The organism is Amycolatopsis sp. NPDC051371, assembly GCF_040682155.1.
Taxonomy (GTDB): domain Bacteria; phylum Actinomycetota; class Actinomycetes; order Mycobacteriales; family Pseudonocardiaceae; genus Amycolatopsis.
In genome coordinates this window covers 291,600-343,562 of sequence record NZ_JBFBAG010000002.1, presented here as the reverse complement: position 1 = coordinate 343,562, position 51,963 = coordinate 291,600, and the positions used below count along the sequence as shown (strand labels likewise).

The 51,963-nt window shown below is 72.5% G+C and carries 56 protein-coding genes (1 of these 56 cut by a window edge); 19 read left to right on the top strand and 37 right to left on the bottom strand.

Annotated features, from left to right (window positions below; translation table 11 throughout):
• Positions 1-126: 126 nt before the first annotated feature.
• Genes AB0M59_RS03860 through AB0M59_RS03805 form a run of 12 tightly spaced genes read right to left on the bottom strand, consistent with a single transcriptional unit; the run spans position 127 to position 11,157 of the window.
• Entirely contained in the window at positions 127-2,010 is a 1,884-nt protein-coding gene (locus tag AB0M59_RS03860; protein ID WP_364608062.1) for a putative baseplate assembly protein, read from the bottom strand.
• Positions 2,007-2,411 (bottom strand): GPW/gp25 family protein, encoded by a 405-nt coding sequence (locus tag AB0M59_RS03855; RefSeq protein WP_364608059.1) that lies wholly within the window; start codon positions 2,409-2,411, stop codon positions 2,007-2,009. The genes AB0M59_RS03860 and AB0M59_RS03855 overlap by 4 nt, the downstream gene beginning before the upstream one ends.
• A complete protein-coding gene (locus AB0M59_RS03850) occupies positions 2,408-3,040 on the bottom strand; it encodes a phage baseplate assembly protein V (protein ID WP_364608056.1) in 633 nt (210 codons plus the stop codon). The genes AB0M59_RS03855 and AB0M59_RS03850 overlap by 4 nt, the downstream gene beginning before the upstream one ends.
• Positions 3,037-4,230 (bottom strand): type IV secretion protein Rhs, encoded by a 1,194-nt coding sequence (locus AB0M59_RS03845; RefSeq protein ID WP_364608053.1) that lies wholly within the window; start codon positions 4,228-4,230, stop codon positions 3,037-3,039. Before AB0M59_RS03845 ends, AB0M59_RS03850 begins: the two co-directional genes overlap by 4 nt.
• Positions 4,231-4,243: 13 nt before the next feature.
• Complete coding sequence (locus tag AB0M59_RS03840; RefSeq protein WP_364608050.1) at positions 4,244-4,912, bottom strand: LysM peptidoglycan-binding domain-containing protein; 669 nt, start codon at positions 4,910-4,912, stop codon at positions 4,244-4,246.
• Positions 4,909-5,091, bottom strand: a complete 183-nt coding sequence (locus AB0M59_RS03835) for a putative phage tail protein (protein ID WP_155543124.1) — start codon at positions 5,089-5,091, stop codon at positions 4,909-4,911. The genes AB0M59_RS03840 and AB0M59_RS03835 overlap by 4 nt, the downstream gene beginning before the upstream one ends.
• Before the next feature lie 11 nt (positions 5,092-5,102).
• Complete coding sequence (locus AB0M59_RS03830) at positions 5,103-5,603, bottom strand: phage tail protein (RefSeq protein ID WP_364608047.1); 501 nt, start codon at positions 5,601-5,603, stop codon at positions 5,103-5,105.
• Positions 5,600-7,072: a phage tail sheath subtilisin-like domain-containing protein gene (locus AB0M59_RS03825; RefSeq protein WP_364608044.1), complete on the bottom strand. Its 1,473-nt coding sequence runs from the start codon at positions 7,070-7,072 to the stop codon at positions 5,600-5,602. Before AB0M59_RS03825 ends, AB0M59_RS03830 begins: the two co-directional genes overlap by 4 nt.
• A 10-nt stretch (positions 7,073-7,082) precedes the next feature.
• Positions 7,083-7,541 (bottom strand): phage tail protein, encoded by a 459-nt coding sequence (locus AB0M59_RS03820; RefSeq protein WP_364608041.1) that lies wholly within the window; start codon positions 7,539-7,541, stop codon positions 7,083-7,085.
• A 19-nt stretch (positions 7,542-7,560) separates the two neighbouring features.
• Entirely contained in the window at positions 7,561-9,846 is a 2,286-nt protein-coding gene (locus tag AB0M59_RS03815) for a phage tail sheath C-terminal domain-containing protein (RefSeq protein WP_364608038.1), read from the bottom strand.
• A gap of 13 nt (positions 9,847-9,859) precedes the next feature.
• Positions 9,860-10,588 carry a carboxypeptidase regulatory-like domain-containing protein gene (locus AB0M59_RS03810; protein WP_364608035.1) on the bottom strand — a complete coding sequence of 243 codons (729 nt, stop codon included), beginning with the start codon at positions 10,586-10,588 and terminating at the stop codon, positions 9,860-9,862.
• A complete protein-coding gene (locus AB0M59_RS03805; RefSeq protein WP_364608032.1) occupies positions 10,585-11,157 on the bottom strand; it encodes a DUF4255 domain-containing protein in 573 nt (190 codons plus the stop codon). The genes AB0M59_RS03810 and AB0M59_RS03805 overlap by 4 nt, the downstream gene beginning before the upstream one ends.
• A 190-nt stretch (positions 11,158-11,347) precedes the next feature.
• Between AB0M59_RS03805 and AB0M59_RS03800 the strand changes: the two genes are divergently transcribed.
• Positions 11,348-11,554 (top strand): hypothetical protein, encoded by a 207-nt coding sequence (locus AB0M59_RS03800; protein ID WP_364608029.1) that lies wholly within the window; start codon positions 11,348-11,350, stop codon positions 11,552-11,554.
• 112 nt (positions 11,555-11,666) lie between these two features.
• On the top strand, positions 11,667-12,392 hold the full coding sequence (locus AB0M59_RS03795; RefSeq protein ID WP_364608026.1) for a BTAD domain-containing putative transcriptional regulator: 726 nt from the start codon (positions 11,667-11,669) through the stop codon (positions 12,390-12,392).
• A 179-nt stretch (positions 12,393-12,571) separates the two neighbouring features.
• Here the strand turns inward: AB0M59_RS03795 and fahA are convergent, their stop codons facing one another.
• The 4 genes from fahA to AB0M59_RS03775 all read right to left on the bottom strand — a co-directional run bounded on the left by fahA (position 12,572) and on the right by AB0M59_RS03775 (position 16,056).
• Positions 12,572-13,738 carry a fumarylacetoacetase gene (fahA, locus tag AB0M59_RS03790; RefSeq protein ID WP_364608023.1) on the bottom strand — a complete coding sequence of 389 codons (1,167 nt, stop codon included), beginning with the start codon at positions 13,736-13,738 and terminating at the stop codon, positions 12,572-12,574.
• Positions 13,735-14,535: a hypothetical protein gene (locus tag AB0M59_RS03785; protein ID WP_364608020.1), complete on the bottom strand. Its 801-nt coding sequence runs from the start codon at positions 14,533-14,535 to the stop codon at positions 13,735-13,737. The genes fahA and AB0M59_RS03785 overlap by 4 nt, the downstream gene beginning before the upstream one ends.
• 148 nt (positions 14,536-14,683) lie before the next feature.
• Positions 14,684-15,205 carry a MarR family transcriptional regulator gene (locus AB0M59_RS03780; protein WP_364608017.1) on the bottom strand — a complete coding sequence of 174 codons (522 nt, stop codon included), beginning with the start codon at positions 15,203-15,205 and terminating at the stop codon, positions 14,684-14,686.
• Between the two features lie 77 nt (positions 15,206-15,282).
• Positions 15,283-16,056: an IclR family transcriptional regulator gene (locus AB0M59_RS03775; RefSeq protein WP_364608014.1), complete on the bottom strand. Its 774-nt coding sequence runs from the start codon at positions 16,054-16,056 to the stop codon at positions 15,283-15,285.
• Positions 16,057-16,160: 104 nt separating this feature from the next.
• Between AB0M59_RS03775 and AB0M59_RS03770 the strand changes: the two genes are divergently transcribed.
• From AB0M59_RS03770 to AB0M59_RS03760, 3 genes are all read left to right on the top strand, one after another.
• Positions 16,161-16,931 carry a CoA transferase subunit A gene (locus tag AB0M59_RS03770; RefSeq protein WP_364608011.1) on the top strand — a complete coding sequence of 257 codons (771 nt, stop codon included), beginning with the start codon at positions 16,161-16,163 and terminating at the stop codon, positions 16,929-16,931.
• Position 16,932: 1 nt separating this feature from the next.
• The gene (locus AB0M59_RS03765) at positions 16,933-17,565 is read left to right on the top strand and encodes a CoA transferase subunit B (RefSeq protein WP_364608008.1); all 633 of its coding nucleotides are present in this window, start codon (positions 16,933-16,935) and stop codon (positions 17,563-17,565) included.
• A 112-nt stretch (positions 17,566-17,677) separates the two neighbouring features.
• Positions 17,678-20,488 (top strand): AbfB domain-containing protein, encoded by a 2,811-nt coding sequence (locus AB0M59_RS03760; protein WP_364608006.1) that lies wholly within the window; start codon positions 17,678-17,680, stop codon positions 20,486-20,488.
• Positions 20,489-20,595: 107 nt separating this feature from the next.
• Here AB0M59_RS03760 and AB0M59_RS03755 read toward each other — a convergent pair whose 3' ends face one another.
• From AB0M59_RS03755 to AB0M59_RS03745, 3 genes are read right to left on the bottom strand one after another with little or no spacing between them, the layout of a single operon-like run.
• Positions 20,596-20,841 carry a hypothetical protein gene (locus AB0M59_RS03755; RefSeq protein ID WP_364608003.1) on the bottom strand — a complete coding sequence of 82 codons (246 nt, stop codon included), beginning with the start codon at positions 20,839-20,841 and terminating at the stop codon, positions 20,596-20,598.
• Positions 20,787-21,536: an NAD(+)/NADH kinase gene (locus tag AB0M59_RS03750; protein WP_364608000.1), complete on the bottom strand. Its 750-nt coding sequence runs from the start codon at positions 21,534-21,536 to the stop codon at positions 20,787-20,789. The genes AB0M59_RS03755 and AB0M59_RS03750 overlap by 55 nt, the downstream gene beginning before the upstream one ends.
• A 34-nt stretch (positions 21,537-21,570) precedes the next feature.
• Positions 21,571-22,707 (bottom strand): 12-oxophytodienoate reductase, encoded by a 1,137-nt coding sequence (locus AB0M59_RS03745; protein ID WP_364607997.1) that lies wholly within the window; start codon positions 22,705-22,707, stop codon positions 21,571-21,573.
• Positions 22,708-22,774: 67 nt separating this feature from the next.
• On the opposite strand from AB0M59_RS03745, the gene AB0M59_RS03740 reads away from it, so the two are divergent.
• On the top strand, positions 22,775-23,167 hold the full coding sequence (locus tag AB0M59_RS03740; protein ID WP_364607995.1) for a MerR family transcriptional regulator: 393 nt from the start codon (positions 22,775-22,777) through the stop codon (positions 23,165-23,167).
• 9 nt (positions 23,168-23,176) lie between these two features.
• A complete protein-coding gene (locus AB0M59_RS03735) occupies positions 23,177-23,581 on the top strand; it encodes a hypothetical protein (protein ID WP_364607992.1) in 405 nt (134 codons plus the stop codon).
• 21 nt (positions 23,582-23,602) lie between these two features.
• Here the strand turns inward: AB0M59_RS03735 and AB0M59_RS03730 are convergent, their stop codons facing one another.
• The 8 genes from AB0M59_RS03730 to AB0M59_RS03695 form a co-directional block, all read right to left on the bottom strand.
• On the bottom strand, positions 23,603-24,394 hold the full coding sequence (locus AB0M59_RS03730) for an FHA domain-containing protein (protein ID WP_364607989.1): 792 nt from the start codon (positions 24,392-24,394) through the stop codon (positions 23,603-23,605).
• Between the two features lie 2 nt (positions 24,395-24,396).
• On the bottom strand, positions 24,397-24,660 hold the full coding sequence (locus AB0M59_RS03725) for a hypothetical protein (RefSeq protein ID WP_364607986.1): 264 nt from the start codon (positions 24,658-24,660) through the stop codon (positions 24,397-24,399).
• 76 nt (positions 24,661-24,736) lie between these two features.
• Positions 24,737-26,506, bottom strand: a complete 1,770-nt coding sequence (locus tag AB0M59_RS03720) for a serine/threonine-protein kinase (protein ID WP_364608503.1) — start codon at positions 26,504-26,506, stop codon at positions 24,737-24,739.
• Positions 26,507-26,555: 49 nt separating this feature from the next.
• On the bottom strand, positions 26,556-26,951 hold the full coding sequence (locus AB0M59_RS03715) for a DUF805 domain-containing protein (RefSeq protein WP_364607983.1): 396 nt from the start codon (positions 26,949-26,951) through the stop codon (positions 26,556-26,558).
• A 40-nt stretch (positions 26,952-26,991) separates the two neighbouring features.
• Positions 26,992-27,945 carry a sucrase ferredoxin gene (locus AB0M59_RS03710; protein ID WP_364607980.1) on the bottom strand — a complete coding sequence of 318 codons (954 nt, stop codon included), beginning with the start codon at positions 27,943-27,945 and terminating at the stop codon, positions 26,992-26,994.
• A gap of 135 nt (positions 27,946-28,080) precedes the next feature.
• Positions 28,081-29,268 (bottom strand): cupin domain-containing protein, encoded by a 1,188-nt coding sequence (locus tag AB0M59_RS03705; RefSeq protein WP_364607977.1) that lies wholly within the window; start codon positions 29,266-29,268, stop codon positions 28,081-28,083.
• Between the two features lie 15 nt (positions 29,269-29,283).
• Complete coding sequence (locus AB0M59_RS03700) at positions 29,284-29,448, bottom strand: hypothetical protein (RefSeq protein ID WP_364607974.1); 165 nt, start codon at positions 29,446-29,448, stop codon at positions 29,284-29,286.
• A gap of 31 nt (positions 29,449-29,479) precedes the next feature.
• On the bottom strand, positions 29,480-30,985 hold the full coding sequence (locus tag AB0M59_RS03695) for an FAD-dependent oxidoreductase (protein WP_364607971.1): 1,506 nt from the start codon (positions 30,983-30,985) through the stop codon (positions 29,480-29,482).
• An 84-nt stretch (positions 30,986-31,069) separates the two neighbouring features.
• On the opposite strand from AB0M59_RS03695, the gene AB0M59_RS03690 reads away from it, so the two are divergent.
• The 4 genes from AB0M59_RS03690 to AB0M59_RS03675 all read left to right on the top strand — a co-directional run bounded on the left by AB0M59_RS03690 (position 31,070) and on the right by AB0M59_RS03675 (position 34,666).
• Positions 31,070-31,699 (top strand): TetR/AcrR family transcriptional regulator, encoded by a 630-nt coding sequence (locus AB0M59_RS03690; RefSeq protein ID WP_364607968.1) that lies wholly within the window; start codon positions 31,070-31,072, stop codon positions 31,697-31,699.
• 20 nt (positions 31,700-31,719) lie between these two features.
• Entirely contained in the window at positions 31,720-33,381 is a 1,662-nt protein-coding gene (locus AB0M59_RS03685; RefSeq protein ID WP_364607965.1) for a phospholipid carrier-dependent glycosyltransferase, read from the top strand.
• Positions 33,382-33,788: 407 nt separating this feature from the next.
• The gene (locus AB0M59_RS03680) at positions 33,789-34,157 is read left to right on the top strand and encodes a hypothetical protein (protein ID WP_364607962.1); all 369 of its coding nucleotides are present in this window, start codon (positions 33,789-33,791) and stop codon (positions 34,155-34,157) included.
• The gene (locus AB0M59_RS03675) at positions 34,154-34,666 is read left to right on the top strand and encodes a roadblock/LC7 domain-containing protein (RefSeq protein WP_364607959.1); all 513 of its coding nucleotides are present in this window, start codon (positions 34,154-34,156) and stop codon (positions 34,664-34,666) included. The genes AB0M59_RS03680 and AB0M59_RS03675 overlap by 4 nt, the downstream gene beginning before the upstream one ends.
• Positions 34,667-34,768: 102 nt before the next feature.
• Here AB0M59_RS03675 and AB0M59_RS03670 read toward each other — a convergent pair whose 3' ends face one another.
• Positions 34,769-36,886 carry a DUF2156 domain-containing protein gene (locus AB0M59_RS03670; RefSeq protein ID WP_364607956.1) on the bottom strand — a complete coding sequence of 706 codons (2,118 nt, stop codon included), beginning with the start codon at positions 36,884-36,886 and terminating at the stop codon, positions 34,769-34,771.
• Positions 36,887-36,971: 85 nt separating this feature from the next.
• The gene (locus AB0M59_RS03665; RefSeq protein ID WP_364607953.1) at positions 36,972-38,765 is read right to left on the bottom strand and encodes a sensor histidine kinase; all 1,794 of its coding nucleotides are present in this window, start codon (positions 38,763-38,765) and stop codon (positions 36,972-36,974) included.
• 142 nt (positions 38,766-38,907) lie between these two features.
• Between AB0M59_RS03665 and AB0M59_RS03660 the strand changes: the two genes are divergently transcribed.
• From AB0M59_RS03660 to AB0M59_RS03650, 3 genes are read left to right on the top strand one after another with little or no spacing between them, the layout of a single operon-like run.
• Positions 38,908-39,279 (top strand): response regulator, encoded by a 372-nt coding sequence (locus AB0M59_RS03660; protein ID WP_364607950.1) that lies wholly within the window; start codon positions 38,908-38,910, stop codon positions 39,277-39,279.
• Positions 39,272-39,877 (top strand): ATP-binding protein, encoded by a 606-nt coding sequence (locus tag AB0M59_RS03655; protein ID WP_364607947.1) that lies wholly within the window; start codon positions 39,272-39,274, stop codon positions 39,875-39,877. The genes AB0M59_RS03660 and AB0M59_RS03655 overlap by 8 nt, the downstream gene beginning before the upstream one ends.
• Positions 39,868-40,512: a response regulator transcription factor gene (locus AB0M59_RS03650; RefSeq protein ID WP_364607944.1), complete on the top strand. Its 645-nt coding sequence runs from the start codon at positions 39,868-39,870 to the stop codon at positions 40,510-40,512. Before AB0M59_RS03655 ends, AB0M59_RS03650 begins: the two co-directional genes overlap by 10 nt.
• A 59-nt stretch (positions 40,513-40,571) precedes the next feature.
• On the opposite strand, the gene AB0M59_RS03645 is transcribed toward AB0M59_RS03650, so the two are convergent.
• Together AB0M59_RS03645 and AB0M59_RS03640 are read right to left on the bottom strand one after the other, a co-directional pair.
• Positions 40,572-41,306, bottom strand: coding sequence for a hypothetical protein (locus AB0M59_RS03645; RefSeq protein WP_364607941.1), 735 nt, complete (start codon positions 41,304-41,306; stop codon positions 40,572-40,574).
• A gap of 5 nt (positions 41,307-41,311) precedes the next feature.
• A complete protein-coding gene (locus AB0M59_RS03640; protein ID WP_364607938.1) occupies positions 41,312-42,271 on the bottom strand; it encodes an ATP-binding cassette domain-containing protein in 960 nt (319 codons plus the stop codon).
• 184 nt (positions 42,272-42,455) lie between these two features.
• Here AB0M59_RS03640 and AB0M59_RS03635 point away from each other — a divergent pair, with 184 nt between their 5' ends.
• Positions 42,456-43,259 (top strand): type II CAAX endopeptidase family protein, encoded by an 804-nt coding sequence (locus tag AB0M59_RS03635; protein WP_364607935.1) that lies wholly within the window; start codon positions 42,456-42,458, stop codon positions 43,257-43,259.
• Here AB0M59_RS03635 and AB0M59_RS03630 read toward each other — a convergent pair.
• On the bottom strand, positions 43,218-44,156 hold the full coding sequence (locus AB0M59_RS03630; protein ID WP_364607933.1) for an SAM-dependent methyltransferase: 939 nt from the start codon (positions 44,154-44,156) through the stop codon (positions 43,218-43,220). The genes AB0M59_RS03635 and AB0M59_RS03630 overlap by 42 nt on opposite strands.
• 48 nt (positions 44,157-44,204) lie before the next feature.
• Here AB0M59_RS03630 and AB0M59_RS03625 point away from each other — a divergent pair, with 48 nt between their 5' ends.
• A complete protein-coding gene (locus tag AB0M59_RS03625) occupies positions 44,205-44,726 on the top strand; it encodes a helix-turn-helix domain-containing protein (RefSeq protein ID WP_364607930.1) in 522 nt (173 codons plus the stop codon).
• A 3-nt stretch (positions 44,727-44,729) separates the two neighbouring features.
• On the opposite strand, the gene AB0M59_RS03620 is transcribed toward AB0M59_RS03625, so the two are convergent.
• Positions 44,730-45,290: a TetR family transcriptional regulator gene (locus tag AB0M59_RS03620; protein ID WP_364607927.1), complete on the bottom strand. Its 561-nt coding sequence runs from the start codon at positions 45,288-45,290 to the stop codon at positions 44,730-44,732.
• A gap of 37 nt (positions 45,291-45,327) precedes the next feature.
• Between AB0M59_RS03620 and AB0M59_RS03615 the strand changes: the two genes are divergently transcribed.
• Positions 45,328-46,356: an epoxide hydrolase family protein gene (locus tag AB0M59_RS03615; protein WP_364607924.1), complete on the top strand. Its 1,029-nt coding sequence runs from the start codon at positions 45,328-45,330 to the stop codon at positions 46,354-46,356.
• Here AB0M59_RS03615 and AB0M59_RS03610 read toward each other — a convergent pair.
• Positions 46,353-47,303, bottom strand: a complete 951-nt coding sequence (locus AB0M59_RS03610; protein WP_364607922.1) for a WYL domain-containing protein — start codon at positions 47,301-47,303, stop codon at positions 46,353-46,355. The two genes, AB0M59_RS03615 and AB0M59_RS03610, sit on opposite strands and share 4 nt — an antisense overlap.
• 89 nt (positions 47,304-47,392) lie before the next feature.
• Between AB0M59_RS03610 and AB0M59_RS03605 the strand changes: the two genes are divergently transcribed.
• Together AB0M59_RS03605 and AB0M59_RS03600 are read left to right on the top strand one after the other, a co-directional pair.
• Positions 47,393-47,788 (top strand): RidA family protein, encoded by a 396-nt coding sequence (locus tag AB0M59_RS03605; protein ID WP_364608500.1) that lies wholly within the window; start codon positions 47,393-47,395, stop codon positions 47,786-47,788.
• Positions 47,789-47,891: 103 nt separating this feature from the next.
• Positions 47,892-48,710 carry an IclR family transcriptional regulator gene (locus AB0M59_RS03600; RefSeq protein ID WP_364607919.1) on the top strand — a complete coding sequence of 273 codons (819 nt, stop codon included), beginning with the start codon at positions 47,892-47,894 and terminating at the stop codon, positions 48,708-48,710.
• A 54-nt stretch (positions 48,711-48,764) separates the two neighbouring features.
• Here AB0M59_RS03600 and AB0M59_RS03595 read toward each other — a convergent pair whose 3' ends face one another.
• The 3 genes in view from AB0M59_RS03595 to AB0M59_RS03585 are tightly spaced (at most 8 nt apart) and all read right to left on the bottom strand, a layout consistent with a single transcriptional unit that may run on beyond the window.
• Positions 48,765-50,234 (bottom strand): dihydroorotase family protein, encoded by a 1,470-nt coding sequence (locus AB0M59_RS03595; protein ID WP_364607916.1) that lies wholly within the window; start codon positions 50,232-50,234, stop codon positions 48,765-48,767.
• Between the two features lie 8 nt (positions 50,235-50,242).
• Positions 50,243-51,622, bottom strand: coding sequence for an FAD-binding protein (locus AB0M59_RS03590; protein WP_364607913.1), 1,380 nt, complete (start codon positions 51,620-51,622; stop codon positions 50,243-50,245).
• On the bottom strand, positions 51,619-51,963 hold the 3' portion of the coding sequence (locus AB0M59_RS03585; protein ID WP_364607910.1) for an aspartate/glutamate racemase family protein. Its footprint extends 288 nt past the window's final position; the window shows 345 of its 633 coding nt (coding positions 289-633); its start codon lies off the right edge, out of view — the gene reads right to left on this strand; its stop codon occupies positions 51,619-51,621. Before AB0M59_RS03585 ends, AB0M59_RS03590 begins: the two co-directional genes overlap by 4 nt.

Sequence of the window (51,963 nt, the reverse complement as noted above, 5' to 3'; positions counted from 1 at the left end):
CTCGGCGACCGGGTGCTCGAGGGCAAGGAAGCCCGCGTCCTGACCATCAGCCAGGTCTACGACACCGACGTGAGTGAGAAACAGGGTTAGAACACTGTTTCTCACTCACGACCCTCGAGTGGAGCGTCACAGCAAGCCCTCCCCCGGCCCGGCCGTGGGCACCACGCGCGTCCGGACTTCCCGCACCACCGGTAGTTCTCCCGCCCGCAGGGGCACGTCGTCGCACGTCTCCGACGGTTCCGCGCCGTCGATGCCGATCGCCACCGCGGCCACGTCCGCCAGGTCCCCGAGCGCCTGTTGGGCCGCGCGCAGCAACGCCGACGGCCGCAGGGCCTCGCCGAACGGCCAGCCCGTCTCGTCGTCGCCACCCAGCAGGGGGTCGAGGAACCGGCGCAGCGCGTCACCGACCACAGTGGACACCTTCGCCCGGTCTGCCGGGCTGCCGGACAGGTCGGCCCGCAGCCGGACGTCCCGGTACGCCGGGGCGCGCACGAACACCTCGGCCGTGAGCAGCCGGGCCTCCGCCAGCCGGTCCGCCACCGCGCACAGCATGCCCGGATCCGGTTCGGGCGCGGAACTCTGAGGCACCGCCGGGACGATGTGGACCGTCACCGCGCCGGGCACCCGCGCGCACGGGAACCCCGGGTGCTCGCCGATCCCGGCGTAGGCCCGCCCGACCGCCACCCCGGGAGTCGTCACGGCCAGCGTGACGAAGTCCTCGGCCGTCACGGCCCGGGTCACCTCGCCGAGCGCGCCCGCGGCCCGGTCACGCGCCTGCGCCACCGTTTCCGGGTCCTCGCCGCCCTCGGCCTGGACCAGGTTCGCGGCCCGCACCGGGAAGTCGTCCACCGGCAGCCAGTTACCGGTGAGCCCGCCGTTGCCGTCGCGGCCGCCGCCGATCGTGTACTCGGCCAGCACGTCGCCGGACGGACGCGGGATCCGGCCGGTGAGCCCGTCGCCGAACACCAGCGCGCCGTCGGGGCGGTCCAGCAAGAAGATCCGGTCCCGGGACGCGCCGAAGGCGAAGTCCGCCACGGGTCCCCACTTCTCGCCGGCGAGCCGCAGGCAGGCGGTGAGCAGGCGGCCGGCGGCGTCCGGGAGCACGAGCCGCTGGCCGGGCAGCTTCAGCCAGTCGTCGGTCTGGTCCGCCAGGTCGGTCACCGTGCGACGCTCGGCGTGGCGGGCACCCGACACGTTGACCGCCAGCCGCAGCAGCCGCGGCGGCGACGCGTAGGTCGCGGCCGGGGTAGACACCCGCAGTCCGTTGTCCACTGTGGACCAGTCGGCCGGTGGTCGCAGGCGCACGACCCCGGACCGCCGCAGCCCGCCGGTGCCGTCCTGGACCTCCTCGAACGTCCCGGAAGCGTCGCCGCTGGGCCGGAACCACGACCACGTGAGGTCCGCGGGCGGCCGGACGGCGACCGCGGCGGACGACCAGGACGGCGCCACCGGCGAGTCGAGTTCGACCAGCACCGACAACCAACCGGATGCGGGGTGGGAACCGTCGAGCGGCACCGTGAACCGGGCCGACGCGGCCGAGCCGTCGGTGCCCAGCAGCGGCACCCCACGACGCGCCAGCAGATCGGCGGTGCGGTCGCGGTCGGTGAACACCGTCGCCTCGCCCGACACCGGGAACGCCGTCACCTCGTCGTCGAGGGTGAACCGGATGACCGCGGCCGGATCGCGGGCGAAGGCGGTCCCGGCGGGCACGACCGTCGGCGTCTCCGCATCGGGGGTGAGCGCGAGGACCGTGGCCGCGGGCTGCGCGGGCCGCGGCGGTTCGAGGCCCAGGAGCTTGAGGATCGCGACGACGAGTTCGTCCGGAGCCTGGTCCAGCCAGTAGAGCCGCTGCTCCAGGAGGTAGGCGAACAGTTCGAGGAGCGTGATCCCGGGGTCGACGGGCGCGTGCAACGTCCACGTTCCGCCGGACTCCGCCGGGATGCGGCGGGTGACGGCCGCCATCAGGTCGGCCCAGGTCAGGTCGTCGAGCTTCGGCGCGGGCAGGGTCATGGCGTGCTTCCCGTCAGCCCGAGGTAGAACGGGAACACCAGGTTGGCCTTGGTGTTGGTGCGCCGGATCCGGTACTCGACCGAGACCGTCACCCGGGACTCGTCGGCCGGGTCGGCCTCGGCGAGGACGTCGGAGAGCTCCACCCTCGGCTCGAAGTCGCGGACCGCGTCGCTGATCGACCGCTCCAGTTCGCGCAGGTTCTGCACGCTGCCGGGCGCGAACACCGACTCACTCGCCTTCGTGCCGAGGTCCGGGCGCATCACGCGCTCGCCGGTCGCGGTGAGCAGCAGCGCGCGCAGGCAGTGCTCGATGCTCGTCTCGCCGACGGCGTAGGAGAGCCGGCCGGCCTCGTCGGGCAGGATCGGGAACCGCCAGCCGGTACCGAGGAAGGGTTCGGTCACGTCGCCTTCACCTTCTTCGCGAGCACGGACGGCGGCAGCGGCGTCGCGGGACCGGTGACGCCGCCCGGCGCCGGGTGGGTGTGCTGGACGAAGGCCTGCAGGAGCGCGTTGCCGAGCACGACGGGCTCGGTCGAGCCGCCGCCGAGGTCGATGCCGGACGCCTTCACCGTCACGGTCGCGGCTTCGAGCGTGATCTCGCCGCTGTCCTTGAGCACCACCTTCGCACCCGTCGCGGTGCTGATGGTGATCTCCTTCGCCTGGTCGTCGAAGACGATCCGGTGCCCGGCCTTGGTGCGGATGATCTTCTGGTCGACGCCGTCCTGGTGCGCGGTCGGCGGCTTCTTCTTGCCGTTGTAGAGCCCGCCGAGCACGTACGGCTGCCGCATGTCGCCCTGGAAGAACGCGACCAGCACCTCGTCGCCCACCTCGGGCACGAACACCGAGCCGTAGCCGGCACCCGCGTGGAGCTGGCTGACCCGGATCCAAGGACTGATCGACGCGCCGCCGTCCAGCCAGTAGTACTTCACCTTGACCCGGCCCTCGTCGTCCCCGTCGTTCTGCACGACCTCCGCGGGCGCGACGCCGTAGAAGCGCTGGTCGCTCGCCATGGCGCGTGGCATCGCCGTCATTTCTTGTCCCCCTGGAAGATCCGCCGGCCGGTGAACGTGGTGAAGAAGCCGCTCGAGTTGAGGGCGTGCTCGACGCGCTTGACGAAGTAGGTGCCGGAGAACCGCTTGCCGAGACCGAAGATCTCGAGGTTGTCCCCCGGCCGCAGCTCGGGCAGCCCGGCCACCCGGCCGGTCGCGGTGATGAACTCGTACGCCCGCTCCCGCAGCAGCGCGATCGCCAGCTCCTTGGCTTCCTCCTGGCTGAGCACCGGCGCGTCGACGATCACCTCTTGGCGGCCGCCGGCCGCGCTCTCCGCCGCTTCCGGCCCGCTCTGCCCGTCGGCCGAGTTCTGCCCGCCGGGCAGGTCCGCCGAGGTCGCGACGTACTCGATCGGCTCCGCCTTGACCGGGTCCCAGCCGTGCACGGTGAGCTTGCTGACCTGCTGGGAGATCGTCATGGTCGGGGTGAAGTCGAGGAGGTTGGGCACCAGGCCGGCCGGCTGCCCGCTCGGGCCGGTGGCCAGGCCGGGTGCGTAGGCGAGCCGGAACAGCCGGATCGGGCGGCTGTCACGGCCGTCGGTGGGCTTGATGAAGTAGAGCTTCTGCACGCCCGTCTCCGGGTCCGGCAGGATGTAGCAGTCGAAGTCGATCCGCTTCGCGCGTTCCATCAGGAACTGCGCGTCGGACTGGTTCTTCTGCACCACCAGGTCGTGCCGCGGGCCCGCGTGGGTCGTCTCGAACGCCAGCTTGTTGCGGCGCGCGATCTGCTCGGCGATCTCCCAGTCGGTCTTCCCGACGAAGTTCTTGTCCTCCTCCTTGGTGGGCTTGCGGTCCTTGAGCGCGAGCATCCCGTCCACGCAGGTGAGGGAGACGCTCGGCGACGCGCCGTCCGGGAACTTCGGCGCGAGCGAGCTGATCGTCCCGGTGCCGACGGTCAGCAGCTTGTCCGCGTAACCGAGCCGGACGGAGACGCGCGTGCCGATCTGCAGCTTTTCCGAGTCGCTGTGCTTGAACTTCAGCGTGACGTCGTCCCAGTTGTTCAGCTCGAGGTCGAAGCCGGACATCTCGTCGAGGTCGCGGTGCACCTTGATGTCGAGGATGTCGTTCTTGGTCGTCGGGTCGGCCACCAGCCCGTCGACGACCACCTCGAACTCCGGGGCGTAGCGGTCCGGGTCGGCGATTTCGGGCCGGGTACCCGCGGGCGCGGTCATCGCCCTCCCCCTTTCACGGCAGCCGGGGCACGGTCAGCACCAGCCCCGGCCGCAGGTCTCGTGGATCGCTGATCCCGTTGGCGCGCGCCAGTTCCCGCCACGCGTCCGGACGCCGGTACACCGCGGCGGAGATGCGGTCCCACGTGTCGCCGCGGCGCACCACGTAGCTCTTTTCCACCGTCGGCGACGACCGCGGCGGGTCGTTGGCCTGCTCCTTCGCCGGCCGGTACTCCTTCAGCGTGAGGTCGAGCTGGGCCCGCAGCGGCACGCCGTTCTTGGCGAACAGCACGTAGTTCACGTCCAGCTTCTCCAGCACGCCCCGGAACACGGTCCTGTCCCAGACGAACTTGACGATCGGCGGCGCGTGCAGGGTCTCCTGGGGCCGCATCAGCCCGCGGATGTTGTCCACATAGGACTTCCGGACGTCGGCGAGCGTGTCGGACGTGTCCACCAGCGCCTGCACCGACAGCGACTCGCTGCCGCCCCGGACGTACTGGATGGGCGGCGTTTCGAGACCGGGGATGGTGATCTCGGCGAAGGTGTTGCTCTTGCTCACCTTGTACTCGGTCGGGTTGAACTTCAGCGGGATCCGCTTCGGCACGTTCTGCGGGTTCTCGGGCTGCTCGATCTCCAGGTGCGCGTCGGCGCCCTGGCTCACCAGGGAGAACGGGGTGACGCTCACCGGCCACCTCCTCCGAGCTTGCGGTCGTTGTCGCTGCGCTCGGCGCGGGCGCACTCTTCTTCGTACAGCCGTGCCCACGCCTGGATGTGCTTGTTGAACAGGCGGGCGAACAGGGCCCCGTCGTCGCCTTCCACCTGGAAGCGCACCTCGAGGTTGTGGATGATCAGGTTCTTGGGCACGCGCTTGTCTCCTAGAGGACGGCCGTCAGGCCCTCGTGGGCGATTTCCAGTGACTCGATCGCGACCGCGTTCTGCTCGGCGTGCAGGTCCGGGCCGGTCCACTTGGCGGCCAGCCCGCCGTGGAAGATCCACGACTTCGCGGGCACGCCGGCCTCGTCGAGCATGATCACGGCGCCGTCGCGGCGGGCGCCGAGCGAGTCGTGCAGGCCGGTTTCGTACCAGGACCACAGGAGCCGGTCACGGACCACGCCGCGCTTGAGGGTGATCGGGTTCCACGAGTGGCGCAGCGGCAGCCGGTGCACGGAGTCGTTGCGGCCGCCCTCCGCGTAGGTCACCACCTCCAGCTGCGCCCCCATCCCGGTGACCTCCTGGAAGGCGCCCGCCGCCACCGCCGGCAGCAGCAGGGCCTGCGCCGGCGGCAGGTACACGTCCGCCGGTGCGAGTGTCACGAGGAAGCGGAACTTGGTCAGCGGCTCGGTCAGCGCGAGCAGCTGCTCGACCGGTGTCGTCACTGCTCGATCACCTCCAGGCCGCGGTCCTGGCCGAGCACGAGCCGCAGCGCGATGAACTCCATGGGTACGGCCGGTGCGACGCCGATCTCGCACACGATCTGGCCGGGGTCCTGCTCCGGCGGGTTGTTCGTCTCGTCGCACACCACGCGGAACGCGTCCTCCGGCCGGCTGCCGGCGAGCGCGCCGGTGCGGAACGCCTCCAGCAGCACCGAGGTGATCGCGCGGACCAGCGACAGCCGCAGCTCCGGCGAGTTCACCTCGAACACCAGCGGCGCGGCGGCCCGCCGGATGGCCCGCACCAGCAGGTGCAGCAGCCGGCGGTGGGCGACGTACCCGCGGCGTGGGTCACCGGACAGCGTCCGCCCGCCCCACACCACGAGACCCCGGCCGCGCACGCACCGCACCAGGTCGACGCCTCCCTCGAACAGCCGGACCTGCTGTGCCTCCGGGTACTCCAGCTCCAGGTCGACGGCGTCCAGCAGCGTGGCGTTCGCCGGGGTGTCGGCGGGGCCCCGCTCGGTGTCGAGCCGGGCGATCAGCCCGGCGACGTGCCCGGACGCCGGGACGGTCCGCAGCCCGGTCCCGTCGAGCGACGGCGCCCGCAGCGGCGGGTGGTACACCGCCGCCGCGGCGAGCAGCGCCTCGTCGCCGAAGCCCGCCAGCGTCTCGGCCCAGGCCACCACCGCGTCCACTGTGGACACCGACGGGGGCACGTCCAGCAGCACCAACCGGTCCAGCAGCGGCGCCACGGCCCCCAGCAGGTCCAGCACCAGGGCCGTGTGGTCGGCGCCGCTCAGGTCGGCACCGAGGTCCGGCAGGGCCACCAGGGCCGGCTCCGGCAGCTCGGCTTGCGTCACCACCGCGGACGCGTACTCGGCGCGTCCCGGCGGGCTGTCCGTGCCGCCGGAGAGCGTCAGGTCCCAGGACCGCGAGATCGGCCCGTCCGGCGGGATCGGGTCGGCCGCCCCCACCGGAACCACCCGGACGAGGCGGGACGCGGTGAGCCGCTCGACGACCTCGCCGGGTGCGAGGCCGGCGAAGATCTCCGCCGGCTCGCCCGGCACGAGCACCCGCACGGTGACCACCGGCGGTCCCGCGACGCTGCTCGCCCGGTACCGCACGGTGACGCGGCCGCCGTTCGCCCACGCGCCGGGACTCGCCGCCACCACGCGGAAGCCGTCCGTCCACAGTGCACTCGCGGGCTCGGCCGGCCCGGACACCCGCAGGACCCACGCCGTGCGGCCCTGGTTCTCGAAGAACCCGCGCAGCGCGTACGGCGTCGCCGACGTGCCGTCCGACGGGCCGAACTCGCCGACGACGTCGTTCCAGCTCTCGACGCGCACGGGCCGGCCGACCGGGCCGCGCCGGGTGCGGCCGAGGAACACGGCCACGTCCGTGCGCAACGGCTCGTCGCCGGTGGCCGCACGCTCGAAGGTCAGGGAAACGCCGGGAAGCGCCGCGCTGGTCATGTCCGCCCGCTCACGCGTCGATCACGAAGCTCTCGACGGCCAGCACGAGCGTCTCCATGGCGATCTCGTTCTTGGTCGCGTTGAACGAAGGTCCGGTGTACTTCGTCGGCCAGGCCCGGTCGAAGTTCCAGCGCATGACCTCCTGGCGGTTTTCGTCGAGCATCACGATCGAGCCGGACGTGCGCCGCACGCGGCCGTCGAGGGCTTCCTTCACCCAGTTCCAGAAGCCGACGTGGCCGGTGACCCCGCGCTTGAACGTCAGCGCGCTCGGGGCCTTCTTGAGCCCGACGAGCTTGCGGACGGTGATGTCCTCGCTGCCGGTGCGGTACTCGATCACCGGCAGTTCCACGTCCAGCCCGCTGGCCTCGGTGAACGCCCCGCTCACCGCGACACCGTCATCGCTGACGTTGGTCACGATGACCAGGAAGTTGTATGCGGCATACGGGTCGTCCCGCGTCACAGGTGGCATGTCCCTTGCCTTTCAGTGGTCAGACGAGCTGGGGCTCGCGGGTCTTCTGCTGGATCCGGAAGATCACGAACTCCGCCGGGAACACGGGCGCCACCCCGATCACGCAGATGAGCCGTCCGTTGGCGATGTCGTCGTCGGTCATCGTGGAGCGGTCGCAGTGGACGAAGAACGCCTCGTCCGCGGTCGTGCCGGCGAGCGCGCCGCTGCGCCACACGGTGGTCAGGAAGTTCGCGACGGTCTGCCGCACCAGCGCCCACAGCGGCTCGTCGTTCGGCTCGAACACGACCCACTGCGTGCCCTCGTCGATCGACTCCTCCAGGAAGAGGAAGAGCCGGCGCACGTTGACGTACTTCCACGAGGTGTCCGAGGAGAGCGTGCGCGCGCCCCACACCCGCTGGCCGAGGCCGGGGAAGAACCGCAGCGCGTTGATCCCCCGGGGGTTCAGCAGGTCCTGGTGCCGCTTGGTGACGTCCTGGGCGATGCCGTCGGTCAGCCGGATGCCGCGGATGACCGCGTTGGCGGGCGCCTTGTGCACGCCGCGCTCGGTGTCGGTGCGGGCGTAGATCCCGATGACGTGCCCGGACGGCGGTGCCTCGACGAACCGGCCGGTCGAGGGGTCGTTGACGACCAGCCACGGGTAGTACAGCGCCGCGTACTTGGTGTCGAACGGCTCGCGGAACGCCTGGATGCCCTCGATGTCGAGGCCGTCCTGCGGGTCCAGCACGGCGAAGCGGTCCTTCAGCTGCTCGCAGTGGGTCACGAGCGCCGACTCGACGGTGCCGGCCCACACACCGGGCACGGCGCAGATCGCGATCTCGTCGATGTCTTCGAGGGCGACGATGCCGGTCCGCTTGCCGCTGCCGCCGTCCGTGCCGACGAAGTCGCCGACGTCGAGGCTTTCGAACGCGTCCGAGCCGTCGTCGGCCAGCGTCAGCCAGGACCCGGCCGCGGGGACGGGGAACTGGGCCGGATCGCTGCTGAGGTCCGCCAGCGCGGTGGCCCGCACCAGCCGCGACTGGTCCGCCAGGGTGCCCGCCACGGTCCCCGGCGCCTCGCCGGTGAGCCGCAGGTTGCGGAACGTCTCGGTCACCGAACCGCCGCCGGGGTCGGCGAACCGGGTGTCCACAGTGGCCTCGACGAGAGCGAGCCGGTCGCCTTCGAGGATCTCCGCCGGCACGTCCGCGGTCGCCGAGAAGGACTCGAACGCGACGATCTCCCCGGTCACCGAGCGGACGCGCAGCGCGGTGAGCCCGGTGCCGGTGTCGAGCTGGGTGACGGCGCCCTCGTAGAGCCGGTTCGCGCCGCCGATCCGCAGGGTCAGCTCGTCCGGATCGGCGTCGGCGGCACGGGCCGGACGCACCACGCGCACGGCGAGCCCGGGCCGCCACAGGGCGTGCCGCGTGCCCTCGGCCAAGGTGAGCTCCAGGTGGTCCTCCGCCGTGGCCGCCCCGACCACCGGGAAGCGCCGGTTGCCGATCAGGATCCGGAACGGCGGGGTGAGCGCGTCCAGCCCGGGCACCGCGTTCACCCGGAGCGTGGCGTTGTCCACCGGGGAGTCTTCGGCGACCTGGGTGATGATCAGCTCGCCCTGCCCCGGGTCCGGCAGCACCGAGAGGGTGGCGCTCACCGACGGCTGGATCCGCACCTGGACCGTCCGGCCCCAGGCGCCGGGGCTCGACGCGGCGAACCGCAGGCTGTCGAGCGCCGGGCGGTCCCCGGCCTGGACGTAGTCCCCGCGGGCCCCCTTCACCGGTTCGGTCGGTCCCGCGCTGAGCTGGACCCGGCCGGTGGTCGTGTCGTAGCCGGTGATCGTCGCGGTGCCGATCGCGGTGCCGGTGTCGCCGCGGAAGATGCCGATCTCGTCCGCGCCGGTGAACCCGATCAGGTGGGTGAGCTGCAGCGTGGTGGCACCGGCCGCGGCGTCCTGCGCGACGAGGCTCACCCGGCCCTGGTGGAGGGTGCCGGTGGCGGCCTGCGCGTCACCGCTGACGACTCGCTTGACGTAGAGGCGCTGGCCGCCGTTGTCGAAGAAACCCTTGACCGCCAGCGGGAACAGCCACCAGCGGCCGCCCTCGGCCGGGTTTTCCGCCCAGGCGTCGCGGATCGCCGGGTCCGGCTCGGGCAGGAACCCGCCGAAGGTGGTCTGGTACTCCAGGAAGTTCGTGACCAGCTTCGGTTTCCCGGTGGTCGGGCCGCGCTGGGTGACCCCGACCATGCCCGCCGTGCTGGTGCTCACCCCCGCGATCGGCCGCGGCCCCGCGTCGACCTCCTCGACGTAGACGCCGGGGCTCAGGTACTCGGGCATGGTTCAGCTCCTTCTACTGCTCGACGATTTCGATGACGTGCCGGCGGTCCCGTTCGGTGGGCAGCCGGACTTCGAGGGCCCCGGTCCGCCCCGGCCGCTCGGTGGCCGTGAGGGAGAAGATCTGCACGGGCGGCGGCCCGATGACCGGCTCGCCCTCCCAGCGCAGGGCGAGCCGGAAGGCGCCGTCGACGTTGGTGAGGGTGCGCTCCAGCCACCCGACCCCGTCCCGGCTCGTGGTGCCGGCCGCCTCGACCAGCGCGTTCGCCACCGGCGCCCGGGTGGCCGCGTCGACGACGACGCCGTACACGGTGCGGATGCCGGGCCCGTACGGGAACGCGACGCCCGGCAGCAGCCGGACCAGCCTCGGCTCGCTGCCGACGGCGGGCGGGTGCCCGTCGTCGTACGGGTACGCGGTGAACTCGACCCCGCCCAGGCCCGCGTCGAAGTCCGCGCCGTCGGCCGGGTACAGCGGCGCGAGCCCGATGGCGGAGAAGCGGACGCGGAACCGTTCCGGCTCGGCGCCGGGCTCCCGGCGGCGGCCGAGCTCCGGGTAGGCGATCGCCGCGCTCGGCGTGCGGATCGCCGGGGTGTCCTGCGGCACCCAGACGTTCCCGTCCGGGTCGAAGCGGTCCAGCACCGTGGCCACGTCGGCGGCCCGCACGCGCTGGGCGAACTCGTCGAACGGCACGAACCACGCCGGGCTGTGCAGGACGGAGGTCTCGACGGGGTAGTAGCGGGTCATGGCAGCGTCGCCCCGCTGATCGTGCGGCTGCGCACGAGCCGGAGCTCGGCGACGTCGAGGGAGTCGAGGTTGACGACCCGGACCTCGTAGTTGAGGGACAGCCGGTAGGGCTTCTGGATCGCGTACCAGATCCACGACTTCTGGTCGAGCGTCAGCGGGGTCAGCGTGAACTGCAGCGCCTCCGTGGTGCCCGCCAGACTGCCCGTCAGCTCCTCGCCGGACCAGATCGCGTCGTCGTAGAAGACCTGCAGGGCGCGGCCGATCATCTGGTGCTGGGTTTCCTGGTTGCCGCCCCACGGCGTGATCAGGTAGCGCAGCAGCAGCGCCATCGGCGGTTTGCGGCTCGTGGGCGCCGACGGCGGGAGCGACCGGACCGGCGGCCGGTTGCGCGAGGTGGGGTCCTCCGCGATCTCGTACAGGAAGACCGTGAGCGTGGCCCGGCTCGGCCGGTCCTCGAGGTCGCTGAGCACCGCCGTCGGCGGGTCGTTCGGATCCAGTCCGCGCAACGCCTCGGTCAGCCGGTCCACGATGATCGTCGAAACGTCGGCGACGACCCCGAAATCCCCCATGCCCATCCTCCCCTGCGGCACGCCGGGAAGTGGCTCCGGCGTACGGGGCGCAGCATCGCAGGGGTGGCGTGGCAGGGCCGCGATCCGCGCGTCGCACCGGCGTCACGGCGGCGTTCCCCGTCCGCGCGTTGACGTGCCCGCACACGCGGCGTCGACGCGGCGGTGACACACCGGCGCGCATCCTGCGGTGGTGGAGCCACCCGAGGAGCGTTCCGGCAGCATGGTCCTCCGTGCGTGGCTGGAAGGCGGCGAGCCCGACGCCCTCCGGGTCCGCGTCCTCTCCACGATCGGCACCGACGAGGCCAAGCAGCTCGCGGTCACGTCGCCGGAAGCGGTTCTCGCGGCCGTCCGGGACTGGCTGGAAGAGCTCGGATCAGGTCCGATGACGTTTTCGTGACGCCCTGTTGACGCCGCACCCGCAATAATTCCGGTAACGTTTCGCACCGGGGTCGCGAATTGCTCAAGGGTGGGGAAGATCCGATCGGTGCCGGGCAGAGGTTGGGGAGCCGATGCGCACTGGAGAAACGCAGATCGTGACACTGCGGCTGCTGAAGGGTTTCACGCTGCTCGTGGACGACGACCGCGTGGCGCTGTCGTCCAGCGCGCAGCGGCTGCTCGCCTTCCTCGCGCTGCAGGACCGGCCCCGGACCAGAACCTACGTGGCAAGAACCCTGTGGCCCGAGGCGACCACGCCCCGCGCCAACGCGAACCTGCGCTCGTCGCTCTGGCGCGCGTCGCGCACCGGGCACCGCGTCATCGACGCGTCGGTGCAGGAGATGGCGCTGGCGGGCGGCATCACCGTCGACATCCACGACGCGGTGGCCCGCGCGCACCGCCTCCTCGACCGGTCGTGCGGGTGCGACGACATCCTGGACCGGCGGACCCGCGACGACCTGTCCGCCGACCTGCTGCCCGAGTGGTCGGACAACGAGTGGGTGCTGCTGGAGCAGGAGCAGTACCACCAGCTGCGGCTGTATGCGTTGGAGGCCATGGCGAAGCGGCTCACCACGGCCGGCCGGCACGGGGAGGCGGTGGCCGCCGGGCTGGCCGCGGTGCGGTCCGAGCCGCTGCGGGAGAGCGCGCACCGGGTCCTCATCGACGCACACCTCGCCGCGGGCAACCGGGCGGCGGCGCAGCACCAGTACGAACAGTGCCGGCGCACGCTGCTCGAAGAACTGGGGCTCGAACCGTCCGACGCCCTCCGCCGTCTCCTGCCGCACATGACCGCGCACTAGCCGCGGTATTCACGGGAATTGCGAACAGTGATCATTACCGCAATTGCGCCGGCCGGTGAGTCACGAATTGTTCGCGACCGGTGGCCGGTTCACGGTGATTCGCCGCGAAACGGAACGGGGCTGACGAGATCCGCAGGTCCGCCGAAATCCCGAGGTGCGGCCGAGCCGATCCGCGTGGCTCAGCCGGCCGGGAGGATGCGGCCGCGGACTTCGCCGAAGCCGATGCGCTCGCCGTTCGCGCCCGGGGCCGTGCCGGTGATCACCACCTCGTCGCCGTCGAGGAGGAAGCTGCGCTCCTCGCCCTTGACCGTCAGCGGCTCCCGGCCGCCCCAGCTCAGCTCGAGGAACGCGCCGCGCTGGTGCTTCTCCGGGCCCGAGATCGTGCCGGAGCCGTAGAGGTCGCCGGTGCGCGACGACGCGCCGTTGACCGTCAGGTGGGCCAGCATCTGCGCCGGCGACCAGTACATCTCGCGGTACGGCGGGCGGCTGACCTCCTCGCCGTTCCACTCGACGACCAGGTCGACGTCCAGCCCCCACGGACGGCTTTCCCGCAGGTACGGCAGCGGCTCGGGGTCCTGGCCGGGCAGCGGGACCCGCGCGGCCTCCAGCGCCAGGATCGGGACGACCCACGCCGAAACCGACGTCGCGAAGCTCTTCCCCAGGTTCGGGCCCAGCGGCACGTACTCCCAGGCCTGGATGTCGCGCGCGGACCAGTCGTTGAGCAGCACCGCGCCGAAGACGTGCCGGGCGAAGTCGTCCGGGGCGATCGGGGTGTTCAGCGGCGTGCCCGTGCCGACGACGAAGCCCAGCTCCGCCTCGATGTCCAGGCGCGTGCTCGGGCCGAACACCGGCGCCGGGTCGCCCTTGCGCTGGCCGCTCGGGCGGACGATGTCCGTGCCCGAGACCAGCACCGTCCCGGCGCGGCCGTGGTAGCCGACCGGCAGGTGCTTCCAGTTGGGCAGCAACGGTTCCGCGTCCGGCCGGAACAGCCGCCCGACGTTGGACGCGTGGTGCTCGGACGCGTAGAAGTCGACGTAGTCCGCGACCTCGAACGGCAGGTGCGGGGTGACGCCGTCGACCGCGTGCACGGCGTCGTCCGGGACCTCGCCGGCGACGAGCGCCGTGATCCGCTCGCGGACCGCCACCCAGCGGTCGTACCCCTGCGCCATGAACGGGTTCAGCGACGGCGCGGCGAAGACGTCGTCACCGAGCGCGCGAGCCAGGTCGAGCACGGAGTCCCCGACGCGGACGCCGACCCGCGGAGCGTCGCCGCCGACGGAGAACACGCCGTAGGGCAGGTTGGCGGTGCCGAACGGGGAACCGGCGGGGATGTCGATCGTGGTCATGCCTCTCCTCGGGGCAGCAGGCCGAGGGCGGCCAGCTCGGTCAGGGGGTCGGTGATGCTGCAGGTGCCGAACGACGTGAACCGCGCGCGGGCACCGGGATCGAGGTCTCGCACCAGCGCGGCGACCGTCGAGCCGTCGCGCTCGGCGAGCAGGGCTTCACCGCGGTCCGGGTCGGCGGCCGCCAGCAGCAGGTTGAGGAAGCCGTGCTGCTCGAACCCGGTCTCGGGGTCGGTGTTGCGCAGCGCGTGGTGCAGCCCGGCGGTGGCCTTGAACGGGACCCCGGCGTCGACGGCGGCCCGGATCGCGGTGGCCAGCTCCGTCTCGTCGGGGTACAGGTCCGCGCGGACGCCGCCGGTGCGGAACTTCGCGCGGTGGCCCGTCCCGGCGAGCGCCCGCAGGAGCGGCAGGCGGCGGTCGTCACGCGGGATCTCGACGTACACCGGTGCGTTCGCGGCCGACACGGCGTCGAGGAGTTCGTCCGGTGCCATGCCTTCCGGGACGGCGATCTCCAGGGCCCGCAGGTCCACCGGCAGCGTCTTGACGGCGTCGAGCACGCCGGGCAGCCGATCGGGGCCGCCGGGCAGCGTCACCGCGACGGGCAACGGCGTCTCGCGCGGCCTGAGCAGGTCGCCCAGGGCGTCGAGCGCCGGGGCGGCGAGGACCAAGGGGCCGACGAGGTCGGCGTACCAAGCTTTCTCGTACGCGTCGTGCGCGGCGATCGCGTCCGGCAGGGGCGCCAGGCCGGGCGGGAAGACCGCGGCGTCGTCGCACAGGCCGGCGAAGAGCCCGGGGATCACGCGACCGGCCCCGTCCCGATGGTCCCCGCTAGGCGGTGGTACGCCATGGTCGCCTCCTTCGCCGGTCGACTTGGTTCAGCCTTTTACTATCTTCGACTCACAGTAACCCCCGCTCCGCGGCCCGGGAAGGGGGCGGCTGCGGCGGGTTTCAGCGGCGGCTGCGGGTGTCGGACCCCGCCCGGGCGGTGATCAGCTTGCCCAGCAGCATCACCAGGATCCGCTGCTCTTCCTCGGTGAGGGCTTCGGTCCAGCCGAACTCGCGTTCGTTGTGCTCGCGGAACACCGAGACCATCTCCGCACGCCCGGCCTCGGTCAGCGACAGCTGGACCGAGCGGCCGTCGTGCTCGTCGGGCACGCGGTCGAGCAGGCCGTCCGCGACGAGCGGCTTCATCAGGTTCGACACCGCCGCCCGGCTCATCCCGGTGAGCCGGGCGGCGCTCTTCGGTTCCAGGGGCCCGGCCAGCCAGACCACGAACAGCAGCCGGAACGCCGACCACGACCGGCCGCGCGGCCGGTGCACCGCGGCCTCCAAGTCGTAGGTGACCAGGTCCGAGGCCCGGTTGAGGGTCAGCAGCACCTCGGTGGCCAGCTGGTGGCGGAAGCCGTACTCCGTCGCGAGCCGGCGGTTGGCCAGCTCGACGAACGACCAGAAGTCCAGCTCCTCTTCCATCGGAGCACCCTAACAAATAGTCAATTTCGAAACTGGTTTCGCCGACGCGCCGGACCCGCGTGGTGCTCGGTCGAGTCTTACGGGCGCGTTTGCCCGCGCGCCAACGTCTCCGACAGCGCGTGCGCCTCCCGGAGCAGCAACGCGCCCAGCTGCGGGATCCGGTCGCCGCCGAACCGGTGTGCCACCCCCGTCAGCGTCAGCGCCCACCGCGGCGAGCCGGCCTGGTCGAACACCGCCGCCGCCAACCCCCAGCTGCCTTCCACCACGAGGCCCGGATTGACCGAGTAGCCGTGCGTGCGGGTCGCCGCGATGTGCCGGCGGATCTCGCCCGCGTCGTGCTGGGGCCCGTAGGTCGCGGCGAGGTCCGCGCGGCCGAGGTAGTCGTCGACCTCCCGGTCGGGCAGGTGGGCCAGTACCACCATGCCGGCCGAGACGACGCCCAGCGGGAAGCGCGCTCCTTCGAACAGGACGTGGCTGCGGATCGGGAACGCGCCGTCCTCGCGGATCAGGCAGATCGTCTCCTCCCCGCGCCGCGCCGAGAAGAACGCGCTCTCCCCCGTCGCGAGCGCGAGCCGCCGGACGACGGGCAGCGCGGCCTCCGTGACGTCGTAGCGCCGGGCCGCGGCCACGCCGAGGAAGTACAGCTCCGGACCCAGCACCCAGTGGTCGGTGTCCGGCTCCCGCTCCACCAGCCCGACGCCCTGCAGCGACGTCAGCAGCCGGTGCACGGTCGGCCGGGGCAGGCCAGCTTCCCGGGCCACGGCCGTCGTCGTCGCGCCGCCGGGCTCGTGGACCGCGACCGCGCGCAACGCTCGGTGGGTCCGGCCGACGAGGTCTCCAGGGGCGTCCACTCAGTGAACACTACCCCACTCATTTCGACCGTGAGACGAACAATCAGCTGGTCCAGCGCGTTCACTGGTTGACCACATCAGCGCCGTCCAGTCTGATGTCGGCCATGGACAAGGTGATCGTGTCGGCCGCGGAAGCCGTCGCCGACATCCCCGACGGCGCCACCCTCGCGGTGGGCGGCTTCGGGATGTGCGGCGTGCCCGCCGTTCTCGTCCACGCGCTGTTCGAGGCGGGGACCGGGGACCTCGAGGTGGTCTCGAACAACGCCGGGGTCGACGGCTGGGGGCTGGGGATCCTGCTCGGCGCCGGCCGCCTGCGCCGCGTCGTCGCCTCCTACGTCGGGGAGAACAAGGAGTTCGCGCGCCAGTACCTCGGCGGTGAGCTGGAGGTCGAGCTGACCCCGCAGGGCACGCTCGCCGAACGGCTGCGCGCCGGCGGCTCCGGCATCCCCGCGTTCTTCACCGCCACCGGCGCCGGTACCCAGGTCGCCGACGGTGGCCTGCCGTGGAAGTACGACGCCGCCGGCACTGTCGTGAAGGCGAGCCCGCCGAAGCAGAAGCAAAGCCTCGACGGCAAGGAGTACGTCCTCGAACGCGCGATCGTCGCCGACTTCGGGCTGGTCCGTGCCTGGCGAGGCGACCGGCACGGGAACCTCGTCTTCAAGGACGCGGCCCGCAACTTCAACCCGCTGGCCGCCATGTCCGGCCGCGTCACGATCGCCGAGGTCGAGCAGCTGGTCGAGCCGGGCGAGCTCGACCCGAACGACGTCCACCTGCCGGGCGCGTACGTGCACCGCGTGGTGGCGCTGACGCCGGAGCAGGCCGCGGACAAGCCGATCGAGAAGCGCACCGTGCGCACCGGAACGGAGGCCGGCTGACATGGCTTGGAACCGCAACGAAATGGCCGCCCGCGCCGCGGGCGAGCTGCGCGACGGCGACTACGTGAACCTCGGGATCGGCCTGCCGACGCTGGTGCCGAACTACGTCCCCGACGACGTCGAACTCGTCCTGCAGTCGGAAAACGGCATCCTCGGCGTCGGCCCCTACCCGGAGGAGGACGCCGTCGACCCGGACCTCATCAACGCGGGCAAGGAAACCGTCACCGTCCGGAAGGGCGCGTCGTTCTTCGACTCGGCGTTGTCCTTCGGGATGATCCGCGGCGGCAAGATCGACGCCGCGATCCTCGGCGCGATGCAGGTCTCCGCGGCGGGCGACCTCGCGAACTGGATGATCCCCGGCAAGATGGTCAAGGGCATGGGGGGCGCGATGGACCTGGTCCACGGCGCGAAGAAGGTCATCGTGCTGATGGAGCACGTCGCCCGCGACGGCTCGCCCAAGATCGTCGACGAGTGCACGCTGCCCTACACCGGCCGCGGCGTCGTCCAGCGGATCATCACCGACCTGTGCGTTCTCGACGTCACGCCCGAGGGGCTCTCGCTCGTCGAACTGGCGCCGGAGGTCGACTTCGAGCAGGTGCAGAAGCAGACCGAGCCGCGGATCCGCGTCCCCTGACCCGACGGCAGCAGGCTGCTCTCCCACGATGCCCGTTCGAGACTCAACCTCGAACGGGCGTCGTGCGTGTGAGGGGCGGTGACCACCAGTCCGAGCCCGCCCGAGGAGTCCGATGCGCCGTCTCGCCGTCCTGGTTCTCGCGCTCTTGAGCACGATCGTCGTGGTGCCCACGGCGGACGCCGCCGGCACCCCGAAACCGCCGCCGCTGTCCACGCCGTGGACCTCCCAGGTGAGCACCACCGACCCGCTGCCCGAGTATCCGCGGCCGCAGATGACGCGGCCCGACTGGCAGTCCCTCAACGGGGAGTGGGAGTTCCTCAACCCCGCCACCGGCGCGGGTGGCAGCGTCGATCGCTACGCCGCGCCGCCGCTCGGGCAGACGCTGCCCGAGCGCATCGTCGTGCCCTACCCCGTCGAGTCGGCACTGTCGGGCATCATGCGCAACGACAACCGCGACCTGATGTTCTACCGCCGCACCTTCACGGTGCCGCAGGCCTGGGCCGGCCGGAACGTGCAGCTGCACTTCGGTGCCGTCGACTACGAAGCCACCGTGTGGGTCAACGGCGTCCAGGTCGCCACGCACAAGGGCGGGTACGACCGGTTCGAAGCCGACATCACCGCGCGGCTCACCGGTGGCGCCGACGAGATCGTCGTCCGCGTCTACGACCCGACCGACGGCCGCGGCGAGAAGCAGCCCGTCGGCAAGCAGGCCAACTCCCAGTCCAGCATCTTCTACACACCGACTTCCGGTATCTGGCAGACGGTCTGGCTCGAGCCGACGGCGCCGACCTCGATCTTCTCGGTCGACATCTACCCGAACCTGGCGAACAACACCGCGCGGGTGCGGGTGTTCGGCCGGGGTGACGTCAGCGGGTACTCCGTGCTCGCCGAGTCGATGACCGGCGGCGCCGTCGTCGGCAGCGCGACCGGCGGCTTCACCGAGTTCTCCGTGCCGGTGCCGGACGCGCGGCGGTGGTCGCCCGACGACCCGTTCCTCTACGACCTGCGCGTGTCGCTGCGCACCGCCGCGGGGACGACGGTCGACCAGGTCGTCAGCTACTTCGGCATGCGCGAAGTCGGCACGAAGAACGTGGACGGCGTGCTGCGGCCGACGCTCAACGGCGAGTTCGTGTTCCAGATCGGCACCCTGGACCAGGGTTTCTGGCCCGACGGCCTGTACACCGCGCCCACCGACGCGGCGCTGGCGTCCGACCTGCAGAAGCACAAGGAGCTCGGCTTCACCATGGTCCGCAAGCACATCAAGGTCGAGCCGGCGCGCTGGTACTACTGGGCCGACCGGCTCGGGTTGCTGGTGTGGCAGGACATCCCGTCGACACCGACGGCGGACTCGAACCGGACCCCGGCGCAGATCGCCGAGTTCGAGACCGAGGCGCGCGAGATCGTCGACGAACACCGCTTCTCCCCCGCCGTCGTGACTTACGTGCCCTTCAACGAGGGCTGGGGCGAGTGGAACCTCGACGAGACCAAGCGCGTCACGACCAGCCTGAAGAGCTACGACCCGACCCGGCTGATGAACCCGCACAGCGGCATCAACTGCTGCGCCGCCAAGGGTGACCCGGGCACCGGCGACCTCATCGACTGGCACGTCTACACCGGACCGGACGCACCGCGGCCGACCGGGAACCGCGCGTCGGTGCTCGGCGAGTTCGGCGGTCTGGGCCTGCGCAACCCCGGCCACGAGTACAGCCCCACCGGCGGCTTCTTCGCCTACGAGCAGATGGCGAGCGCGGCGCAGCTGAACGACCGCTACACCGGCATGGTCCGGGACGCGAAACAGCTGATGACCGCCAAGGGCCTGTCGGCGTCGATCTACACCGAGATCACCGACGTCGAAGGCGAGTACAACGGCCTGCTCACCTACGACCGGCGGGTGCAGAAGGTCGACACCGCCCGCGTCCGCGCGGCGCACGCCGACCTGATCGCCGCGTCGAAGAACCTGAACGCGGCCGTGCCGCTGACGCTCGGGCACGTCCGGTCGTTCCGGGTGACCACGCCCGGGTTCACCGATCGGTACCTGCGGCACGCGGATTCCTTCGCCCGCACCGACGTCCTGACCGCGGGCAGCGCCGACGGGCCGCGGCAGGACGCCTCGTTCCGGACCGTCGCGGGGCTCGCGGACCCGCGCTGCTTCTCGTTCGAGTCGGTCGACTTCCCGGGCAAGTTCCTGCGTCACGCCGACGGCCGCGTCCGGATCGACAGCGACACCGGCGGCACGTTCACCGCGGACGCCACCTGGTGCACCCGGCCGGGCCTCGCCGCCGGTGGGACGTCGTTCGAGTCGCTGAACTTCCCCGGCCGCTATCTGCGGCACTACGACGAAACCGTGTACCTGGCCCAAAGCGGCGGCTCGAACCCGTGGGACACCGCGACGAGCTTCGCCGCCGACGCGACGTGGGACGTCTCGGCGCCGGCGTTGTGGCGCAGCTCGGTGCCCCTCGCCGTCGACGCGCGGCAGTCGCTGCGGGTGACGACGTGGGGCTACACCGACCGGTACCTGCGGCACGCCGGCGGCCTCGCCTACACCGAAGTGGTGAACAGCGGCAGCAGCGCGTTGCTCAAGCAGGACGCGACGTACGCCGTGCGGCGCGGGCTCGCGGAATCTTCGTGCTACTCCTTCGAGTCGGTGAACTACCCCGGGCAGTACCTGCGTCACCAGGACGGCCGCGTCCGCAACTCACCGGACGACGGCTCGGCCCTGCTGCGCGCGGACGCGACGTTCTGCACCCGGCCGGGCCTCAGCGGCGCGGGCGTGACGTTCGAGTCGCTCAACATCCCGGGCGCGTTCCTGCGGCACTTCGACTCGCAGGTCTACATCGCCTCGGGCGGCGGCACGGGCTCCGACCGGCCCCAGACGGTGACGGCCGACAGCAGCTGGACCGTCGCGGCACCCTGGGCTCCCTGACCCCGCGGTCCCCCGCCCCTGCCAAAGCTCCGGCTCAGCCGCGTGGCCCGGCCGCGCTGAAGGCGAGACGACCGTGCGGTACTCGCTCACGCCGGCCCCGTGACGGTTCAGTGCTCCGGCAGCTGCCGGCGTTCGCGCAGGCGGGCCAAGTCCTCTCGCACCTCCGTCGGCAGGAGCTCGGCCATCTGCTCGGGACGCAGCGGCAGGTCGAGGAGACTGAGCTTGACCCGGCTGCGCTGCGCGTGCCGCCCGGGGTCCAGGCGCACGACCTGCGCCGCGTCCGGACGCAGGGTCGCCGTCAGCGGGGTGGCGGGATCCAGCGGCCGCCACGCGTTGCCGTCGACCCGCACCATCGGCGCGGCGCCGCGAGCCGCGGCGCGACGACGTCGCGGGCGGGCAACACGATCGAGCGGCTGACGCCCGACATCGACGCGACCGGCGTCACCGCCAGCACCTCCGCCGCCGGGGAGATCACCGGCCCGCCGGCGGCGTAGTTGTAGGCGGTGGAGCCGGTCGGGGTGCTCAGGATCAGCGCGTCGCAGCGGTAGTAGCCGAACTGCGCGCCGTCGACCAGCAGGTCGACCTCCACCGTCGCGCCGGGCTCGGCCCCGCCGACGACGACGTCGTTGAACGCGACCGCGACCGCCTCGCCCTCCTCCAGCGCGACGCAGCTGTGCGGCTCGATCTCGAAGTCCCCGGAATGCATCCGTTCGAGCGCGCCGGCCAGCTCCGCCGGCGCGATCTCGACCAGGAAGCCGACGTTGCCGTAGTTCACCCCGAGGACCGGCACCGGCCGCTCGACGGCCAGCCGCATCGCGCCCAGCATCGTCCCGTCGCCCCCGAGGCTCACGATCGCGTCCACCCCGGCCGCGAACTCGGCGTCGGGCACCACCGGCACGCCGGCTCCGACCTGCGCCGCGTCGGCCTTCCGCGCCACCAGCTCGACGCCGTGGCGCGAGGCGTACGAGACGAGCACCTCGACCGACTCGTGCACCGGCTTGCGCGGGTGCGCCACCACCCCGACCCGCGTGATCTCCGAACCTGCCATGAGGTCCATTGTGGCCGTCCGGTGATCGGGACGCTCAGCCGAGAACGCCCAAGGCCGCGGGCGTGAACGGGATGACGTCGTCGTCGCGGCCGCCGAGGATCTTCGCCGTCCAGTCCGGGTCGGCGAGCAACGAGCGGCCCACGGCGACGACGTCGAACTCGTCGGCCTCCAGGCGGTCCAGAAGGCCGTCGATCCCGGTGCGGCCCGCGGTGTCCCCGGCCAGGCTCGCGGTGAACTCCGTGTCCAGGCCGACCGAGCCCACCGTGATCGCCGGCTTCCCGGTCAGCTTCTTGGCCCAGCCGGCGAGGTTCAGCTCGGCGCCGTCGAACGCGGGCTGCCAGTAGCGGCGGGTGGAGGCGTGGAAGGCGTCCGCGCCCGCGTCGACCAGCTCCCCGAGGATGACGCCGAACTCTTCGGGCGTGTCGGCGAGCCGGGCCGTGTAGTCGGACTGCTTCCACTGGGACACCCGCACGACCACCGGGAAGCCGGGCGCCACCCGGGCCCGGACGGCGGCGACGGCTTCGGCGGCGAACCGGGCCCGCGCCCGTACGCCGCCACCGTAGCGATCGGTGCGGTGGTTGGTCCCCGACCACAGGAACTGGTCGATCAGGTAGCCGTGGGCCCCGTGCAGCTCGACGCCGTCGAACCCGGCGCGTTCCGCGTCGCGCGCCGCTTCGGCGAACGCCGAGAGCACGGCGTCGATGTCGGCCTGCGTCATCGCGTGCCCGGTTCGCGTGCCTTCGAGCGGCTGTCCCGACGGGCCGATCGCGGGCGCCTCCGGGTGCGGCGGATCCCCGGCTGCGCGGGCCATCCCGACGTGCTGCAGCTGCGCGAAGATCCGCCCGCCGGCGTCGTGCACGGCCCCCGTGACGCGTGCCCAGCCGGCCAGCGCGTCGTCGCCGTACATGCGCGAGACCAGGTCGTGCTGGCCGGCGGACGGGTGGCCGACGTAGGCGCCCTCGGTGATCACGAGCCCGGTCCCGCCGGCGGCTCGCCGGGCGTAGTACGCGGCGACGTCCGCCCCGGGCACACCGCCGGGTGAGAACCCGCGGGTCATGGGGGCCATGGCGACGCGGTTGGGCAGCGTCAGGCCGCCCACGGTGATCGGGCGGGAAAGCAGGTGTGCGGCGCGGTTTTCCACGAACTTCAGCTCCTCCTGGTCGGTTGACACCCAGGCTAGAATCTGACGTGGACGTGAGGTTCAACGTCTTGTGGGACAGATCACGCCGGGAGGACCCATGCGCATCGGAGAGCTCGCCGAGAAGACCGGCGTCAGCGTGCGCGCCCTGCGCTACTACGAAGAAAAAGGGATCCTCGTGCCGGAGCGCAGCACCGGCGGGCACCGCTCGTACCCGGAGTCCGGCGTGGGCGTGGTCTGGCTGATCCAGCAGTTCTACGCGGCGGGACTGCCGAGCAAGTCGATCCAGGCGATCATGCCGTCGGTCCGGGCCGGCCGGGCGACCCCGGAAGCACTCGAGCTCCTGGTCACCGAACGCGACCGGATCGACAAAGCGGCCCGCGAACTGGCCGGCGCCCGGGACCGGCTGGACGCCATCATCACCACCGCGGGCGCCGATTCCTGCGCGTCGCACTGCGGCGAAAACGCACCCGAACCCGGTCTCCCCCAGTAAAGTCGGAGCATGAGGCTCCTTCCCGCGCTCGCCGCCGCCGTCCTGCTCGCCGGGTGCTCGGCCGGCGTCGGCGGCACACCGTCGCCCGCCCCGGCGGCACCGGCCTCGACGTCGAGCGCTCCCCCGGCCCAGCCGCACGAACTCCAGATCAAGATCGACGGGACGGCCGTCCTCACCACGCTCACCGCCACCATCGACGGCGAGAAGACGGAAGAAAAGAACGTCAAATTGCCCTGGAGCCACACGTACAGTTTCGCGCCCCACACCGGAAAACACGTCTACAGCATCGTCATGCGGTCCGCCGGCGGCGAGGTGAACGCGACAGCCACAGTGGACGGACAGCCCTGGGGCCAGAGCCGCGGCAGCGGGGACGGCGAATCGACCCAGTCGCTCAACGGCGATTTCAGCGACTGAACCCGTGGCACCGGCCCGCCGTCAGCCGGGGAACGGCGGCGGGTCGGGAAGTTCGAGCCATTCCAGGTCCATCGGCACCAGCGTCGTCGACAGCACCAGTTCCCGCAGCAGGTTCACGGTCAGGGTCAGCCCCACCGGCTCCCCCACCTCCTCGCGCCGCAGCCCGTGCACCCCGGCGCCGGAAAGCCGTTGCCGGACCCGGGAAACGAGGTGTTCGACGCGCTTGGCCGTCCAGTTCTCGCGCGGCCGCCGCTCGGCGAGCTCGGCGGCCGCCTGCTGCCGGGACAGCGGCAGCGGCTGGGGGTCGTAGCCGAGGTAGCGCTGCCCGAGCACCGCCAGCACGAGGTGTTCCTCCGGCGAGAGCCGCCAGCGTTTCGGCGGCGCCGTCGGGTGCGTCGGGCGGCGGGTGGCGACTTCGGCCTCGCCGTCGGAGACGAGCAGCTCCAGCACGTGCTCGCGCGTGCCGCGCAGGAACAGCGCGGTGTAGCCGTCGGCCAGCGGCAGCGGTTCGCTGTCGCGGTGCAGCAGGACGCTGTCGGACAGCCGGATCGGTGAGCGGCCGGTGTTGCTGAGCCACCAGCGGTCCCGCTCGCGCACGAGCAGCCCGTGGACCCGGCTGATCCGCACGTCTTCCTCGCCGACGCAGACGTCGACCTCCAGCCGGTTGCGCCCGAAGGTCACCCGGCTCCCCGGCGACGGCGCCACCGCGACGCCCCCGGTGACGGTGAGCGCGCTCAGCGTGCCCGGCACGGTGCCGGCGACGCCGTGACGCAGGCTGCGCTGGCGGTGCGGGTCGAGGCGTCCGGTGGTCACGGCTACTTCCGTTCGCCGGCGCCGAAGCCAGCGCCGGGCCGGGCGAGGCCGGGGCTGCCGCCTTCGTCCACAGTGGACGAAGAGTCGGCGTGGACGTCCGAGGCGCTGCTCGGCGCTTCGTGGTCGGCCGAGGCGCCTCGGGTGTCGCATACCCGCCGCGTGCCGGCCCGCCGGGTTCGCGGTACCGGTCCGGCGGCCCCCTCGGCCGTCGGAACGGTCGCGGCGCCCACCAGGATCGCCCCGCCGGCCAGCACCCGCATCGCCACTTTCCCGTCCCGTCCCTTCCCGGCCGGTGCCGGCTCCGCTCTTTCTAGCCGAGGTCGCCGGGGACCGGTCCCCGGCTCACGGCAGCCGCCGGACGAGGTTCTCCGCCAGCGATCGCGCGGTCGCGCACAGCGCGTTCCCGCCGGCCGCCCCGGCGTCCTGGATCGACACCACGGCGACCTCCTCCCGGTGCGGGTCGGTGCCGCGCAGCACCGGCAGCACCGGGGTGTAGAAGCGGTGCACGACCTCGACGGCGCACTCCGGCCGCCCGCCCGGCACCGGCGCCACGACGGCGTTCCGGTTACCCACGCGGATCCGGTCGCCGGGCACGTCCGAGTCCGCCTCGATCGGCCATTCCCGGCCGAACTCCACGGTGATCGTGCGCGGGTCGTGCTCCCAGGTGCAGCCCCAGCCGCCGAACTCGCGGTCCGGCTGCTTGGCCTGGCCCAGCACGCCCGACGTCACGGCGGAATCGAGCAGGCCGCAGGCGTCGACGTGGGCCAGCGACCACTCCGGGAACGGCCGCTCGCGCACGGGCAGGGGTCCGTTGGCGAGCTTGGCCAGCACGCCGGACAGCACCGACTCCGAGAAGGCGCACAGCGGCGCGTCCTGTGCGCGGTCGACCGGGTGCGAGGTGACGACGATCCGGTTGGCGTCGGCCAGCGAGATGGCGCGCTGACAGGCGCCGTCGCGGGCTTCGGGACGTTCGATGTCGCCCACCCGGCCGGGCACCGGCGGCCGGGTCGGGTAGCGCAGCGGGCCGGTCAGCGCGAGGACGGTCTGCACCTGGCCGGTGTCGTCGGCGAGGGTGGTCGTGACCACGCAGGTGCCGAAGTTCAGCACCTCGGGGTCCACGAACGGCTCCCCGAACGGGACGAGCGAGTCGGTCGAGATCGCCGCGCACGGGTCCGTCGCGGCCGGGTCGGCGCCCAGCGTGTTCGGCCCGGCCGGGGTCGGGGTCGCCGACAGCGGCCGCGTCAGGAAGAACCCGGCCACCAGCGCGGCCACGACCGCCACCGCGGCCCCGGCGAGCAGCCGGCGGCGCAGGCGCCGTCGCGGCCGCCGCGGCACCGGTGCGTCCGCCGTGAGCAGGGTGACCGCCTCGGCGGCGCCGGGCCGGTCGGCGGGGTGCCGGGCCATCAGCGCGGAGAGCACCGGCGCGAACGGTCCCGCGCGCTCGGCCGGCGCCGGACGTCCGGCGGCGGCGCGGCGCATCTGCGCGAACGGGCCGTCTTCGCCGGACCCCCACGGCGACCGGCCTTCGACCGCGGCGTAGAGGGTGGCTCCCAGGGAGAAGACGTCGGAGGCGGGACCGGCCTCACCGCCGTCGGCCACCTCCGGCGCGACGTACCCGAGCGTGCCGGTGAGCTGGGCGCCGCCGGTGCGGGTGACCTCGGTCCAGCGCGCGATGCCCAGGTCGGTCAGCTTGGCGACGTCGTCCGCGGTCACCAGGACGTTGCCCGGCTTGACGTCGCGGTGGACGATGCCGCGGGCGTGCATCTCCGCGAGCGCCGCGGCGAGCTGCGCGCCGATGCGCCGCACCCGGTCCTCGGGCAGCGGCCCGCCGTCGTCGACGAGCTCTTCGAGGCTCCGGGCGGCGAGGTACTCCGTGACCAGCCACTGCGCGTCCCCGTCGACGACGGTGTCGAACACCGTGACGACGTTCGAGTGCAGCAGCCCTGCCCCGATCCGCGCCTCCCGCCGGATCTGCCCGGCGTCCTCGCCCAAGGATCGCTTGAGCGTCACCTGCCTGCCGAGCTCGAGGTCGGCCGCCCGCCAGACGACACCCATGCCACCCCGGCCGAGCTCCTCTTCCAGCCGGTAGCGGCCGGCCACGACGCGCCCCATGCCCACGCGGGCAGTCTACGAAACGCCGTGAGGCACCGCTGACCCCGCGTCACCGCGGCGGTGGGCCGAACCGGTTCTCCCCCGCCTTGCCCCGCTCACTCCAGAACATCAGCAGCAGGAGCCAGCCGATGCAGGAGATGATGCCGACGCACCACCAGCCGGACCGCCCGGTGTCGTGCAGGCGCCGGACCCCGACGCTGACGAACGGCACCACCCACGGCAGGTAGAGCAGGGTGCCGATGGTGCGCACCCATTCTTCGTCGACGGCGGCTTCGATGATCCCGATGACCAGGACGAACGGCACGTAGGCCAGGAAGAAGTACCAGAACTCCGGCCGTGAGGCCCGGCCCCGCTTCCGGAAGCTCAGGCGCAGCGCCCGGATCAGCGCGGCGCCGAAGCCGATCCTGCTTCGCGTCGCGGTGACCGGCACACCCTCGGACTGCATGCGCCGAGCATGGGGCGCGCAGTCCGGGACCGGTCCCGGGTCAGCGCGGTCGAACCTCGCGGACCGACTCCGCCTCGAAGCCGGCCAGCACGACTCGCGCGGAGCAGCGGCTGTGCCCGGACGCGGTCGACGGCGTCCGCCGCACGACGACCTCGTACCGCCGGGCCCCCGCGGTCACCAGCACCTTCCGGACGTCACCGCCGGGATCCTCGTCGGTCGCCAGTACCGCGTCGAGTCCGCGCAGGCCGGTGCGGCCGCGGATCTCGATCTCGGCGAACTGCGACCACGGGCTCTCCGCGGAGGTCCGGCCGCGCAGGTGTTCCAGGCGGACGTTCCCGCTCAGCGCTTCCTTGGCGACGAGCTCGGCCTCGGTCGGCGCGAGGCTGCCGTGGAGGTAGCCGTCGGGCACCGTCAGGAGGTTGCCGGCCCAGCGGTCGCCGCCGACGTGGCTGACCTCCCAGACCAGGCCGGGGTGGTTCTGCTCCAGCCCGGCCACCACCGGGCGCCCGAAGACCGCGCAGCACATGTCCTTGCTGCCGTGCGTGCAGACGAGGAAGAGCGGGCCGGACACCGGCTCGCCGTGCCCGCGGCGCCCCGCGGCCACGGCTTCGAGATCGATGCGGGCGAGCTCGCCGAGGTCGGCGACGTCGAGCCGTTCGAGCCAGCGGTGCCCCGGCCGGCCGCTGGCGACGTAGACCGTGCGCGGCGCGCCCGGGACTCGCGCGTGCCGGCCGGGCTTGCGGATGAGCAGGGGCCGGAGGCCGGCGTCACGGGCTGCTTCGAGCTGCCCGTGGGGCAGCGCTTCGGCCAGCACCTCTTCGAGCGCGTCCGGCGCCCAGGAGCCCGGCTGCTCGATGAGCAGCCACGATGTCATGCGCGCGGCGGTCCCGGCGGGCTCGCCACCGAGCTCGCGGGTCAACGCGGCGCACGCGGGCACCGCGGTCCGGCCGGGAGAGCAGATTCCCGCCTCAGCCGGCAACCCTGACTTAGGCATGCCTAAGCGTACCCGAAGACGCGGGCGTCAATCTTCTTGATGTGACCGGATCGCCGACCAGGGCACTCGATCGAGCGTCGAGCGGTCGCCGACCGGGCCGGGGTGGCGGCGCTGCGTCACCCCGGCCGGTCGTCGTCACGCTCTCGCCACGAGCCCCTGGGTGACCAGCTCGCCCAGCAGCGCCCGCACGGTGGCCCGGTCCACGCCCGGCGCGGCGTCGGCCAGCACCTTGAACGGCTGCGGAGCGCCGCCGAGCAGCGCCGCCAGCACCGGTCGCGCGGGAGCCGCGAAGACCAGGCGCTTGCCGGCGGCGACCAGGGCGACGGTGCCCTCGCCGTCCACCAGCGCGGCGCGCGGGGCGAGCAGCCGGACCTCGAAGTCGTCGTCCGGCGGCAGCAGCTCCGCCGTCGCCGCCCACGGCAGGCCGACGCGGGTCTGCGCGGGAGCCTGGGCGTCGCGGTCGGCGAGGAAGCGGTCGACGAGGTCCCCGGCGGTCAGCTCGGCGAGCCGCCGGCGCAGCGCCTCGGCCCGCTCGGCCCGCACCTCGGGCCCGGCGAACCGGGGCAGGTCCGCCCGGAACAGCTCGTCGGCCCGCAGCTGGTCGGCCAGCCACGCCACCAGGTCCACGCCGGTCGCGGCGGTGAACCCGATGGTCAGGTGCAACGACTCCTCGCCCACGGCGGACACGTCGTGCCAGTGCCCGCGCGGCAGGTAGAGGACATCGCCGTCTTCCAGCAGGAAGTCCTCGTACGGCTCCCCGTCCGGGCGTTCCGGCAGCTCGACGTCGCGTTGCAGCGGCGAGCGGCGGGTGACGCCGTGCAGGCGCCAGCGCTTGCGCCCGGAGAGCTGGATGATGAACGCGTCGTGGTCGTCCCAGTGCACGTCGAAGCCGTGCGTGGTGCCCCAGCCCGCGTACAAGTTGACCTGGATCCGCTCGCGCAGGTCGTGTTCGAGCCGGCTCGCCAGCTCCCCGACCCCGTCGACCAGCTCGTTGACCGAGTCGACGACGAGCGTCGCGCCGGCACGCAGGTGTTCGGCGAAGGGCGCCGACAGGACGCGCGGCACGAAGCCGTTGCGCCGGGTCGACACCATCTCGGTGTAGGTGTGCGCGGGCACGACCTCGCCGTCGAGCGCGAGGCGCAGCCGGGGGAACTCCAGGCGGTGCTGCCGCAGCACCCGGTCCAGCTCCGGCCACGGGAGGAGGTCGGCGAACCGGCCCTTCTCCCCCGGGAACCGCCGCGGCGCCTTCCCCAGCACGTCTTCGAAGAACTGGCCGGCCTCGAGCGGAGCCACGAGGCCGGCCAGTCCGGGAATCTCCGTCACGGAGCGGGACAACGGCTAGTCGTTGCCGTCGTTGTCGGCCACCGCGCCGTTGGCCTTGCCCCGGTCCACCGCGGCCGTCAGCGTCTCCACGCCGAGCAGCAGGCCACTGGCGGGCATCTCGGTGGGCGTTGCGGCGTTTTCCATCCGGACCTCGCAAACGTCGACGACAGGGATTCCCACGCTACGTGAGAATCCCCGGATCGGGCATAGGTCATTTAGGTTGTCTCGGAGCCGGGTCACCGAGCGCGGCGAGGTAGTCCGAGACCGCCGAGACGGCACCGGCGTCGGAGATCAACCCGACGAAACCGTCAGGACGAATCAGCACGAGAGTCGTGCCGGACGCGCCGTAGGCCTCGGCGAGGTGACCTTCGGAGTCGGTGAGCTCGCCGGGACCCGCAGGCCTTCCGACGACCCGGAGCGTCCTGAGCCCGGCCGGATACGCCCCGGGCTCGCCGCCGAAGTCCAGCAAAGTGAAATTTCCTCCGCGCGTCAGGTCGAACAGCCGGCGTGCGCCGTCCACCGTCGTCAGGCCGGTCGCGTCGGGGGCGCGGTCGCCGGCGCGCAGCGGCGCGGTCTCGTCACGGTCGTCTCGTGCCAGAACGGATCCGCGATAGCCGATGCCGAGCTGCATCGTGGCCGCGTCCCGGCGGATCGGGACGCCCTTGCGCTCCACCGCCTCCTTGAGGCGAGCGTCGGAAAGCGCGAGCACGGCCGCCGCGACGGGTCGCCGCTCGGCCTCGTAGCTGTCGAGCAACGCCGGCGAGGCGCCCTTCGCGACCGCCGCGAGCTTCCAGCCGAGGTTGTGCGCGTCCTGGATGCCGGTGTTCATCCCCTGGCCACCGGCGGGCGAGTGGATGTGCGCCGCGTCGCCGGCGAGGAACACGCGGCCCTCGCGGTAGCGCTCGGCGAGGCGGACGTTGGCGCGCCACAGCGACGACCACTCCGGCTCGTGGAGCCGGAGGTCGGTGTGGCCGCTGCGCCGCTCGAGGATCGCCTGCAGGTTCGCGAGCCCGAGCCCGGCGTCCTGCCCCGGCGCGATGCTGGCCTGGAACTGGAAGGCGCCGGTCGAGGGCAGCGGGCAGAGGTTGACCAGACCGTCCTCGTGCCGCCACATGTGCCATGCACCGCGATCGAGGCCGTCGACCCCGACGTCGGCGACGATCATCCGCACCTCGTCCCGGGTCTCGCCCTCGAACGCGATCCCGGCCTGCTTGCGGACGGTGCTGTGGCCGCCGTCGCAGCCCACCAGCCGGCGCGCGGTGACCGTCTCCGCCACGCCGTCCTTGACGAGCACGGCCGACACGCCCTCGGCCGACTGCTCGAAGCCGTCGAGCACGGTGCCGAACTCGACCGCGCCGCCGAGCTCCGCCAGCCGCAGCCGCAGTGCCTCCTCGACGCGCCATTCGGGCGTGATCAGGCTCGCCGGGTGGGGAATGTCGGAGCGGTCCCCGAGCGTCTCGGTGCCGCCCAGCGTCACCTCGCCGCCGGGAGCGGTCGACCGGATCGGCATCGCCATCCGGCCGTGGGCCAGCACGCGCTCGACGACGCCGAGATCGTCGAACACCTCGAGTGTCCGCGGCTGGACGCCCTTGCCGCGCGAGCCGGGCCGCGGGCCGGGAGCGGCCTCGACCAGGCGGAACGGGACGCCGGCGCGCGCCAGCTCACAGGCCAGCGTGAGGCCGGTCGGGCCGGCGCCGGCGATCAGCACGGTGGTCATCTCAATCCCCCCAAGAAAGGAATCACTTTCTAACGAGCGTAGGCGCCCTTGCCGAGAAAGGAAACCCTTTCTATCGTGACGCGGGTGACCGCCGAGGCAGCCGGACCCGTCCGCCGTCGCCGGCACGGCAAGCAGCTGGAGGCCGAGCTGCTCGCCGCCGGCTGGGACGAGCTGGTCGAGGCCGGGTACGGCCGCCTGACGATGGAGTCGATCGCCGGGCGCGCCCGCACCAGCGAGGCCGTGCTCTACCGCCGCTGGGCCAACAAGGACGAGCTCGTGCTGGCCGCGATCGAGCACTACCGGAGCGCCCACCCGGTGGCGGTCCCCGACACCGGCACCCTGCGCGGCGACCTGCTCGCCCAGCTGACGGCCGTGGGCGAAACCCGCGCCACCTTCTTCGCCATCGCGGCGGCGACCGCTTTCTCGGGGCTGCTGGCCGGCACCGGCCTGACGCCCGCCCAGGTCCGCGCCAAGGTCATGGGCGACCAGGCGCTCCCCCACGGCCGGACCCTCTACCGGCGCGCCCACCAGCGCGGCGAGATCGACCTGGACCGCGTTCCCGCCGCGGTGCTCGACCTGCCGTTCGACCTGGTGCGCCACGACCTGCTCATGGAACTCGTGCCCCCGAAGCCGGCCCGCATCCGGGTGATCGTCGACGAGCTCTTCCTGCCCCTCCTGCGGAACCACCAGGCAGGCCACGCGTCCCTGGAGTGACCCGGCGAAAGGACCGCGGGATGTCCCTTCTGACGAGCCGGGAGCCGGGCGCGGACGAGGCGATCCCGGAAGAGGTGCCAGGCGAACGGCCTCGGCGGTGGTGGCTCGCGCTCGTCGTGGTCGCCCTGCTCGCGGAGATGGCGATCGCGATGATCACGACTGCCGTCGAGCAGACCCCGACCATCGACGAGCCGGTCTACGTGGGCACGGCGGTGGTCTACCTCGAGCAGCACAGCCTGCGGTACAACCCGGAGCACCCTCCGCTGGGCAAGTTGATCATCGCGACCGGGCTCGCGTTCGCCGGCCCCCGCTTCGATCCCGCGTTCACCGGCGACCAGACGCAGCTCGGCCGGCACGTGCTCTACGAGTCGGGCAACGACCCGGGACGGCTGTTGTTGCTGGCCCGGCTGCCGGTGATCGTGCTGACGCTCCTCTTCGGACTGGTCGTCTTCGCGTTCGCCCGCGACCTGACCGGCCCGGCCGGCGGCGTGACCGCCCTGGCCCTGTACGCGTTCTCGCCCGACCTCATCGCGCACGGGTCGCTGGCCACCCTCGACGTGCCGGTGGCCGGGTTCCTGCTGACGTCGGCCTGGCTGCTGTGGCGGGCCCGGCGCCGCCCTGTTCTGTACCTTCCCCTCGCCGGGCTCGCTCTCGGTGCGGCCGTGGCCACGAAGATGAGTGCGCTGGCCGCGATTCCGGTGGTGCTGTTCCTGGTCGTACTGTCCTGGTGGCACGCCCGCCGTGACACTGGTCCACAAAGGACGATCTGGCTGCTCGGGCTCGGCGTGGCGGCGGCGCTCGCCGTGGCCCTGATCGCGATCGCCGTGGTGTGGGCCGCCTACCTCGTCGTCGATCCGCGGCTGCACTGGGCGACCCCGCCGGACCTGCCGGCCGTCCACGGCCTGCGCGCGCTCGCCGACCGGCTGCCGCTGCCCCGGCCGTACCTCGACGGGATGCGCGTCCAGTTCGGCTTGGAAGACCGGACGTGGAGCACCTTCCTGCTCGGCCGCTACCACGCCGGTTCGCTGTGGTACTACCTGCCGGCCGCGCTGCTGGTGAAGCTGCCCCTGGGCGCGCTGGCCCTCGGGTCGGCGGGCGCGGTCGTGCTGGTGGCGGTCCCCCAGCTGCGCCCGGCGGCGCCGTACGTCCTCGTCCCCGCGACCGTGCTGCTGGCCGCGGCCATGGCCAGCACCCGCGACCTCGGCGTCCGGTACGCGATCTTCGTACCGATGTTCCTGGCGATCGCGGCGGCGGGCGTCGTCGCCCTCCGGCGGCGGTGGGCGTACGTCTCGGTGGCGGTCCTCGTCGTCTTCGCCGCGGTGAGTTCACTGCGGACGTTCCCCTACTACCTGCCGTATTCGAACGAGGCGTTCGGCGGCCCGGCGCAGACCCACCTCCGCCTGCACGACTCGAACGTCGACTGGGGCCAGGACCTGGGCCGGCTGGCGGGCCGCCTGCCGGGCGAGCGGGTCTGGCTGGTGTACAAGGGAAGCGGCGTGCCGTCCGCGTACGGCATCGACGCCGCCGACCCGCTCGCCGTGCCGCCGGACGAGGTGCACGGGCTGCTCGCCGTGTCGGATTCCGCCATCGCCAAGGCGGACGGCCGCCTGGCGGCGCTGATCTCCGGGAGCGAGCCGATCGACGAGGTCGGGCACTCCATCACGATCTACCGCCGTCCGTGACCACCAGCGTGGTCAAGTGAGCCACGACGAAGCGTTCCCACCGCTTCGTCGACCGGCACGCGCAACGCCGAAAACCCTCCAACTGCTCGACCCGAGCGGAGGTCGAGACCTGGAAGTCCGCCCTGGACGAGGAACCGGCGAGTGCCATTTGCCGACTGCAATTTGCAGATCCGGATTCGGCGCTCAAGTGAGCGCGAATAGCGGAAAATGAATCCCGAAACAGATTATGTACCTGCGAACAAGTCACGAGCTGAAATGAAAGTTGCTCCGAACGGCCGTACTTGAAACTGCCGCCGACACTTAACGTCACATGCCTGCACAATCGACCGCCGGATGGACGAACGAGAGTCCCCGACCGGTCGATTGTGGACATAGCACGTGATCACCCCACTGGAGGACGGCTTTTCATGACGATCGACCTTGCGTTGAAAGAAGCGATGAGCATTCCCGGCGCCGTCGGCGCGACACTCGTCGACTACGACAGCGGGATGTCCCTCGGTTCCCTGGGCGGCGGCGAGTGGCTCGATCTGGATATCGCGGCGGCGGGCAACACCGAGGTCGTCCGGGCGAAACTGCGCGTCATGTCCTCCCTCGGACTCGACGACAGCATCGAGGACATCCTCATCACCCTCCACCGCCAGTACCACCTGATCCGGCCGCTGTCGGCCCGAGGCAACTCCACCCTGTTCCTCTACCTGGTCCTGGACCGCGAACGAGCGAACCTCGCGCTCGCCCGGCACAGCCTGAAGCGCATCGAGACCAGCCTGTCCGTATGACGAGTGCCGACACCCACAGCCAGCCCTCCCGCGCCCCGCTGCCGGTGCGCAAGCCGGCGCCGGAAACCGGCGGACCGCCGCCGGACCGGGCCGTCCAGCGGCCGCCCCTCGACGCCGACGAGATGCTCGAGGCGCTGCGCAAGGTCCAGGACCAGGTCGACCAGGTGGCCGGGCTGCTCGTGGCCACCCACGACGGTCTGGTCCTGGCCGACGACACCAAGGCCGTCGAGGCCGACAGCGTCGCCGCCATGTCGGCGGCGGCCATCGGCCTCGCCGCGCAGTTCACCGCCCAGGCCCGGATCGGCGAGTCGCGCAGTGCGATGTTCGAAGGCAGCTCCGGCTACGTCTGCGTCTTCCCCGTCGAAGGGTCGCTCCTCCTCGTCGTGTTCGGCCAGCCGGACATCACCATGGGGCTGTTCACCCTCGCCGCCAAACAGGCGTTGACGCAGCTCCGGCACCACCTCCCGGCACCGAACGGAGCACCCCGGACGCGGTCGTCGCCGGAGTGACTTCGCGGGCCGAAGCGCCTCGCCCCAGGTCTTGAATGACTCATTCAGGACCTCCCAAGCCCTGAATGAGTCGTTCAAGACGCCGGAGCCCGGCCGACCGCGCTAGTCCGCGTGAGCGGTGGCCAGTCCGGCCAGGGTGCGCAGGTTCGCCTCCGGCAGGTACGCGCGCGTGAGCGCCATGCCGATCCGCGGCAGGTCGCCTTCGTCGCGGTAGGCCAGGTACATCGGCTCGAAGCGCGGACTGAACTTCAGCTTGAACGCGTGCAGCGAACGGAAGCCGTACACCGGTTCCAGCTCGCGGCTCAGCACGTCCAGCAGCCGCTCGACCGCGACCGGCTCGGTGTTCGCCGCGGACCGGGCCAGCGGTGCGCCCGACAGCGACACGAACCGCATCCCCTCCGCCTGGAACGCCAGGATGGCGGATCCGATCAGGAACTCGACGGCGGGCCGGAAACCGTCGCCGCGGCGGCGCATGAGGTCGAGGGTCCAGCCGTGGACCTCGCCGTCCGGCCCGTGCACCGGCAGCCACGACGTGACGCCGTGCACGCTGCCGTCCGCGTCGACGGCCAGGCCGACCCGGGTCGCCGGATCCAGCGCCTCCTCCATGCCGCCGAGCGTGAACCCCATCTCCGGCATTCCCTTGTCGCCGACCCATTCTTCGCAGATGGCGCGGACCTGGCTGCGGACGCCCCACGGCTCGTCGGCCAGCACGACGTGGCGGTACGCGACACCTTCCTTCGCGGCGCGGTTGAGCGCCGAGCGCACGTTCTGCCACTTCTTGCCCCGCAGCTCGAGCCCGTCCAGGTCGACCAGGGTGTCCTCGGCGATCTGCACGTGGCTCCAGCCCAGCCCCGCGGCGGCGTCGGCGACCGGCTTCGTCACGGAGAACAGGCACGGCACGACGCCGGCGTGCTCACAGGCCGCGGCGAACGCGCGCACCGCGTCACCCACGAGCTCGGTCCGCCCGATCGGGTCGCCGAGGCCGATGGCCACCCCGGCGTGCCGCCGGTAGGCGAGGACGGCCTGCCCGTCCGGGGTGCGGAAGTGCGCGTTGTCGGGCCAGGTGGCCATCCAGGACAGCGTGCCGCCGCCGTGCCGGCCGAGCAGTTCCCGGACGCCGGGCGCGTCGGCACCGCCGATCCCCGCGGCCGACCGGCGTCGCGACGGTGCCCGGAACGCCCAGCGGGTCAGGAGCAGCAGCGCCAGCTCGGCCGCCCACAGCACGGCGCCGGTCACGGCGAGGGCCTTCTCCGCCGAGGAGTCCTGGCCGAAGGCGAACCCGACGGCGGCGACCACCCCGATGAGCACGTTGATCGCGGCGAGCGTGGTCGCGCACCACCACGCCAGGCGCCGTCCGCCGCGCAGTCCGTTCGCCAGCAACGCGACGACGGCGATGGTGAGCGCGAGGCCCCAGCCGGTGTCGGCGCCGCCGGTGGTGCCCAGCGGGCTGTCCGCCGGGAACAGCCAGAGCACCAGTTCGGCGACGGCGATCAGCGCGAGGCCGGTGGCGGCGAACAGGCGCCATTCTCGGCGCCCGGCGTGCACCCGGCCCGCCGGGCCGACGCGGTGGCCGCCGGCCAGGCGGTGGCTCAGGGGCAGCGCGATCGCGACGGCCCACAGGTGCTCGAGGTCGGCGAGCCCGCCGAGGAACAGGAACGACACGCCGACGTAGACCCACAGTCCGGCGCGCAGCCGCAGCCGCCACGGCGAGCGCACGGTCGCCGACACCGCCGCCGCGCACGCGAGCGCGCCCGCGGAGATCCCCGCGTCGAGGTGGGTGGCGAGCTCGTGCGCCCACGTCCACCCGGTGTCGCGGAAGACCAGCAGCGTCAGCGCGGCGCCGAGCACTCCGGCCAGCTGGCCGAGCGCGCAGATCACCGCGGTCCGCCCGGTGCCGAGCCGCCATTCCGCGCTGCCGGCGAACACGGCGAACGAGACCAGCACGGGCAGGTAGAAGATCGGTGTGAGGGCGAGGAACGAGCCGGTGACCGGCGTCCACCACTGTGCGCCGGCCAGCGCGGGCAGGCCGTATCCGGCGCCGTCGAACCACGCCTGCGCGCTCGCGGCGTCCCAGAGCGCGCCGGTCGCGACCCCGGTGACGACGATCGCGAGCAGCACGCCGGTGGTGAACGGCAGCCGCCGGCACAGCACCGTGACCAGTGCGTGGACGCGCGAAGGCGGGGCCGTCGCGGGCTCGGTGGTGGTGAGCGAGCTGCTCATCGCGTCTCCTGGTGGTCGCTGGGGACCCCAGCGTCCGCCGGACGCTCCCGGCCGGGCACCGGGTCCGCCCGGCCGGTGGGGAGGGTTAACCCTGGTCCCGGGACGTGGTTTCCGCCGTCCGCACCGGCAACTCCGCCCGGACGACGGTTCCGCCGCCGGCCGGGCTCACCACGGTCAGCTGCCCGCGGAGCGCCTCGACGCGGTCGGTCAGGCCGCGCAGCCCGGAGCCCGCGGCGGGGTCCACCCCGCCGACGCCGTCGTCGGCGATCTCGATGACCGCCTTGGGTCCGGCCCGCCGGAGCCGGACGGTCACCACACCGGCCCGCGCGTGCTTGGCGGCGTTGGCCAGCGCCTCGGACGCGACGAAGTACGCGGCGAACTCGATCGGCTGGGGCAGCCGCGGACCGGGCTCGCACGCCACCGTCGTGGGCACCGCCGAGCGGGTGGCGAGCGCCTCGAGGGCGACGTCCAAGCCTTGGTCGAGCGCGGCCGGGTGGATGCCGCGGGCGAGCTCGCGCAGCTCGGCCAGTGACTGGGCCAGCTGGTCGCTCGCCGAGGTGACGAGCTGCTCGGCGTCCGCGGGGTCGCTGCGGATCTGGCGCTGGATCAGGGAAAGCTGCATCGCGAGGGTGACCAGGCCCTGCTGGGCGCCGTCGTGCAGGTTGCGTTCGATGCGCCGGCGTTCGGCGTCCCCGGCGGCGATGATGCGTTCGCGGGAGTGCTCGACCTCGGCCAGGCGCCGCCGCGCTTCGGTGTGCAGGTGCTGGTTCTCCAACGCGATCGTCGCCGCGGCGGTGACCGCGTCGACCAGCTCGGGGTCGTCGTCGAGCGACCGGTCGTAGACGAGGACGGCCACGCGCCGGCCGTCCCGCTCGACGACGGACACCGATCGGCCCGCGCCCGCGCCGGGCAGGGGCACCGGGCGGCCGTCGAGGTCGGTGTAGCTCCCGGTGTCCGACGTCGTGGCGTAGCCGACCTCGAGGTCCGGGTCGCCGAGCGCCTTGGCCAGCGCGCCGCGCAGGTCGTCGGGCCCCACTGTGCGCAGCCCGCGGAACAGGTCGGCCAGCCCGCCCCTGGCCAGCCGGGATCGCAGCAGCCCCACCAGGAACGCGATCGGCACGGTGAGCAGCGAGCACACCCCGATCCAGAGGAGCAGCATCGACTTCTCCCCCGTCAGGAACTGCGCCGCGAGCAGCCACCCGAACAGCACCAGGCAGGCGGCACCGGCGACGGCCGGTACCAGCGCGCGCCGGCCGGGCTTCGACGCCGAGCGCCAGCGCATCGCCACGACCGCGGCGGTGCCGGCCACGGCGGCCAGCAGGGTGCCGCGCTGGGCGACGTCGACGATCTCCGCGATCCGCTCGTGCGGCCAGAACGCGACCGGGTTGCCCGGCACCCCGGCGAACAGCAGGTACAGCGGGGCCAGGACGGCCAGCTCCAGCAGGACCGCACCGGCCAGCACCCGGTCGGCCGTCGTGCGCACCCGGCCGCCGGTGAGGAAGGTCAGCACCAGCAGGACGAACGGCAGCACCCACAGGTCCGGCAGCCACAGGGCGACGACCTGCGCGGGCGGCCAGGCCACCTGGCTCAGCAAAGGACTGACGAAGAAGGCGAAGCCGGTGACGGTCATCAACAGCCCGCTGTGGTTGTCGGGCCGGCGGCGCCAGGCGATCAGCCCGCAGGCGGCGAACGAGCCGCCGATGAGCCGGAACGCGACGTCGATCGCCTCGGCCGGCGCGTCGTTCGGGAACAGCACCGGGACCAGCGCGCCGAACTCGGCCGCGAGGGCCCCGGCCCAGAGCAGGATCCAGAAGCCGGGCCCGTGCCCGGTTCGGGCGAACCGGTGGACGCCGTGGGGCTGCGCCGTTTCCGAAGCCATGACCTGTCCCGCTGGGATCGACCGGTCCCCCTGGCAGCCGCAAGGTAATACACGACCGGCCCCGCCGGTACCGCTGAACCGACGCCACGGCACAGGGTTGTCCCGGTAGCCGCCGGGACGGCCGCGCTGCGACCATGGCGGGATGGTCCCCCGGGTGCTCATCGTGGACGACCACGCCGCGTTCCGCTCGTTCGCCCACCGTGTCCTGGTGGCCGACGGGCTGGTGGTGGTCGGCGAAGCCGCCGACGGCGCGGCGGCGATCGCGGCCGTGCCGCGGCTGCGTCCCGACGTCGTCCTGCTGGACGTCGGACTGCCCGACATGGACGGCTTCGCCGTCGCCGCGGTGCTGGACGCGCAGGACGAGCCACCCGCCGTGGTCCTGGTGTCCAGCCGCTCCCGAGCCGACTACGGGTCGCTCGTCGACGCCAGCGGCGCGGTCGGGTTCGTCGCCAAGTCCGCGTTGAGCGGCGACGCCGTCCGGCGGCTCCTGACCCCGGGGCGTGACGATGCGTGAGCCGGAGAGCGCGCGGATCGTCGACGCCGCCGACGAATTCCGGCGCCGGCTCGAACGGCGGCTGCACGACGGCGCCCAGCAACGCCTCGCCTCCGCCGTGCTGGTCCTCGGCCTGGCCGGCCGGACGCTCACCGGTGACGCGGCCGGGCTCGTCGCCGAAGCGAGGCAGGAACTGGCCTTGGCTATGGCAGAGTTGCGGGAACTGGCTCGGGACATCTACCCGGTGCTGCTGACCGAAGCCGGTCTGGGACCGGCGCTCGCCTCGCTCACCGACCGGTGCCCGGTCCCCACCGTGGTCTCGGCCGTGCCGGACGGGCGGCTTCCCGCGACGGTGGAACGGACCTGCTACTTCGTGGTGTTCGAGGCGGTTCAGAACGTGGCCGCGCATGCGTCGGCGACCCGGGCCGAGGTCGTGGTCCGCGCAGAAGGAGGTCACGTGAGCGTCGAAGTCGGTGACGACGGTGCCGGCGGCGCCGACCCGGACGGCCCGGGGCTGAGCGCGCTGGCCGACCGCGTGGCCGCCCACGGGGGCCGGCTGCGCGTGGAAAGCGAGCCGGGCGCCGGCACTCGCGTGAGAGCCGACGTGCCATGCGGGTGATGATCGCCGACGACGCCGTCCTCTTCCGCGAAGGCGTGGCGCGTGTGCTCACCGAAGCCGGGTTCGACGTCGTGGCGCAGGTCGGCGACGCCGTGTCGTTGCTGCAGCGGGTGCGGCACGACCCGCCGGACGCCGTCGTCGTCGACATCCGGATGCCGCCGACCCACACCACCGAGGGCCTGGACGCGGCCGAGAACCTGCGCGAGCGGTACCCGGCGGTCGGGGTGCTGGTGCTGTCGGCCCACGTCGAACCGCACTACGCGCTGCAGCTGATCGAATCCGGCGCGCAGGGTGCCGGGTACCTGCTGAAGGAACGCGTCGCCGATCTCGACGAGCTGACCGACGCCCTCCGCCGGGTCGCGGCCGGTGGACTGGTGATCGACCCCGCCGTCGTCGCGCAGCTCGTCCGGCGCCAGCGCACCCGCAGCCCGCTCGACGACCTGACCGAGCGGGAGCGGGACGTGCTGGAGGTGATGGCCGAGGGACGCTCCAACCAGGCCATCGGCCAGCGGCTCTACCTGAGCCCGAAGACCGTCGAGGCCTACGTGCGGTCGGTGTTCACCAAGCTGGGGCTGCACCAGGGCGCCGACGACAACCGGCGGGTCCTCGCGGTGCTGACCTACCTGCGCGGCTGAGCCGTGAGTGGCACATCGAGGGACTTCAAGTCCCTCGATGTGCCATTCACGGCTCGGCGTCAGGCGTCCCGGCGCTTGGCCACCGCGATCGCGATCGCCAGCAGGCCGCCGCAGACGAGCGCGAAGTAGCCCATCGCGGCCCACGGCTGGTCGGTCAGCGGCGCGCCGTCCGCGGGCCGGCCGCCGAGCAGGAACTGCTTGGCCGCCTGGAACGGCAGCCAGCGGGCCGCGGACTCGAAGCCGGGGATCAGCGCGAGCAGCGACTCGACCATCATCGCCCAGGTCAGCACCAGCGCCACCGCGCCCGCGGTGTGCCGGACCAGGATCCCGACCGCGACGGCGAACACGGCGGCCACCAGGTAGACCAGGCCGACTCCGGCGACCTGACGCCATTCGGTCACCCCGTGCAGCGCGAGGTCGCGGCCCGGCATCAGGACCAGGCCCAGCGCCCAGCTGCCGAACGCGGCGAGCAGGCCGACCAGACCCGCGCCGAGCGCGACGACCAGCGTCTTCGCCAGCAGCACCGCCCCGCGATCGGGCGAGGCCAGGAACGTCGTCCTGATCATGCCGACGGAGTACTCCGTGGTCACCGCGAGCGTCGCCATCACCATGACGACTGCCAGCCCCAGGCCGTACCCGAGCTGGGTCGACGGGACACCCGTGAACCCGGTGTCCTGGCTGCCCGCCATGGAAATCGAGCCCACGCCGATCGTGGCCGCCACCCCGACCGCGGCGCACCACCACGGCGACCGGGTGGAGGTCAGCTTGATCCGTTCGGCTGCGATGAGGGACATGTCGCTCACCTTCCCGCCGCGGCGAGCGCCGCGGAGTTGGTCCGGCGGCGGGCGGGTTCGCCCGCGCTGTACTCGACGTCGTGCCCCGTGAGGTGCATGAACGCCTCTTCGAGCGAGCCGCGGCACAGGGCCAGCTCGTGCAGCACCAGCCCGGCAGCCGCGGCCAGCTCGCCGACGCGGGTGATGTCGGTGCCGGAGATGATCAGCGACTGGTCGTCGTCCGGGGAGGCCTGCACGTCGACCCCGTGGCGCATCAAGACTTCCGCCAGTTCCAGCAGCTGCGGGCTGCGCACCCGCACGGTGGAGGTGACGGCGCCCTCGACGAACTCGGCGGTCGAGCTTTCGGCGATCAGCCGGCCCCGCCCGATGACGACCAGGTCGGTGGCGGTAAGGGCCATTTCCGGGAGCAGGTGGCTGGACACCAGCACACTGCGCCCTTCGGCGGCGAGGTCCCGCATGAACTCGCGGATCCACACGATGCCTTCCGGGTCCAGCCCGTTCACCGGCTCGTCGAACAGCAGGACCCCCGGGTCGCCCAGCAGCGCGCCGGCGATGCCGAGCCGCTGGGACATGCCCAGCGAGAAGGTGCCGGCGCGGCGGTCGGCGACCGCGGTGAGCCCGACCTGGTCGAGCACCTCGTCCACCCGGCCGGCCGGGAGCCGGTTCGACACGGCCATCCACCGCAGGTGGGCGCGAGCGGATCTGTTGGGGTGCACCCATTTCGCGTCGAGCAGGGCACCGACCTCCCGCAGCGGGTGCCGCAGGTCTTCGTAGGGTCTGCCGCCGATCAGGGCGTGGCCCGACGTGGGCCGGTCCAGGCCGAGGATCATGCGCATCGTCGTCGACTTGCCGGCGCCGTTCGGGCCGAGGAAGCCGGTGACGCGGCCGGGCTCGATGGTGAAGGACAGGTCGTCGACGGCGAGCGTCGGGCCGTAGCGCTTGGTGAGTCCGCACGTTTCGATCATGGAGCTCCTCCTCGTGGCGTTCGGTCGAGAAGCCACTGTGGCGGCGGCACCCGCTTTCCCGGCAGCGGGAAAACCCTGGCGGCCACGGGGAAAACCCTCGTCGGTGCACGGAGCCGCCCCGCTACCGGCGCGCCCGCCCCGGGCGCACCGTGGACCGGAACCCCCAGCCATCCAGGAGGACCCGATGTCAGCGATCACCGCGTGGACCCGTCGCCACCGCCTCACCGCGTTCTTCGGTCTCGCGTTCACCCTGTCCTGGTGGGCGTGGCCGTTCTACGCCGCCGGCATCGCGCCGACGCCCTTCTTCGCCTGCGGGCCCGTGCTCGCGGCGCTCGTCGTCATCGCCGTCACCGACGGCCGGGCCGGCTACCGCGACCTGTTCGCGCGGCTGACCCACTGGCGCGTCGGCTGGACGTGGTGGGCCGTGGCCGTCGCGCTGCCGCTCGCCGTGCTGGCCGTCGCGGTGGCGGCGAACGTGACGATCTGGGACGCTCCCGCGCCCGACTTCGGCGCCGTCGCCTGGGCCGACGTCGGGCTGTTCGCGGCGGTGCGGTTCGTCAACCCGCTGGACGGGCCGATCGGCGAGGAGCCCGGCTGGCGTGCCTACGCCCTGCCGCGCCTACAGGAGAAGCAGTCCCCGCTGCGCGCCGGCGTCATTCTCGGTGCGCTGGTGGCGCTGTGGCACCTGCCGCTGGTCACCTCGGGCATGCTCGCGCCGTTCGGTCTCCCCGTGACCTTCGCGATCACCCTGGTCTACGTGTGGCTGGTCAACCGCACCGGCGGGAGCGCCCTGATGGCCGTCGTCTTCCACGTGTCGCAGGGCGCGATCGGTGCTGCCGCGCTCGGCTTCACCGGCGCCGACGCCGATCGGCTCGGATGGCTCACCGGCACGCTGTGGTGCGTGGTCGCCTTCGGCGTCGTGACCGCCGATCGCGCGGCTTGGCTCTCACCCCGCCACGTCCGCCGTTCCGCCGATGTCTCGGTGTGAGCCGTCGGTCTCGGCCAGGGTCCCGCTGACGTAACGCAGTTCGCCCATGCGCAAGTCGTCGTCCGCCAAGGGCGGAAGGTCGTGGGTGGCAAGCAGGTCCCGCGTGCTGATCGCGGTCAGCGTCCAGCCTCGGGCGGTCAGGTAGGGACCCGCTTCGTTGCGCTCGCCGAAGTACCGCAGCCGCGTCATGTCGGTGTCGAAACCGTGCTCGCGCCAGAGTTCGGAGATGCCGTCGAGGCGTTGCTTCGTCTTCTCCTCGGCGCCCGGTCGCGGGTTCGGCCGGCTTTCGGTGGCCACCCGGCTCCCCGGCGCGCTGAGCTCGGTCACCGTGTCGAGCAGGCGATCCTGCGCCTCGGGCGGCAGGTAGCCGAGCAGGCCTTCGGCGCTCCACGCGCTCGGGCGGGCCGGGTCGAACCCGGCGGCGCGCAATGCGGCCTGCCAGTCGTCGCGCAGATCGACCGCGACCACCCGCCGGTCGGCCGTGGGCTCGGCGCCCAGCTCGGCCAGTACGCGGGTCTTGAACTCGACGACCCGCGGCTGGTCGAGCTCGTACACCACGGTCCCGGCCGGCCAGGGCAACCGGTACGCCCGCGAATCCAGCCCCGAAGCCAGGATCACGACCTGCGCGATGCCCGCGTTCGCCGCGTCGAGGAAGAACTCGTCGTAGAACCGGGTGCGCACCTTGGCGCCGTCGATCGCGACCTGGTCGACCAGGTCGCCGGGCGGCAGCTCACCGGTCGCCAGGCGGGTGAGCAGGTCGATGCCGACCGCCCTGACGAGCGGCTCGGCGAACGGGTCGTCGATGAGCGAATCCGTCCGCGTCGCGATGGCGCGGGCCATCGCCGCCATGGTCGCGGTCGCGCCGACACCGGACGCAGGGTCCCCGTTCGAAGTCATCAGCGGACCGTAACGGAGGCTTCCGGCCGCCTGGCTAAAGTGAGAGTCGTGACCGCTCGTTTGCCTCGCGACCGCGTCCTCGAAGCGGCGCGCGCGGTGTTCGTCACCGAGGGCCTGGCGGTACCGGTCCGGGAGATCGCCCGGCGCGCCGAGGTGGGGCCCGCGACCGTCTACCGCCACTTCCCCACCAAGGAAACGCTCGCCGCGGCGGCGTTCACCGAGCAGGCACTGGCCTGGCAGTCCACTGTGGACGAAGGGCTCGCCGACCCCGATCCGTGGCGCGGCTTCCGCGTCACGGTCCGGAAGCTCTGCGAACTGCAGGCCCGCGACCACGGCTTCACCACGGCCTTCAAGGCCACCTTCCCGCGCGCGGTGGACCTCGCCGCGATGCGCACGACGTCGCTGACCTCCGCGGCCCGGCTGATCCGCCGCGCCCAGGAGAGCGGCCACCTGCGCCCCGAGGTGAGCTTGGCCGACCTGCAGGTCGTGCTCATGGCCGGCACCGGCATCCCCGCGGGACACCGGCGGTTCGCCGCTCTCATGACCCGGGGATTCCGCCGATCGGTCTGAGTCTCACCCGTCGGCGAGACGCTGAATCACCGCGGCCAGCCACACTTCGAGCGCACCGGGGTCGCCGAGTTCGGAACGCAGCACGCGGCGGCGGGTCGAGACACCGAGTACGAACGCGTCGATCGCGGCGGCCCGGCCGCGGGCGTCCGCGTCATCGAGGCCGCTGTCGCGTAGATACCGGTGCAACGGTTCCAGCGAGTTCGTGTCCAGGAAGCCGGCCAGCGCCTCCGCCGCCTCCGGGCGTTCGCCCGACGCGCGTTGCAGCACCAGCAGCGGATCCTCCCCCGGCTCGCCGGACCAGCGCCGGACGATGCTCGCCGCGAGCCGTGCGCCCAGCTCGGAACGGTCGCCGCCGAAGGAGTCCTCGACCGGGATCTCCACCTGGGTCGCGGCCAGGAAAAGGCCTTCCTTGCCGCCGAAGTAGCGCGTGATGAGGTTGGGTGACACGCCGGCCGCGTCGGCCACGCCCTTGACCGTGATCGCGGTGTAGCCGTGCCGGGCGAACTGGCGTCGCGCCTGGTCGAGGATCCGCTGCCGGGTGGCCGCCGCGTCGCGCGAAGTCATGTGTACGAGCATACACATCATGTGTATCGTCGTACACATGATGGACGAACTGCGGGAACGACTCCGGCGGACCCGGCGGGTCACGATCCCCTGGAGCGCCGACGGGACGCGCGGCATCACCGCCACCCGGCTCGACGAGCTGCTCGCGCATTGGGCCGGCGGCTACGACTGGGACGTGCACGAGCGCCGCATCCGCGCGCTCCCCTGGGTCACGGTGCGTGGCTTGCGGGTCATTCACCAGCGGTCCGCGGATCCCGGCGCCCCGGTCGTCGTGCTGCTGCACGGCTGGCCGGACTCGGTGCTGCGGTTCGAACGCGTCCTGCCGCTGCTCGCGGACGTGCACGTGGTGGTCCCCGCGCTGCCGGGCTTCCCGTTCGCGGCCCCGCTCACCACACCCGGCACGTCGGCCGGCCGGATCGCCGAAATCGTCGCCGACGCGCTCGCCGAACTCGGCTACCCGCGGTACACGGTGTCGGGCGGCGACGTCGGCGGCACCGTCGCGGAAGTCCTCGCGGGCACCTACCCGGACCGGGTGACAGCCCTGCATCTCACGAACGTCGCCCCACAGCGTGCGCTCACGGCGGACCCGGCGACGCTCGCGCCCGACGCGGTCGCCTACCTCGCCCGGGCAGCGCAGTGGTTCCGGACCGAGGGCGGCTACATCGCCGAGCAGTCCACGCGGCCGAACACCCTCGCCGTCGCCCTCGGCGACTCACCCCCCGGACTGGCGGCGTGGATCGTCGAGAAACTCGAGTCCTGGTCCGGCGAATCGGCCTTCACCCCGGACGAGCTACTGACCTGGGTCACCGCCTACTGGGCCACCGGCACGATCGGCACCTCGTTCGCCACCTACACCGAACCGGTCACGCTCCCCCGCCGGATCGAGACGCCGACCGTGCTGTCGATCTTCCCGGACGACATCAAGCCGGAGCCGCGAAGCTACGCCGAAGCGTTCCTGAACGTCGTCGAATACGTGGAACACCCGGCCGGCGGCCACTTCGCCGCGTGGGAACAGCCCGGGGCCTACGCACGCGACCTGCGCCGCGCCGTCGAGCTGAGCGGCTAGTTCCCGTACCGGGCGGCGATCGCGGCCGCCCGGTCGCGCAGGGCAGTGCGCAACGACTGGGGCGCCAAGGCTTCCGCGTCCGCGCCGAGCTGCCACAGCGCCCACTCGGCGTGCCACGCGTCCTGATACGTCGCCTCCAACCGCAGCCAACCGTCGGCATCGGGTTCTGCCGCGCGGACCGCCACGGCCGTGCTCAGCACTTCCTCTCGCCGCTTCGGATTCACCCGGATCCGGACGGCGATGTGCCCGCCGGAAAGGAACTGTGCGCAGCGTTCCCGCCAGACGCGGTCCAGGTCGACCCGGTCCGGCCGCTCGGCCGGTTCGGGCCGCTCCTCGGCGGCCAGCACCCGCGACAGCCGGTAAGTGCGGTCCGCGCCGGATCTCGTGGCCAGCAGGTAAGTCCGGTCGCGGACCGTGACCAGGCCGATCGGGTCCACCGTGCGCCAGCGCGGCTCCTGATCCGTCGCCGCGTAGTGGAGGCGTAGCTTGCGCCCGGCCAGCACCGCGCGCCGGATCTCGCTCATCACCGGGCCGGGCACCTCCTCGCGCACCGGACGGCGGGAAAGCAGGTCGGTCGGCGGCTCGACGAGGAACCGGCGGGCCGCGTCGCTCGCCGCGGCCCGGTGGCTTTCGGGCAGCGCGTCGACCACCTTGCGCCGGGCCGAAGCGAGCGCCGGGCCGAGGCCGAGGCCGGGTCCGGTGGCCAGCAACGCCAGGGCTTCGTCGTGGTTCAGCCCGGTGAGCTCGGTCCGGAAACCGGGCAGCAGCGCGAACCCGCCGTGCCGGCCGCGTTCGGCGTAGACGGGGACGCCGGCCGCCGACAGCGCCTCGATGTCGCGCAGGACGGTCCGGGTGGACACCTCCAGCTCGCGGGCCAGCGCGTCCGCGGTCAGCCGGCCGCGCTGACGCAGCAGCAGGACCAGCGAGACCAGCCGGTCGGCGCGCATGCGAAGACCCTAACGAATACCCGACAGAAGATGTCGTGATTGACGGGAAAGCTCGGGCGTACCTCGAACCGGATGGAGCTGATGTGGCAGTGGAACGAACGGCGGTCAACCCGACGACGTGGTCGGCGGAGATGGGGTTCAACCAGGGAGAGCTCGTCTCCGGGTGCACCCGGACCCTGTACTGCTCCGGGCAGACCGCGATGAACGCCGACGGCGAGCCCGAGCACGACGGGGACGTGGCCGCGCAGCTGGCACTGAGTCTCGACAACCTGGAGGCCGTGCTCGGCGAAGCCGGCATGTCGCTGGCGAACCTCGTCCGGCTCACCGTCTACACCACCGACGTCGACGGGCTCTTCCCGCACTACGGCGTACTGGCGGCGCGGCTGGGCGCCGCCGGGGTGGCCCCGGCGACCACGATGCTCGGGGTGACCCGGCTGGCGATCCCCGGCCAGCTGGTCGAGCTGGAAGGGACCGCGGTCTCGTAACAACGTATCGCTGGCCGGAACGGTTCACCCGATATGGCGCGCCAAAGTGCTACAGTTCGAGCCGAACCGTTCCTGTCAGCGAAACGAACCGAGGACCACGAGCTTGGCCGTCAACAGTACCGCCGGGCGCAAGCCCGCCGTCCCGTCGGACAACGCCGGCACCGAGGCCGCCGCCCGGGTGGCCGACGTGCTGCTGCTCTTCACCGGTGGCCCCCGGTACCTGGGCGTCAGCTCGATCAGCCGGGAGCTCGACCTGTCGAAGGCGGTCGTCTACCGGATCCTGCAGTCGCTCGTCTCGCGCGAGATGCTGGCCACCGATCCCGGTGTCGCCGGCTACCGGCTCGGCCCCGCGGCCGTCGCGCTCGGGGCGAGCGCCCTGCGCCGGTTCGACGCCCGCGTCGCGGCCACCCCCGTCCTGCGGCGGCTGCGGGAGGAAACCGGGGAAACGACCACGCTTTCCGGGCTGGTCGGCGACGAGCGCGTGTACCTCGACCAGTTCGAGAGCCCGCGCGAGATCAAGATGACCGTGGAGCTCGGCCGGCGGTTCCCGCTGCACGCCGGTTCCTCGGGCAAGGTGATCCTCGCGTCCCTGCCCGAGGACCGCCGGGAAGCGTTGCTGCACCGGGAACTCCCTGCTTTGACCGAGCACACGATCACCACGCCCGAGCAGCTGCGCGACGCCCTCGCCGAGGTGGCCCGCGACGGTGTTGCGGTCTCGCTCGGCGAACGGCAGCCCGGTGCGGGGTCGGTCGCCGCTCCCCTGTTCGGACCCGACGGCGAGGTGCACGGTTCGGTCAGCATCTGCGGTCCGCAGTACCGCTTCACGCCCGAGGCCGTGGCCCGCTACCGCAACCTCGTGCGTGAGGCCGCGGCCGAGATCCGGCAGAGCTGGGCCTGGCTGCAGGAGCCCGGAAACCGGTAGGGGTCGTGAGTGAGAAACAGGGTTCTAACACTGTTTCTCACTCACGACCGCCTTTCACCGGCCGCGCTTGAGGTACCGGCCCACCGGGTCGCCGGCGATCTTGCCGTCGGCGAACACGTGGTGGCCGCGCACGAACGTGTCGGTCACCTTCGCCGTCATGTCGAAGCCCTCGAACGGCGTGTACTCCTGCGTCGACTCCGACTCCGCCGCGCGCACGGTCCACCGGACGTCCGGGTCGACCAGCGCGAAGTCCGCGTCGAAGCCCTCGGCGATCGTGCCCTTCTTCAGCAGGCCGTAGCGGCGTGCCGGGTTCCGCGACGTCAGCTGCGCGATCCGCTGCAACGACAGGCCGCGCTTCGTACCCTCACCGACCAAACCGGGCAGCAGGTACTCGGCACCGCCGAAACCGGACTTGGCCAGGAAGACGTCGTCGCGGTCCGCACCGAACTTCAGCTCGTCGCGGCAGCACGCGTGGTCACTGACCACCCAGTCGACGTCGCCGGCGAGCACGTGCCGCCACAGCGCTTCGACGTCGTCGCGCTCGCGCAGCGGCGGGTTGACCTTGCCGCCGATGCCCGACGCGGTGTCGACGTCGGCCAGCAGGTGCCCGATCGTCACCTCGCGCCGGAAGTCGATGTGCGGGAACGCCTTCCCCATGGTCAGCGCGGCCGACAGCGCCTTCTCCGACGACAGGTGCAGCAGGTTGATGTTGGGCAGCCCGGTCTCGTGCGCCAGGTAGGACGCGATGGTGACGGCGAGCCCTTCGGAGTGCGGCGGCCGCGACGCGCTGTAAGCCCGCAGGCCCGACAGCGAGCCGTCCTGCTCGACGAGCTTCGTGTACGCGGTCATGATCTCCGCGGTCTCGCAGTGCAGCGAGAGCGACAGGTGCGGCGCGTACTCGGTCAGGATCTCGCGTGCCTGCTGGACCCCGCGCATGACGAACTCGAAGTGCGCGATGTCGTAGCGCTCGTCCGGCGGGATCATCAGGAAGTCGCTCTGGCTGGTCGAGCGCCCGTGCAGGCCGTGGCTGCCGTAGAACATGAAGATCTTGAACGACGTGACGCCGAATTCCTCGACCAGGTAAGGGATCTCGGAGATGTGCTCCGAGCTCATCGGCGCGAGGTGGAAGGCGTAGTCGACGTAGGCGTTGCCCTCGGACGCGCTGAGCACTTCCGGGAAGAAGTCGCGGTAGCTGCCGCCCTTGTTGAGGTAGTACTGGCCGGTGCGCATGTAGGTCAGCGACGTCGTGACGCCGCCTTGCGCGCTCGCGCGGCTTTCGGTGCGGGTGTCGGTGGCCAGCTCGTTGTAGATGCCCCAGTGCTGGTGCGCGTCGACCACGCCGGGGAACGCCAGCAACCCGCGGCCGTCGACGACCTGCGCGACGTCGTCCGTCGGCAGGTTCGGCGCCACGCGCGTGATGGTGCCGTCGTTGACGGCGATGTCCAGCAGTTCGGGCTCGGATCCGTCGGCGTCGTCGGGCCGGACGACCCGAACGTTCTTCACGAGCAGTTCCGTCGTTGCCATGCTTCTCCTCAGCTTGCGGTGTAAGGGGTTCGGCGCCGGGCGACGTCGCCGGCGGCCAGGTAGGCCAGCCCGAAGGCGGGCAGAAGTCCGTTGCCGGGCAGGTAGCCGGCGGCGCCGTGGCCGGAGATGCTCGCCGCGGCGCCACCCGCGGCGTAGAGCCCGGGGATGGGGCGGTCGTCGGTGTCGACGACGGCGGCGTGCTCGTCGACCAGCAGGCCGCCCTGGGTGTGGAACAGCGCGGGCACTACGCGCACCGCGGCGAGACGGCCCGAAAGCGGACGCTCCCAGTGGGTGCGGCCGTGCTCGTCTTCACGCTCGCCGCGCGCGATCGCGGCCGCCGTGGCGAGTTCCGTTCGGAGGGCCTCCGGGGGTAGGCCGGTCGCCTCCGCGAGCCCGAGAGCGTCGTCTGCCCAGACCAGCGCGCCCGCGGAAACGACGTCCCGGAAGTCCTGGAACGGCTGGCACTGCTCGAAGATCGTCTCGTCGAGCACGATCCAGCCGGTCGAGCCGGGCCGCGCCGCCAGCTCGGCGGCGTACTCCGAGTAGCCGCGCGTCTCGTTGCCGAAGCGGCGGCCCTCGAGGTCGACGAGGATCGCGCCGTGGATGATCGTCGCCCAGCCGACGAGCGTCCCGGCAGCCGCGGAAACCGCGCCGTGGCCCTGGTACGCGTCGAGGAACCCGGTCGCGGCGCCGAGCTTCTCGCCGATGCGCACCGCGTCGCCGAGCGACTGGTCACTCCCCTGGTACAGCGATCCTGAAATCTCCGGCAGGTGCTTGGCGACCAAGTCGGCGTCGGCGCCGAAGCCGTTGGTGGCCAGCAGGACCGCACGGGTCGGGATCTCCTCCTCGGTGCCGTCGGGGTACCGGACCACGACGGCGCGGACACCGTCCACATCGGACAGGACGTCGGCCAGCCGCGCCGGCGCGAGCAGCTCGATGTTCTCGTGCTCGGTCACGCGCCGGGCCAGGTGGTCGATGACGCCGGAGCCGTGCCGGCCCGGGATCGTGTGGCACCGGGGCACGGCGTGGCCGGGGTAGTTGAAGTCGGTCACCAAAGACAAGGGCAGCCCGGCGGAGTCCGCGAGCCACTCGACCAGCGGCGCGCTCACCTCGGCCAGGGTGCGGGCCAGCCGCGGGTCGGCCTGCCCGTGCGTCTTGGCCATGATGTCGGCGACGAACCTCTCGGGCGAGTCGTCGACGCCTTCCTCGGCCTGCCAGCGGGAGCCGGCGCCGGGGAACATCGCCGTGGACATCGAGGTGTTGTTGCCCCGCCGGAAGTGCTCGCTCGCCTCGACGACCAGCACGTTCAGTCCCAGCTCGGCCGCCCGCAACGCGCCGGCGAGCCCGCCACCCGCGCCGGCGACGACGAGGTCGGGTCCGTCGGTCACCGCTCCTCCACAGCCAGCAGCCGCATCGCCAGCTCCGTCGGGTCGACGATGCGTGCGGGCAGGTCGGCGGGTTCGACGTCGACGGCCGAGCAGCCGTTGATCACCGCCGTCGCGCCTGACGCGGCGAGTTCGCGGACGGCCGTGCCGAGCGCCGCGTTCCACGTCTCGGTCTCGGCGATCGCGGAGAACGGCAGGTCCAGCACGCGGACACCGACGAAGTACTCGGTCAGCCGATACGCGGCGATGCGCTTCGCGAACTCCTCGGCGATGGCCTCGTTGCGGACGACCGCGCCGAACCGGACGCCCTTCGCGGCGAGGTGGGTCGCCGACAGCTTGAGCAG

Bases quoted from the DNA above. Each gene is read 5' to 3' on its own strand.
- AB0M59_RS03765 (WP_364608008.1), top strand. From the start codon at position 16,933: ATGGCTTGGAACCGCAACGAAATGGCCGCCCGCGCCGCGGGCGAGCTG.
- AB0M59_RS03770 (WP_364608011.1), top strand. From the start codon at position 16,161: ATGGACAAGGTGATCGTGTCGGCCGCGGAAGCCGTCGCCGACATCCCC.
- AB0M59_RS03635 (WP_364607935.1), top strand. From the start codon at position 42,456: ATGTCAGCGATCACCGCGTGGACCCGTCGCCACCGCCTCACCGCGTTC.
- AB0M59_RS03860 (WP_364608062.1), bottom strand. From the start codon at position 2,010: ATGACCCTGCCCGCGCCGAAGCTCGACGACCTGACCTGGGCCGACCTG.
- AB0M59_RS03620 (WP_364607927.1), bottom strand. From the start codon at position 45,290: ATGACTTCGCGCGACGCGGCGGCCACCCGGCAGCGGATCCTCGACCAG.
- AB0M59_RS03810 (WP_364608035.1), bottom strand. From the start codon at position 10,588: ATGACCCGCTACTACCCCGTCGAGACCTCCGTCCTGCACAGCCCGGCG.
- AB0M59_RS03740 (WP_364607995.1), top strand. From the start codon at position 22,775: ATGCGCATCGGAGAGCTCGCCGAGAAGACCGGCGTCAGCGTGCGCGCC.
- AB0M59_RS03845 (WP_364608053.1), bottom strand. From the start codon at position 4,230: ATGACCGCGCCCGCGGGTACCCGGCCCGAAATCGCCGACCCGGACCGC.
- fahA (WP_364608023.1), bottom strand. From the start codon at position 13,738: ATGACCACGATCGACATCCCCGCCGGTTCCCCGTTCGGCACCGCCAAC.
- AB0M59_RS03760 (WP_364608006.1), top strand. From the start codon at position 17,678: ATGCGCCGTCTCGCCGTCCTGGTTCTCGCGCTCTTGAGCACGATCGTC.
- AB0M59_RS03610 (WP_364607922.1), bottom strand. From the start codon at position 47,303: ATGCGCGCCGACCGGCTGGTCTCGCTGGTCCTGCTGCTGCGTCAGCGC.
- AB0M59_RS03780 (WP_364608017.1), bottom strand. From the start codon at position 15,205: ATGGAAGAGGAGCTGGACTTCTGGTCGTTCGTCGAGCTGGCCAACCGC.
- AB0M59_RS03680 (WP_364607962.1), top strand. From the start codon at position 33,789: ATGACGATCGACCTTGCGTTGAAAGAAGCGATGAGCATTCCCGGCGCC.
- AB0M59_RS03750 (WP_364608000.1), bottom strand. From the start codon at position 21,536: ATGGCAGGTTCGGAGATCACGCGGGTCGGGGTGGTGGCGCACCCGCGC.
- AB0M59_RS03595 (WP_364607916.1), bottom strand. From the start codon at position 50,234: ATGGCAACGACGGAACTGCTCGTGAAGAACGTTCGGGTCGTCCGGCCC.
- AB0M59_RS03795 (WP_364608026.1), top strand. From the start codon at position 11,667: ATGCGCACTGGAGAAACGCAGATCGTGACACTGCGGCTGCTGAAGGGT.
- AB0M59_RS03850 (WP_364608056.1), bottom strand. From the start codon at position 3,040: ATGACGGCGATGCCACGCGCCATGGCGAGCGACCAGCGCTTCTACGGC.
- AB0M59_RS03715 (WP_364607983.1), bottom strand. From the start codon at position 26,951: ATGCAGTCCGAGGGTGTGCCGGTCACCGCGACGCGAAGCAGGATCGGC.
- AB0M59_RS03755 (WP_364608003.1), bottom strand. From the start codon at position 20,841: ATGGTGCGGGTCGACGGCAACGCGTGGCGGCCGCTGGATCCCGCCACC.
- AB0M59_RS03675 (WP_364607959.1), top strand. From the start codon at position 34,154: ATGACGAGTGCCGACACCCACAGCCAGCCCTCCCGCGCCCCGCTGCCG.
- AB0M59_RS03695 (WP_364607971.1), bottom strand. From the start codon at position 30,985: ATGACCACCGTGCTGATCGCCGGCGCCGGCCCGACCGGCCTCACGCTG.
- AB0M59_RS03650 (WP_364607944.1), top strand. From the start codon at position 39,868: ATGCGGGTGATGATCGCCGACGACGCCGTCCTCTTCCGCGAAGGCGTG.
- AB0M59_RS03645 (WP_364607941.1), bottom strand. From the start codon at position 41,306: ATGTCCCTCATCGCAGCCGAACGGATCAAGCTGACCTCCACCCGGTCG.
- AB0M59_RS03630 (WP_364607933.1), bottom strand. From the start codon at position 44,156: ATGACTTCGAACGGGGACCCTGCGTCCGGTGTCGGCGCGACCGCGACC.
- AB0M59_RS03825 (WP_364608044.1), bottom strand. From the start codon at position 7,072: ATGACCAGCGCGGCGCTTCCCGGCGTTTCCCTGACCTTCGAGCGTGCG.
- AB0M59_RS03720 (WP_364608503.1), bottom strand. From the start codon at position 26,506: ATGGGGCGCGTCGTGGCCGGCCGCTACCGGCTGGAAGAGGAGCTCGGC.
- AB0M59_RS03685 (WP_364607965.1), top strand. From the start codon at position 31,720: ATGTCCCTTCTGACGAGCCGGGAGCCGGGCGCGGACGAGGCGATCCCG.
- AB0M59_RS03655 (WP_364607947.1), top strand. From the start codon at position 39,272: ATGCGTGAGCCGGAGAGCGCGCGGATCGTCGACGCCGCCGACGAATTC.
- AB0M59_RS03820 (WP_364608041.1), bottom strand. From the start codon at position 7,541: ATGCCACCTGTGACGCGGGACGACCCGTATGCCGCATACAACTTCCTG.
- AB0M59_RS03805 (WP_364608032.1), bottom strand. From the start codon at position 11,157: ATGGGGGATTTCGGGGTCGTCGCCGACGTTTCGACGATCATCGTGGAC.
- AB0M59_RS03640 (WP_364607938.1), bottom strand. From the start codon at position 42,271: ATGATCGAAACGTGCGGACTCACCAAGCGCTACGGCCCGACGCTCGCC.
- AB0M59_RS03710 (WP_364607980.1), bottom strand. From the start codon at position 27,945: ATGCCTAAGTCAGGGTTGCCGGCTGAGGCGGGAATCTGCTCTCCCGGC.
- AB0M59_RS03660 (WP_364607950.1), top strand. From the start codon at position 38,908: ATGGTCCCCCGGGTGCTCATCGTGGACGACCACGCCGCGTTCCGCTCG.
- AB0M59_RS03615 (WP_364607924.1), top strand. From the start codon at position 45,328: ATGATGGACGAACTGCGGGAACGACTCCGGCGGACCCGGCGGGTCACG.
- AB0M59_RS03665 (WP_364607953.1), bottom strand. From the start codon at position 38,765: ATGGCTTCGGAAACGGCGCAGCCCCACGGCGTCCACCGGTTCGCCCGA.
- AB0M59_RS03735 (WP_364607992.1), top strand. From the start codon at position 23,177: ATGAGGCTCCTTCCCGCGCTCGCCGCCGCCGTCCTGCTCGCCGGGTGC.
- AB0M59_RS03815 (WP_364608038.1), bottom strand. From the start codon at position 9,846: ATGCCCGAGTACCTGAGCCCCGGCGTCTACGTCGAGGAGGTCGACGCG.
- AB0M59_RS03670 (WP_364607956.1), bottom strand. From the start codon at position 36,886: ATGAGCAGCTCGCTCACCACCACCGAGCCCGCGACGGCCCCGCCTTCG.